This window comes from Streptomyces sp. NPDC021562, assembly GCF_040640875.1.
In the GTDB taxonomy this organism is placed as follows: Bacteria; Actinomycetota; Actinomycetes; order Streptomycetales; family Streptomycetaceae; genus Streptomyces.
On the sequence record NZ_JBFACN010000028.1, the window covers coordinates 57,672 to 109,213 of the forward strand.

Sequence of the window (51,542 nt, forward strand, 5' to 3'; positions counted from 1 at the left end):
TCATGATGCCGCCGGTGGTGGCCGCAGCCTGCTTGGCCTTGGCCCTCACCTGCGGCTGCCAGCGCACACGGACCTCACGCTCAAGCCGGTCGGCGAGCTCGGGCCGGGGCTTTTTGATCTGGTTCTTCACATACCGTTCGACGGTGCGCTGGCTGATGCCGAGCAGCTCGGCCACCCGCCGCGTACTGCCTTGGTGCTGGCGGACCAGGTAACGCATCTGTGCCCCGGCGGACTTGGGGACGGGACGGGTCAACGCCCCTTGCACCGCTTTGTCGAGTCCTTCCCCGACCGTGACCATGCCGTGATTCCCCTTACTCTCCGGTGTCCTTGGCGGTGACCTCGCCGGTCTTGATGTAGCGGGCGAGGTTGGCGACGTGGCCGTCACCGGCGAGGTGCTCGAGGACGCCTGAGCCCCACAGCACGCTCTGGGTGCCCTCATGCTTGACCATGCCCGGGGAGACGCCGAGCCGGAAGCTGCCGGGCACGGTCTTGCCGTTGGCGTCGTAGGGCAGGACATCCAGTGGACTGGGTCCGTCGGCGGCGTAGACGGCGCAGTCCGAGAGGACCGCGACCGGATACTGCCCGGTGGCCGCCGCCAGATGCAGCATTTTGCGGTGCATGTTGATCCGGGCCCGGGAGATCACGACGGCGCGGATGTCCGGGCGCCAGGTCGGGCGGGCGAGGGCGGGCCAGGCCTGTCCCGGCTTCCAGCCGCCGCCGCGCGCCTTCTCCCGCAGCTTGCCGATGCCGCCCTTGACGGTCATCTTGACCGCGTCCACGACGATGCCCAACTGCGGATCACGGCTCTTGTAGCCGTCCATCGCCTCCAAGAACTCCTGCGGGGAGAGCTTCTCGCCCACGCCGAGGTCTGCCATGGTCGCGACGTAGGCGTTGCGCAGTCGCTTGTACCAGCCGTCCAGGAACCGGCCGCTCTCGGGGCGGACCCAGGCCTCGAGCGGGGTGACGTCGTAGCCGAGCTCGACGGCGTAGGCGACCGTCGGGGTGGCGTACCAGGCCGGACCCGTCGGGCGCTGGCCACTCGGCGTGAACGGGCAGGGCAGCAAGTCCCCGTCGAGGTCCCGCCACTGCTTGCCCACCTTCACCCGGGACAGATCGACGCGGGAGAGGTCGACCAGCCACGAGCCGGGCAGCGCCGGGTCGAACGCGGGTCGGGCGACGTGGACCGGCGGCGTGGCCAGACCGACGACGGCACCATTGGCGCCTGCGGCGAACGACAGATTCACATCGAGGCCGACCAGGTAGCGCTTCATGCACTCGGCATCGGTCAGGTCCCGCGCCCAGTCGTAGGCCTCCTCGAACAGCTTCTCGTCGGGGCCGCGTACGTGGAACCGGGGGAGATGAGCGAGGACGGGGTGGCCGTCGGTCGCCTCGCACGGCGCCGGGTCCATCGGTTCGGTTCCCAGCGAGCCGGGCCGGTGCTCGGAGTGGCGCCGGCCGTCGGCGTCCGGCTCGCTGGCGCGGGTCGGCGGGTTGAGCGCGGTCATCAGATGCAGCCCCGTCACCGCGGTGGAACCCACCGGCGTCATCACCCGCGTCGCATACACGCCCAGCACGCGGGCCAGCTCCGCTGGCTCAAGCTGCGCGGCATGACCCCACGCGCGGCTGTCCAGGGCGCGCCAGGAGGGGATGCATAGCTGCACGCACTGACGGCGGCCTCCCTTGGCCGGGCGGTAGATCCGCGCCCACGGCCCCAGCCCCCGCTTGGTGAGCTGCCAGTCGGCCCGCTGAAGCTGCTTGATGACCTTGTGCCCCTCTGGGAGCCGCCCGGCGAGCCGTTCGGACTCCGACAGCTGATCGGGCAGGCCGTACCGCTCACACGCGGCCTCGGTGAGCACCAGCAGCGGGTCGGCGGCCTTGCCCGAACCGTTCAGTCTCTCCGTCCCGAGCTGCGCCTCGGCCAGCGTCCATTCGATCAGGGCGGGCAGGGACTTGGCGGGCACATCCAGGACCAGACCGCCGACGCCGTAGCCGGTCACATTCCGGTCGGCGTCCGCGTCGAGGACGAGCAGCGGGCCGTGCGCGTACACGCCGCCGGGCGCGGGTGTGGTCGCCGGGGAGGCCTTCTTCGCACCCGGGGGACGCGAGCCGTGCGACCGCTCGGCACGCGGACGCGACCCGGCGGCCGTTGCCCGAACGGCCGCCGGGGGAGTGAAGGCAGACTCCTCTTTCTCTGGCCCGGCCGTGGCCGCAGCGTCCGGTGCCCCGCCTCGCGACGGCGTCGCAGGGCTCACCATGGGCATCGCTGCTGCCGCTGCCTGGGCTGCGGACGCCTTAGCGGGCTGCGGCACCGCGGTCTCCTCCTGCGGGGCGCCGGTGCTCTCGGAGGCGGGGTAGAGCTTGGCGAGCTGCTCCAGCAGGCGCGCGTACGCCTCCCGCTCCGGCGGCCGTGGCTCGGTCTTGCCCGATTCCCAACCGCCGACGGTCGCCCGCCGCACCTTCAGCGCGGCGGCCACCTCGTCCAGGGTGAGCGCGTGCGCCTGGCGCAACCGCCTGCGCTCCGCTGGCGGCGGCAGCGGGGACCGGGACGAGACCAGCGCGTCCACGGCATCGAACAACTCTGACATGAGACACCTCCACCCTTAATCCTACTCGGAGTAGCGTACTCATCGCGTACTTCTAGCGTACATTCAGCGTACTGGCGGCGTTCGGGGTGATAGTGGCCGTGGCCCCCCGACCCGTCCGCTTCAGGAGTTAAGGAAAGAGGTGCATGACTGTGGGCCGTGCTCCGGCCGCCTCGAGCCTTCCCCGGTCTTTCCCGACCAGGCGGATGCGGCGGACCGGCTGGACGTCGATCGGCGAGCTGGCCAAACTGCTGATACGGCCCCGACAGCCCCCGCGCCCGCCCGTGTCGGCCCCGCCGGGTGCCACAGGGGCGGGAATGCCGGGGTACCTGCCCGTGTTGCAGACGGTGTGGTTGTGGAGGGGACAGTGTCCCCGGGCCTCACCTATTGCCCATGAGGAAGATCGTTCGGCTGAAGCCTCATGGAGCCTTTCGCCGCGTAGGCGACCGCCCTTCACGACCACGCACACGTCGCTGGCCGCCCCCGAACAGGGGGCGGCCCACTGTTACGTCCGCTCGCGACCGAACCGATCTTGTTAGCTGGTCTCAGCGGTCGAGCGAGCTGATGAAGCGGTCCAGCCGAGAGACGACTTGCTGTAGGGCCTCAACCGATCCTGTGGCATCGTCCGCAAGTTCCAGCCCATGGTCTGCTGAGGGTACTTCCAGGACGTCGTGTTGCAGGGATGCAGCAATTCGTGAATCCCAGAGCTTGTCGGCGCTTCCGCCGATGAGGAGGGTCGGCTCCATGGTTCGCCGGAGAGCCGCGGCAACATGGTTGATGGTCAGGACCGGGGTGAGCCAGGCTGCCGGAATGTTCCTGTCGGCTGTGATGCCGCAGGCGAGGGAGGCCAGGGACTTGCCGACGACGAGCCCACAAGCACCCGCCTCGGCTTCAATGGCTTCGGTGACCTGCCGCTCCACCCATGCGATCCGGTCGTCCACCGTGAACTGCGCGAGCCCTTCGGGTATCTGCCACCACAGCTCTTGGACCGTCCAGCCGTGCTGCAGCAGGACGCTCCGGGCGAAGTGCAGCAGCGGCCGGGCAGGCGAGTAACCAACACCGGGAACGACAACTGCGACACGATCTCGGCCTCCGTCGAAACGGGTGGGCATGGCGAAGGGGACGGGATCAGGCATGGCCGCAGACTACTAGTCAGTAGCTCACGTGGCGCACTGTGCTCGAACGTCGCACCGCAAAGGACACCGCCCTGATCATGGGTCAGGAGGCCGATATCACAAAACGGCACGAGGCGTTACCGAGAAGAGTTCAAGGTGTCCGTGATTAAAGGAAAGCTTTACGTGATCATTGCGCCACGCCGCGGGGTGCGAGTTCGGAATCTAAAATTCCGGTGAGTCTGCATCATTTCCTCGAACTGCGGTTCGCGTATCGTGAAACCGGCTTTGCCGATCACCGGTGACCGTCGATATTGGGGCTGTCCAACTGTCCTTGCATTCGACGGAACCAATGGGAGATAGATGTCCGAGGGGATTCGGAAGAGACTCGCACGACGCATTCTCCTCTCCACCACATCCTCTGATTCGCATACGTGGAATCTCGTGTTCCTTCAGCTCCTGCTCGAAGAGCTGGACTATGAGGTGGTGAATCTGGGGCCATGTGTGCCTGACCAGGTGCTGATCAATGCGGTCCGCACCTATGCGCCGGACGCCGTGGTCATCTCCTCTGTGAACGGACATGGCCATCTCGACGGGATTCGCCTGATCAGCGCGCTGCGCGCGGACGAGAATCCAACGGTCGCCGGCGTGCCGGTAATGATTGGAGGAAAGCTGGGGATTCAGGGAGCAGTAAACGCTGATCTGGCCGCAACGCTGGTCGATGCGGGCTTCAATGCCGTTTTCACCGAGGGTGCGGACATTGATGAGTTCGGGCGTGCTCTCGCGCGGCTCGCGTCTGCGGCCGCGCCCGAAGTGGAGGTCATGGCATGATGCGGCAGAGGATCGTCGACTTCCAGGAGTACGTAGAGAGGGCACGTAACGCCGGCCAGTTGGTTGTGCAGCCGCGCATGGGTATGTCCGACCCCGAGGAGATGGCCGCAGGGTTACGGGCCGTCGCCTCCACCCGCGCCCACACCGCTGGCACGATCACCATCGACTCCTACACCCGTGTCGAGGACATCGCCGGCGCCGCTGCGGCTCTGGCCGCGCAGAAGGCCCTGAACGGCTTCCCTCTCGTGAATCACGGCCCGGACGTCAGTGCGAAGGTGGTTGAGGCCACCGGCTACCGAATACCGGTGCAGGTCCGGCACGGCTCCGCGCGTCCGGCGCATATCTTCAAGGCGATGGTCGACGCCGGTCTTTCGGCCTCAGAGGGCGGTCCGGTCTCGTACTGCCTGCCGTACTCCCGTCTGCCGCTGGCCGAGTCCACCCCTGCGTGGGCGGACGCAGCGCGGGAGTTCACCGAGACCGCCGCTGACCGCGGCATCCGGGCCCATCTGGAGACATTCGGCGGTTGCATGCTCGGGCAGATGTGCCCGCCGTCCTTGCTGATCGCCATCAGCGTCCTGGAGGCGATGTTCTTCGCCGAGTGCGGCCTCACCTCGGTGTCGTTGTCGTACGCGCAGCAGACGCACGCGGTGCAGGACATCGAGGCTCTCGCCGCGCTGCACCACCTGGCCGAGGAACACCTGCCCGACACAGTGGCCTGGCACGTGGTGCTCTACACCTACATGGGGGTCTACCCCCGCACGCAGTCAGGGGCGCAGCTGCTGCTGGATGCCTCCGCGCAAATCGCGGTGCGCGGCGGTGCCGCCCGGCTGATCGTCAAGACCGCCGCCGAAGCACACCGCATCCCCACCGTCGCCGAGAACGTCGAGGCGCTGGAGCGAGCGGCCGCCATCGCCCGACGTGCTGTCGCGGACGGCTGCACCCTGCCGTGGGCCCGGCAGGTCGACTACGAGACCGTCTACGGGGAGGCGTCCGCGCTCATTCAGGCGGTGTTGGCCAACGGCCAGGACGTGGGCACCGCGCTGCGCCGGGCGTTCGCCGACGGCGTCCTGGATGTGCCCTTCTGCCTGCACCGCGACAACGCCGGTGCCGCGCAGGGCGCCATCGACGACGACGGCAGGCTGGTATGGGCCGCGACCGGGGCGATGCCGCTGCCCGGAGCGGCCTCGCCCACCTCGGCGGTGACGTCCGCGCGCCTGCTGGGCATGCTGCGCTACACCGCCGAGGCTCACGACCGGGCCGTCGAGCTCACCGCAGGGGGCACCCCCTACCGGATCGCGATCGTCGGCTCGGGCCCCCGTGGTCTCGCCGTCGCCGAGCGGCTCGCGGCCCGACTCGCCGCCCAGCGCCCTGGCCGCAGGGTCGACATCAGCATCATCGACAAGGTGGAGGTGGGCGCCGGCCGCATCTGGCGCACCGACCAGGACACCTCGTTCCTGATGAACACGGCCTGCGGCGAGGTGACCATGTTCTCGGGCTCGCCGGACGCCGGCCCGGCCAGGGCCGGCGCCGGTCCCTCGCTGGGCGAGTGGTGGGCCGCCATCGATCCCGGCTACCCGGGCCCGAGCTCCTACGCGCCGCGCGCGCTCTACGGACGCTATCTGCACTTCTACTTGGACGCCCTGGAGTCCTCCCTGCCCAGCGAGGCGCGGCTGCGCCGCATCCGGGGCGAGGTGACGTCCCTGGAACGGAAGAGCCATGGCTGGCTGCTGACGCTCGCTGACGGCCGGACCGAGTACGCGGACCGGGTGGTGTTGACCACCGGTCACCCGGTCACCGGGCTCTCCGGGCATCAGGCCGAGCTCGCTGCCTTCGGCGACGCACAACCCAGCGTGCGCTACATCCGCGGCGACAGCGCCGCCGACATGCCGCTGGATGCCATCGCGCCTGGCAGCCGCGTTGCCGTCCTGGGCATGGGGCTGTCCTTCTACGACGTCATGGCCGCGCTGACCACCGGTCGTGGTGGGCGCTTTGAGGACAACGGGCACGGCGGCCTGCGCTACCTGCCCTCCGGGCGGGAACCCCAACTGATCGCGGGCTCCCGGTCCGGTGTGCCGGTACCAGCCCGCGGGCTGAACCAGAAAGGCCCCGACTGGCGCTACCGGGCCCGTCTGTTCACCTCCGAGCGGATCACCGCGCTGCGCCGGAGCGGCGCACTGGACTTCCGTGCCACCGTCTGGCCGTGGCTCGACGCCGAAATACAGTTGGTCTACTACGCCACCGCAGTCCGATCCCGATACGGTACTGAGGTTGAGCAGGGCTACCGCGACCTGGTCGCCGCTGCCATCGAAGAGGAGGGCCCCGCACAGGCCGAGACGATCGCCCGCGGCCTGGCAGAGCGCTTCGGCCTGGAGGATCTCGACCGGCTGGACGCCGACCGGCTGGCCCGGCCCTTCGCCGGCCGCGCCTTCGCCAGCCCCAAGGAGTTCACGGCGGCCCTGACCGGGCTGCTGGAGGCGGACATTGCGCACGCCCGCCTGGGCAATCACGACGGCCCGCTCAAGGCCGCCCTGGACGTGCTGCGCGACGTACGGGGAACCATTCGCCGCGCGGTGGACTACGGCGGTCTGACGTCTGCATCCCACCAGCGCGAATTCCTGGGCTGGTTCGCGCCGCTCAGCTCCTTCCTCGCCGCTGGCCCGCCGCTGACGCGGGTGGAGCAGACGCTGGCCCTCATAGATGCCGGGATCCTGGAAGCCGTCGGCCCTGCTACACGATTCGCACCCGATCCTGAGGCAGGCGCGTTCGCGGTGTCGTCGCCGCAGGTCGCGAACAGCCGCCGGTGGTGCGAGACGCTCATCGATGCCCGCATCCCCGGCGCCGACCTGGCCCGTGATCCCTCCCCCCTCACTCGCCAGCTGACCCGGTCCGGGGTCTGGGTCCCCTGGTCCAACACCGCCGGCCAGGAGCCCTTTGACACCGGCGGGGTGGCGGTCACCGCCGCGCCCTATCACCCGATAGACGCGACCGGATCGGCCGTGGACGGCCTCTACGCGCTGGGCATCCCCACGGAGGGCCAGCGCTGGTTCATGCAGGTCGGCTCCGCACGCCCGGGGCCCTGGACCGAGTTCACGTCAGACGCCGACGCCGTGGCTGCGGACGCGCTCGCCCCGCTGGCCCAGAGCCTTCGGCTGCCCGCCCTGCAAGGAGGACGCCGGTGACACACCGTCCGGAGGCCTGGCGCGCGCCCCGCCGCACCGACGCCCACCGCGCCTACGCCCGCGAGCGGGACCTGCTGCTGGAGCTGCGCGACGACCTGGACACGGCGCGCCAGAAGTTCACCTGGCCCAGACCGGAGATGTTCAACTGGGCACTGGAGTGGTTCGACGTCATCGCCGACGGCAACCAGCGTCCCGCGCTGGAACTGGTGGAAGACGACGGATCGGTCAGCGCGGTGTCGTACCACGAACTGTCGGTCCGCTCCGACCAGCTTGCCAACTGGCTCGCCGGGCTGGGGATCCGGCGCAGTGACCGCGTGATGGTCGTGCTCGGCCAGCAGGTCGAGCTGTGGGAGACGATCCTGGCCTGCCTGAAGCTGGGCGCCGTCGTCATCCCCGCCTACACCTCGCTCACCCGCGCAGAGGCCACCGACCGCATCACCCGCGGCGGCGTTCGCCACCTCGTCGCCCGCAGCGACACTGCCCCGTTGTTCGACGAAGTAGAGCTGCGTACCCGGATCGCGGTCGGCCCTCCGGTGGCCGGCTGGCACGACCACCGCGCGGCACGGCAGGCTCCGAACCTCTTCTTTCCCAACGCCGTGACCCCGGCCGCCGATCCGGCCTTCGCATATTTCACGTCGGGGACCACATCGGTGCCCAAGCTCGTGCTGCACACTCATGCGTCGTACCCAATCGGCCACCTGTCGTCGCTCTATTTCAATGGGCTGTTGCCCGGTGACCGGCACCTGAACGTCTCCGCGCCCGGCTGGGCGAAGCACTCCTGGTCGAGCTTCTTCGTGCCGTTCGCCGCAGAGGCCACCTTGGTGGTGCCCTCGGACGGCGGCGTCGACCCCGCGCGGCTCCCGAGGCTGCTGGCGGAGCGCGAGGTGACCAGTGTGTGCGCCCCGCCGTCGTTCTGGGCCCGTATGGTCGAGCACCTGGGCAGCGCCAAACCGCGGCTGCGGGAGGCCACCAGTGCCGGCGAGCCGCTGCCGACCGAGGTCGCCGACGCCGTCGACGCTGCCTGGCGGGTGACGGTACGCGAGGGCTATGGGCAGACGGAGACCACCGCGCTGATCGGCACCACCCCGGGCATGCAGCGCAGGCCCGGCTGGCTCGGCAAGGCGCTGCCCGGCTGGGACATCGTCCTGGACGACGGTGCCATCTGCGTCGACCTGACCACCTCGCCCGTCGGGATGATGGCCGGCTACGACGTCGGCGGGCCGCGCGCCGCCGCAGTGGCCGCCGACGGCTCCTATCGCACCGGCGACATCGGCGAATCCGGCCCGGACGGCTACCTGCGGGTCCTGGGCCGCTCGGACGATGTCTTCAAGTCGGGCGGCCACCGAGTGTCCCCTTACGAGCTGGAGGCCGTGCTGCGCTCCCACCCCGCGGTCCGCGACGCGGCGGTGGTGCCCACGGCGCACCCCACTCTGGGCCTCGCGGCACACGCCGTGGTCGAGGTGGCGGACGGGCACGCCGTAGACACCGCGGAGTTGCTCGGTCACGTGGACGCCCGCGTCAGCGAGGCGCTGCGCGTGCACTCCATCACGTTCACCGACCGCCTGCCGCGCACCACATCCGGCAAGGTCCGGCGCGCCGCCCTGGTTCCCGAACCCGCACCCCACACCCTTCAACCTCCTGAGGAGGAGAACCGATGAATGCCCACGCCCTGACTGCCGTGCTGCCCAACGTGCTGCGCAGTGTGGCCGAGCGAGGACTGCACGTCGAGGACCTGGCCTTCGAACCGCTCACCTCGGACGGGCGGTCCGGCGTCGCGATACACCGCCTGTACTCCAGTGAGCAGACCGGCCCGCAGGGCCCGGCCGCCGGCATCGTGCGATACGCCCCGGGAGCGGCGTCCCAGCCCCATCGGCACGAGGGATTCGAGATCATCTACGTCTTCAGCGGCCAGCTGGAAACGGACGCCGGTGCGCACCCCGCCGGCAGCCTGCTGGTCATGGAGCCTGGATCGATCCACGCGCCGCACTCCGTGCAGGGCGCGGTGATGCTCGTGGTCTGGGAGCAGCCAGTTACCACGCTCTGATCGGCACAGCAAGCTCGGTTCACGGTTTGTGAACCATGTTGCCGCCTGCCGGTGACGGGTTGAGCCACCGGCAGGCGGCCTGGATCCTCGGGTAAGTAGTCAGAACCCTTACGCGCCGACCGGCCGGCGCGAGCGGATCGCGCGGCAGCGGCACAACGACACCTCGGGTGCGGACCACCGCACCACCCTGACGTGCTGTATCGACGCAGCGACACAGTCCATGCACCGGACGGAGGAGCACACTCGTGTCCGTACCACTCACCACGCAAGTGCCCGCAGGCAAAGGGCGCATGAAGAGCGGGGCACGCCGGTTCGGCGCCCGCCACCGCTGGGTCATCCTTGGCATCGGCATCGCCTCCCAGGCCGCCTTCTCGGCCGCCTTCCAGGGAATCCCGACCACCTCGACCGCGATGCGCACCGCCTACCACCTGACCAACGGCACCCTGGGCATCGCCCTGGCCGCCATCTCCCTGGGCATCGCGATCTCCGAGGTGCCATGGGGAATATGGACCGACAAGTTCGGCGAGCGCCGCATCCTGCTCACCGGCCTGCTCTCCACGGGCCTGTTGCTGGCCCTCATGGCAGGTGCGGTCGTTCCGACCGGCGGCGCCGTGCCGGCCGTCGGTCTGCTCGGCGCCGGGCTGTTACTGGTGGGCTTGCTCGGCGGATCGGTCAACGGCTCGTCCGGACGCGCGGTCATGGCATGGTTCAAGGACGGCCAGCGTGGGCTGGCCATGAGCCTGCGGCAGACGGCAATCCCCGCCGGTGGAGCCATCGGCTCCGCCCTGCTTCCCTGGCTTGCCGTCGGATTCGGCTTCCGCGCTGTCTACGGTGTCCTCGCCTTGTTCTGCTTTGCCGCGGCTGGGGCAACCTACCGGTGGATGCACTCCCCGGAGGAGGAGCCCTCGGCCGGCGGCACAGCGGCCGCAGCATCAGCGCCGCAGACCTCGCCCCTGAAGGACGGCAAGGTGTGGCGGCTGGCGCTCGCCTCGGGCTTGCTGACGATCCCGCAGTTCGCCATCCTCACCTTCGTCGGCGTCTTCCTCCACGACGCGCATCACGCCTCGCTCGCCGTCGGGGCCACCGCCATCGTCATCGTTCAGATCGGCGGGGCAGCCGCCCGTGTTGCCTCGGGCCGCTGGACGGACAAGCACGCCGGCACCCGTCGGCCGTATGTGCGCGCAGTGGGCCTGGGCGCCACCGTGGCCCTGGCAGTGGCGGCCGTCCTGAGCCACGCCCCCACTCCTGCCGTCGTCGCGGCGCTGATCGTCTCCGGCATCCTCGCCAACGCCTGGCACGGCGTCGCCTACACCGAGATCGCTCATATGGCCGGAGCGGCCCGGGCGGGCACCGCACTCGGCCTGGAGAACACCACCGTCTTCGCGGCGGGATTCATCGCCCCGCTCATGGTGCCTCTGCTGGCCGGGGTCTCCTGGCCGTTGGTCTGGGCGACCTGTGCTGCTGCCACACTGCTGGCCGTGCCGCTGGCCCCCGGGAGGGAGTGAGGCACCCATGCACGCCAGCACCGAACTGCGTTTCGACGCCGGCCGGCTCTGCCTGGACCTGCTCGCCACCGTGGGCGCCCGCCTGTCGCCGAGCCCGGTGGAGCGCCTGGACAGCGACGAGCGCCTGGCCGACTGGCTGCACCGCTCCGGACTCGTCCCCGACGACGAGCCGCTGACGGTCAACTCGGACTGGCGGGCCGGGTTCACGGCCCTGCGCGGCCGTCTGCACCGGATCGTGCACACCGCGTTGCGCGGCGAAGAGCCTACCGAGGCTGACATCGCCCAACTGAACCTCACCGCCGCGGCGGGCCGGCCGACGTCGCGGTTGGTCCGGGGCGAGCGGGGGCGGATGACCCGCCGACTGGCTCACCCACCGTGCCTCGACCAGTTGCTCGCCGCCGTGGCCGACGACGCCATCCGCCTGCTCAGCTCGCCAGAGCGCCGGCACCTGCGGGTCTGCGAAGGCCCCACGTGCGACATGGTGTATCTCGACACGTCCCGGGGCCAACGCCGTCGCTGGTGCTCTGCCTCGGCATGCGGCAACCGCCACTACGTCGCCGCGCACCGCGCCCGCAAGGCCGACAGGGCATGACGCACGCTCATGCGGTCCGCTCAGGTGTGGACAGCCGCAGCCTCTGCAGGTGGAGCGCCACATCCGTCGGGCACTTCCGAAGGTTCCACACCACCTCGGTGATCACCTTTGCGCCGGTGTACAGCGGAAGTTCCTTCAGGTGCCCGCTGGACAACCACGGCTTGACCGCCACCAGCGGCAGCAGGCCGACGCCCAGGCCGGCGAGAGCAGCCGACTTCACACCTTCCAGATTGCCGACCTGGAGCACCTCCGCGTCGGGCAGCTGGCGCAGGATCTCCCGCTCCGTCAGATTGCGGTACACGCAATCCGGGCCGGTGACCAGTACCCGCTGCGGCGAGGCAGCCGCTTCATACGTGCCCACCACCACCGTCTCCTCCTCCCACAAGCTCTGCCGGGCGAGGAGCTGGGAGTCGGACAGCCCGCGGTCGTCCTCGGTCCACACACCGTTGACCAGGACGACCTCCGGCCGGCCGCCGACGACCTGCTGCCGAAGCTGGGTGGCCGGACCCGTCTCCACCTCGACCTTCAGATCAGGAATGAAGCGGGACAGCATGCGCAGGAAGATTGGCAGCCGGTATGCACAGACCGAGTCGGTGGCGCCGAGACGGAGCGGGGCCTTGTGGCCGCCCTCCGCCTCGACGACGGCGACCCGAGCCCGTTCCATGCTGTCAAGGACGTTCTCCGCGTGCTCCAGCAGGGCCACGCCCGACATGGTCAGCGGATGGCCCGGGGAGCGGCGGTCGAACAGCCTGGCACCCAGTGAGCGTTCGAGGCTTTGGATATGGCCCGTCACGGTGGACCGCGCATAACCAAGCCGCTCGGCGGCACCACTCATGCTGCCTTCCCGCGCTGTCACGGCGAACGTCTCCAACCAGCGTATCTCCATGTCCTCCCCAACATCGCCATGGCTCGACGTTACTTAAGTGCACCCTCCCAAACGGCACATGCCTGCGACTGTATTGAAGACCGACCGACCAACCGCCACAACAATGAAAAGAGATGGAGGAAGATTTCTCGCCATGCGCATCGCCATCAATGGATTCGGCCGCATCGGACGCACCATCGCCCGAGCCGCGCTCCAGCGTCGCGGCGTCGAGATCGTGGCCGTCAACGACCTCGCCGACGCCGCCATGCTCGCCCACCTGCTGCAGTTCGACACCGTCCAGGGCCGGCTGGACGACGAGGTGACCATCGACGGGGACCGGTTGCAGGTGGCCCGTCACACCATGCGTGTGTTGCGGGAGCCAGACCCTGCGAAGCTGCCCTGGGCGGAGCTCGACGTCGACGTCGTGATCGAGTCCACCGGCGCCTTCACCAACGCTGAGGACGCCGCGGGCCACCTGAGCGCTGGCGCCGGACGCGTCATCATCTCCGCCCCCGCCAAGGGGGAGGACCTCACCGTCGTGATGGGGGTCAACACTGACGCTTACAACGGCACCCAGCAGATCATTTCGAACGCGTCGTGCACCACGAATTGTGTCGCCCTCATGGCCAAGGTGCTGCACGAGCGGTTCGGCATTGAGCGAGGGCTGATGACCACCGTGCACGCATACACCAGCGACCAGCGCCTGCAGGACCAGCCACACCGCGACTACCGACGGGCGCGCGCAGCCTCGTCCAACATCATTCCGACCAGCACGGGTGCCGCCCGCGCTATCGGCAGGGTGCTTCCGGAACTGGCCGGGCGGCTGGACGGCACCTCCATGCGGGTGCCAGTGATCGACGGCTCCATCGTCGACCTCACCGTGGAGCTGAACCGCACGGTCACCGCGACGGAGGTCAACGACGCATTCCGCAAGGCGGCCGAGTTCGACATGGACGGGCTCCTCATCTACTCCGAGGCCCCACTGGTCTCCTCGGACATCGTGGGCTCGCCCGCGTCCTGCATCTTTGACGCGCCCCTGACTATGGTCAGCGACGCCGTCGGCCGTGGCTCAGTCGTCAAAACGTTCGGCTGGTACGACAATGAGACAGGCTTCTCCCATCGGACGCTGGACCTCGTCACGCTAATCGGCCAGGTGGGCGGCTGACTGCGCCCGCCTGCGCCGTTCTTACCCGCCCGCGCCTGGCTGACCCCCGACGGCTCGCTCTATGTGATGCCTCGCAGTATCTGGTCCGGTGCGATCAGCTTCGGTCTGGTCATGGTGCCGCGCCCTGGCCGGGAAGCATGGGACCGGTCCCTCGGGGGTAGGGGGCGCCTCATCCACCCGAACATCGCACGAGGAGACCAGATGCCGCAGGAGACCCCGGGTGAGCTCTTCCCAGGCCCGGGGGCCACGGTCGAGGACCCGCAGGAGATGCTGCACGCGTACCTAGACTGGTACCGGGGCACCCTGCGGCGCAAGACCGCCGGACTCTCCGAGGCCACGCTGCGTAAGCCGGTCCAGCAGCTCGGCTGGTCACCACTGGGACTCGTACAGCATCTGGGATGGGTCGAACGGCGCTGGATGCGCTGGGGCTTCGCCGCGGAGGACGTCCAGCCCTACCCGCCGGACGGCGAGGCCGCCGAATGGAGCGTGCCGGTCCACGTCCCGGCGGACCAGGTATGGGCTGCCTACGAGTACGAGGTGGCTCTGTCGCGGTCTCTGTAGACCGACGCCGACCTGCACACACCCGCCCGAACCGGAGGCCGCTTCCCTCCGGGCGTCCAGCCACCCACCCTTGGCCGCATCCTCTTCCACCTGCTCCAGGAGTACGCCCGGCATGCCGGCCACATCGACATCGCACGAGAACTGATCGACGGGAGTACGGGGGTTGAGGCGGTGGATTTCGTCGATGAGGACGAGTTGGACACCCGCGGTGGTGCAGGTGTGGCAGACGGCCGCGACCAGCAGCGGCCGCTACGAGCCCTTGGCCTCACCTGACATAACCGGGCACTTTCGATCCAATGACCCTGGTCGGGTGGCGGTTTGGCCGACAGGGTGCGCGCCGTGGCAGGGACGATCCTCGACTCAGAAGATGTTGCGTTCTCGGTGGCGCTGGCGGAGTTCCAGGAACCGGGTCCGCACCTCCTCCGCGGACAGACCGCCCTCTGCCTGTACGAGCAGGTCGGCCAGCGCGTCGCGTGACTCCATGAAGCCCCGCCACTTCTGCTGCGGCTTGAGCCAGGTGTCCACTGCGGTCGTGATGGCGACGACCAGGGACAGGGTCGGCATCCAGGACAGCAGCCAACTTCCCTTCGCGTGCCCCAGGTTCTGGTCGGCAGCCACGATGGCGCTGGTCACGATCAGGACGATGCGCAGACCGTAGTACGTACCGCCGTACGCGTTCGTGCCCACCCTCCAACGGCGCAACTCCCGCCGCAGCTCGCGCCGCAGCGCGGGTGGAAATGCCTGGAGCCCGTCGGGGGCGGAGGGTGACGGCTGCGGGGCCGTGGCGGTCATGAGGTGTCCTTCTTGCGCCGGCGGTCGGAGGATTCGAGCAGTTCCACGAGGTGGACGACTCGGCCATGGCCCACGGCGAGGAGCACCGCGTCGGAGTCGTGACGGTCGCGGAGCATGCTTACGGTCGACACCGGTTGCGGGAAGCCTCGGACGGCGCCGAGCCGCGTCCCTGCCCGGGCGTCGAAGATCTCCACGGCGCGGTCGGCGGTGGGTGCGGCGACCAGGACCCGCCCGTCGGCCGTGGTCGTCGCGGCTGGCGCGTGGACCGGCTTGCAGTCGAACTCGGCCACGAGGGACCGGGACGTCAGGTCCCAAACACATACGGCGTCGTCGTCGGCGCTGACCAGTACCGGGCCCTCGCGGCCGAGGGCGGCGACGAGGCCGCGTACGGGACCCTGGTGCGCCCTGCCGCCTTCGCCGGGGGCGAGTTGTCCGACCACTCTGCCGGAGGGGTGCTCCCAGAGACTGATCCTCCCGCTCCTGTCGCCGCTCGTCAGCCAGAGCGTTCCGTCGGCTTGGGGCGCGAAGGCCACGGCGCCGATACGGCGGCGCTGGAAAAGCGAGGCGAGCCAGCTGTCCGGCCGTTCGCCGTAGCTGCCGTAGAGAGCGATGGTGTGCGGGTGGCCGACCGCCAGGAGCCCGTCGCCACCGACGGCGGTCGTGGTCAGGGCGCTCACCGGGCGACCGGTCTCCCGTCTGACGAGGGGGTCGCCTTCCGTGCTCCAGAACTGGAGGTCTCCGTATTCATCGGCCGAGACCAGGGTGGCGTCGTGGCCGTCGGCGGCAGGAATCCAGGAGACGGCCGTGACCCTTACGGTGTGTCCGGAGCTCAGCCGGCTCCGGTACAACCCATCAGCGGCGGCCATGTAGTCATTGGGCCTCATTTTCGCCTCGACCTTGGAGCACCGAGCGATCCGTCGCCCCGTCCTGCCGTCCCAGATCCAGACCGTTCCGTCCGTGGTGCCAGTGGCCAGCAGCAGCCGGCCGTCGGGCTGTGTGACCAGGTCTGAGCTGGTGACGGCGTCCTCATGCGACTCGCCGTGTTCGTGATGGTCCTCAGAGGTCGAGACGCCGGTGTTCCACAGCCGTACGGTCCCGTCCTGGCTTCCGCTGACGACGAGGATGTCACCGCTGCCGTTGCGTACGCCCGCGACCGCCCCGACGGTGGCGGAGTGACCGGTCCAGCCGCCGACGGTGCCGCCCCCACGGCTGAGCCGGACCTGGCCGTCCGGTCCGCCCGTCACGAAGGCCGCGGGATCACCTTTGACACCGGCCAGGCACTCGGGGAGGAACCCGATCTCTCCGAGCGTGGACGTGCCGTCCTTGGTTTCCCCTTCTTCGCCGACTGGTTCTCCGGTCCTGAGATCCAGGCAACGCACTGTTTCGGGGAGCACTCCGCCGCGGCCCACCACGACCGCACGTCCGTCGATCTTCCCCAGGGCGAAGCCGTGGCGGGCCCACAGCAGGCCCGTCCTGCGCCACAACCGTCGCGGCACGCCATTACCGGCCGTCCGTTCGATCTTCCAGGCGCTCACCCGGTCCATGGCGTGGGCGGCGACGAGCACGTCACCGATCCCCGGGAGGGAGGTGAGAGCCAGCGCATGCGTGCGGAGACCGTCGACGGGCCAGGTCCGCAGTGCTGCACCACGCTCGATGTCCCAGAGACGGGTACGGCGGTCCCCGGCGCTGGTCACGAGCAGCGGTTCGCCGACCAGGGTGGCCCCGAAGGCCATCGCTCTCACCTTCCTGGGGTGGGAGCAGATGGCACCCGCCCGCCGACCGCTCAGGGCGTCCCACAGGCTGACCTGGCGATCCGATGCGGCGGCGAGCAGGAGCCGGCCATGGGCACGGGCGAACTCCACCGCCACCACCGGGGCGGGACCCGCGGACAACGTGTGCAGGAGCTCGCCCGAGGCGCCGTCCCACACACGGACCGATCCCTCGACGTCACAGGCCGCCACGGTGAGCGTCCCGGACGGTGCGAGGTCGATCGCGACGGCGCCCACCGCGCTGGCCGGTCCGCCGACGAGCACGCCGTGGAAGTTCGTCCTCCGGCCGTTGCCCCACCGGGTCCGCCAACCCAGCAGCGCATCGGTCGCCAGCTCCGGCAGCGCGTCCGGTTCGTCGACGCCGGCCCGCAGTTGCAGCACGGCCGCCCGGTCCTCAGGGGTCAGCTCCCGAAGCTCGTCCCAGACTCGAAGATAGAGCCGTGACACCGAACGGCGTTGCTGCTCGGGCGTGTTCAGGGCGTGCATCATCTGGGTCGGGTCCGCGTACGCCAGGAAGCGCGCGTCCCTGAGGAGGTGGGGGAGCCGATCGGCGGCCAGCGCGTAGGCCGGCAGGTGTTTGAGCGCGTACCGGCCAGCGCGCGCCCAGTTCCGGTGGCCGTCGGCGCCCGGCACGGTGCTCAGGACGGCCTCGTAGAGGAGGACGGGCGCGCGGTCAGGCTCGGCAACGGTTTGCCGGAGGTAGTCGGCGTAGGCCTGATGATAGAGCCGGTAGACGCTCTGGGCCGCCTCGCCGGCCTCGATCAGGTGAGCGCCGGCGTGCGCCAGAACCCAGGTCACGTCCTCCTCGGTGTACGTCCTGGCACCGCCGGTGAGCGCCGTCGCCGCGTTGGCCCATACCGTACGTCTGGGCAGACCCGAGCCCAGTGCCCAGGCCAGCGGGGCGAGCAGGTCGGTGGCCTTCTGCCGCAGGATGCCGTACCGCTCCAGGTCCGCCGCGAAGACCTCGGCCACGTCCCGGCTGCGGAAGATCTCGCGCGCCTCCGGACCGTCCAGTGCCAGGGTGTCGCTCCGGCCAGCCAGCGCCCGGGTGAACAGACGGGCCATCAGGAACACCGACTCGCTCTCCCGCGCGACGCGCCGTGCCGCCTGCTCGATGATCCTTTTGTCGGCGAGGGCGTACGGGGAGTCTTCCAGGTCGATGAGGCGCTGGTGGGCGTAGGCCTCGATGTCATCGGTGGTGCCGGCAGCGTCATCGAGGTCCTGGAGCCGCCCGGGTTCGGGGGCGAGGAGCGCGATCAGGTCCCGTGCGGTGGAGCCTCCGGCCTCGATGGCGCGACGACGTGTGCCTACCAGAACCTTGGTGCCCGGAAGGTCGGCGAGCGGCCGCAGCAGGCGTTCGGCGATGACATCCACCGCGTCCGGCAGCGCCTCGTCCAGCGCGTCGACGAGCACGGTGAGCCGACGGCCCGTCCGGCTGACGGCGGACACGAACTGCTCCGGGCCTTTCCAGCCACGGCGAGGGGCGGGCAGTCCCAGGGCGTCGGCCAGCTCCGCGACGCAGTCCAGCACGTGCTTGCCGCGCGCGTGGACGCCCACGTCGATGGCTCCGATGTCGGGCACGGTTCCCGGCGCCGCGGCACGGACGATGCGCGGGTCGGCCCGGTCGACCTCCTCACGGTACGACGGGTCAGACAGCACGGCGAGTCGCCCCAGCAGCGCTGACTTGCCGCTTCCCGGCGCCCCGGTGACGACGAACATGCCGGAGCCTTCCGTGCGGAGCCAGCCCACGATGGAGCGGAGGGCGGCGACGCGCCCGTGGAAGAAGTAACCGTCGTCGCCCGTGGTGTCGATGCCGCGGAACTTGAGCATGAAGTGCTCGCGGACGTCTGCGCGCAGCAGTGCGGGCCGTCCACGGCGTCGTTCGAGCCCGGCGTCCGGAAGAGTCGCGTCGAAACGCGGGTTGGGGAAGAAGTCGTTGCGGGCGACGCCGAAGATGACCGGGTCGAGACGCTGGGACGAACCGAGTTGCCTCTTCAGGGCACGGATCACGCATTCGACGCTGATGTACTGGTCGTGCGGTCCCCACTCTCGGTAGATCACCCTCTCATCCGGATCGTCCAGGACGGCGCGGAAGGCCTCGCTGAGTGCGTGCTCGTGGGCTTCCTGGCCCGAAGCCGCGGCGCTGATGACGGTCAGCGTGGGATCGTGGATGAGACTCTGATCGGCGACCTCGCGTCTGAACGCGTCTATCGCCGCCTGAGCACCGCCTCCGGCACTACAGGCGTCCATGACGAGGACGATGTCACGGGCGCCGCACATGGCCAGTTGTGATCCGAGATAGCCCGGGTCGATCGAGTCCCCCGGATTGACTTGCTGGGGACCGACGGCGGTGTCCGAGCAGAGCAGACGCAGTCCGCTGCGTTGCAGTTCTACGCCGTGTCCCGCCCAGTACACCAAGAGCCGCTCGGTGCGGGGCGGCAGCCGTAACTCCCGGAAGAGGTCGTGCAGTAGGCGGTGGCTGAGGTGCTCGGGGCGGCTACGGTCGCCGGGATACCGGCGAAAGCCCCCGGTGACGAACAACCCGATCAGCGCGTCCACATGGGCGCGCAGGTGCGTCAGCCTTCTCAGAGTCGGGGAACCGTACTCATCCACGACGATGTCCAGGACGGTTCCCCAGTTGTCCCCCGTGTTCCGCATGCCTCTATCTTGGTCAGTCCGGGTCTGTGTCGCCACAGAGCCCACAGGTTCGACGGGTTTTCCGTCACGACAGCTGAGGCGGTGTCGTGTTCGAACAGCGTCAGACGCGGGATCTCATCGTGGTCGTGCCGGGCATCCTCGGCAGCGTGCTGTACACGTCGGGGGAACGGCCCGCATGGGATGCCTCGTTCGCCATGGGAGCGCATGTCCTGGGGGACTTCTGCCGGACGTTGGAAACTCTTCGGCTGCCCTCCGACATCGGGGACGGCCCGTCCCCACCTCCCCATTTCCTGGAGCCGCGCGGACTGATGGGGGGATGGCAGGTCTGGCCCGGCTTCTGGGCCGGGGCGGGATACGGGCCCCTGGTGCGTCACCTGCGCACGTGCGTCGGGGACGACCGGCAGATCATGATCTTCGCCTACGACTGGAGGCTGTCCAACCGGTACAACGCGCGTCGGCTTCTGCGCGATGTAGAACCGCGTCTGGACGAGTGGCGCCGGAACGGCGGTGGCGCCGACGCGCGGCTGCAACTAGTCTGCCACTCCATGGGTGGGCTGATCGGCCGGTACTTTCTGTACGTCCTCGACGGCCAGAAGCTGACCCGGCGGGCGTACACGCTCGGCACTCCGTTCAGCGGCTCCATGAAAGCGCTGAAAGTCCTGACCGGCCGGCTGTTGCCGCGGCCGCCGGAGAGGCTCGGCGGCCGAGTGGGAGCCATCAACGCGCGCCTGCGCGACATCGCGGGGACCTTCCCGTCCGTCGTGGAACTCCTGCCGACCTACGCCTGCGTCACCGAGCCGGGCCGCACGGACGACACCGCGGTCAAGTTGACGGATCGTGACCTCCCCGACCTCGATCAGCATGCCGTGCGGCACTCCAGAGATTTTCACGGCGAGATCCTCGACAAGGAGAGGCCGTCATCGCGTGGTCTGCTGCACGTTTTCGCGGGGCACGGACAGCCGACGGAACAAGCGGTGGAGATCCACGGCTCAGAACTTCGCTTCGTCCGCCGACAACGGGGCGCCGACTACGGGGGAGACGGAACGGTCCCGTGGTTCAGCAGCGTCCCCGCGCACTGGCGCGACGACGCCGACGCCCTGTTCTACCCGGTGAAACACGTCGGTCTGCCCCGCCACACGCACCTGTTGAGGCAGCTCACTCACAAGATCACCTCCAATCGCCCCGGGGAGGCGCTGAAGCCACCATCGCCCCTCTCCCTTGACCTGCCCCCGGTGGCACTGGCCGAGCAGGAAGTGCCGTTACGCGTCCGGGCGGACAACCCACAGATGGTCCTCCACGCCCACCTGAAGGACATCGACGGCACTCCCCACGGCAGGACCCTCCCCCTCCTCCCGGACGGGGAGGGAACCTACACAGCCGCCTGCCGCCTGCCGCCCGGCACCTGGCACGTCGAAGTCACAACGACGACGGAATCACCCGCGAGCAGCGTGGAGGACCTCATCGTGGTCGCACAGTGCTGATCGGCCTCGCGGATGGCCCGCGCCTACCGGCGTCCAGGGTCTGCGGTCTGCGAAGAGGCTTCCGCCAGCCCTTCCAGCAGGCTGCGCTGCTGACCGGTCAGCCCCGCCCTTTTGAACGCATGTATCGAATGGGGATCCCACACCGTATAGCGCACCTGCGCACACTACTGACCTGCTGAACAGACGTCATCCCGGGGCCGCCCGTTGCATCAGCCGGCTCGCCGAAGCACCTTGCCAAGGACCGCCGTCAAACCGTCCTGCTGTGCAGGCTTGTGCGCGTGTCCGCACCGGCCGGGGTGACAGCCGGTACGCGGCGTTCGCAGCTCTGGGCCGCCGAGAGGCCGTCATGTTGCGTCCATGAGGTTGTGCTCCCTCGCCCAGGCTGTGAGAGCGCCCCGGTTGTGGTCAGTGAAGCCGGCGGTGCGTAGTTGCCCGTCCGCGGTGATCAGCCCTGTCTCCGGGATGCCGTAGGCGTGAAGGAGTTCGTCAGCCAGTACGGCAGCGGCCTGGAGCAGGCCTCTGCCGTGGTCTGCCATGTCATCGAGCAGCACGGTGGCTTCAGAGTAAGCGTACTCGCACGGCTGCGTGCTGGTTTCCAGGCGTCGTCCGACACCGCTATGCAGGCGGTCAACGGTCATTGGCAACGGATCGCGGTACTCCGCGACCCTATGCATGGATGCATCGGGATGAGAACCGATGCCGTTCACTAGCACAGCCCTGACCACAGCCGTCCCGCCGGCCGCAGCCCGGTCACGGGCATGGCCGGCGAGGAACGCCAGCGCACACAGCAGTTTGTAGACGACTTCCCCCAGTTCGACGAATTGCAGATCGACTTCATCGCCTCGGATCTTCGACTGGCGCGTGTGAAGGGGGAGAACAACGGCTGCGCTGCCGTCACGATGCAGTTCCGCCCGCGCACCCTGGTCCCCTCTGCCCTCCTGGGCGATCAGCCTGCGCGCTCCGACCGTGGCGTAGCCGAACAATCGATGACCCTGCCCGAGGTACAACTCCGCGCCCAGGAGTTCCACCCGGTATCGCTCGAAGGTGCTGGCGTTGACGACCATATCGCCCGGAACCTCCGGCACCAGAGCAATGATGAGGTGCGGAGTGGTGCGCTCTACGACTGCCATGACGATGTCGCTTTCCACCTCGGCCAGTCGCTCATCGCGCGCGACTGCTGCTGTGTACCGGGCCCGGTATGCGGTGGCCACCCCTGTTTCGGTGAGCCACTCGGTCTGGCTCCCACTGCGCCGGGGGTAGCGAAGAACGTCCCTGGAAGCTTTCGTCGGAGTGGCTGTCACGGCATGGGGAGCCTGCGGGCTGCGAGGAACGGCCAGGAGGATGAAGCCAGTGCCAGCAGCGTCGGGGTTCGGGATGCAGATCGGTTCGTAAGGGACCGGCGGGGCCGTATTGTTCGCGATTACCTGACGGATGCGCCTCAAGTGATGGTCATCAAGGTCGACATCGCAGACCAGACTCGGCACACCCTTGGCCTCCGCCATGCCGAGAACGAGGACGCCCCCTCGGTGGTTGGCCAGAGCGGCAACGTCCTTGGCCAGCTCCTCTTTACCTTTGTCGTCGGACTCGTAGTGGCCCCGCTTGTAGTCGAGATCCTCCGCTTCGGCTGCCTCATGGTTGCCCACCAGGCCCTTGATGTCCTGGTAACTCAAGTCGTCCAGCCGCGCCCCGAACAGATCTTCCAAGCGCCGTGATCGCATCACCATGTATGAAGAACTATCCCCGGGGTCCCACCTGCCGCAACGGCTTTGGCTATGCGCTGATCAAGGAGTGGGCACCCGAGAGCGTCAGACATACAGAGGGTTCGTGCGCACCGGGCGCTGCCATGGCTGACGAGGAGGCGATGCGCGACGGGCTGGTCCGCAGGATGGAGGGGACCACGAACTGCTGGCCGCCCCGTCGATGTCGGCGCGTCCGCTGACGGATTCGGCGCCGCTCCTGACTGGCGCGTGGGGGGCAATCTCGCCCGAATGCGGCAGGACGTCAACCGCCAAGTCCGCGAGGCAGCCCGACTGACCGCACGGCTGCCAGCCCCCACCGACACATAGAACGCTCCACGCCCAACTCGCCGTGCACGGTGATCCTTTCCTCTGCGTGCCGGCTCTGCGGCTGCATAAGCCGCCGCCTCTGGTCGGCACGCCGGCCACTACTCCAGGGCGGCGGCGAGGGGTGCCCACAGAGGATGGGAGTTGGCGGGGACGACGAGGTGCGCGTTGCGGCGGGCGCGGGTCATGACGACGTAGAGCAGTCGTGAGCCGCCGGGAAGGGTTCAACTTCGCGGCCGTAGTACTCGTCGACGGCCAGCAGGATGGTCGTGTCGGCTTCCCGTCCCTTGGTCTGGTGGAGACTCATCACCTGCCCGGCCGCGGGCGCGGCCGGGCGTCACCCACCAGAGTCGGGGATGCCTACACTGCAGTCTGCCCATTGCATGGGATCCCCCGGACACCGACGTGCTTCCCTGGCACGAGATGTGGCGTTCCCGGGCAGCGCTGGGGCCCGTGGACGGCCGTTGTCAGTGATGGCTGTCAGGATCTGCCGTTATGGGTAAACGGCGAAGTGCCACCGAGGTGGATGCAGTTCGGGCGCGGCTGACGGCCGAGTTCGTGTCCAACCTGTCCAGCCCGGGTACGGCGCTGGAAGACTTGCCTCTGTCGTCCACGGACCGGTGCCAGTGGCGCTGCTCGGCGGAAAGATGCGGGCACCAGTGGCCCGCCCGGCTGCAGTTTCGCACCCGTACAGTCAAACCCTCAGGTTGCCCTGAGTGCTGGAAGCGCCGCAACCGGGCTCCCGGCCCGGGAGAATCGCTGGCCGATCTGAATCGGGTGCGGCTCTTCCGGAGTGAGCTGGTGACGCCGTGCGCCGTTGCCGTTCGTGGTCGGACGGCGGATCGTCGTGGTGGTCTTGGAGGCGGCGATGGTGTCGTGGCTGGAGGAGCTCGATCGGCGGGAGGCTGCCGTGCGAGGGGAAATCGCCGAACTGCGGGATCAGATCGAGGAGTTGACCAGTCGTCTGGCTGAGCGGGAGGACGTGTTGTCCCGGCTGCAGATCACGCGGGAGACAATGACCGAGATCCTGTCCGGCGACGAGACGGTCTCGGTTGCCGGGGCGGCAGCGGACGCGGGCGGGGCAGAGATGGAGGAGCACCGCTTCGCGGGATCGCCGGTGGGGGTGCGGCTGGTGCCGCAATGGACGCCTGGGCTGGCCGTGGGGGTGCTGCCGGATTCGTACCGGGACATCGTCGAGGTCCTCCAGGACGCGGTGCATCCGATGTGGGCGCATCACCTGTGCGCGGCGCTGGGCCTGTCGACGGACAAGAGCAAGGTGGAGGGCTTCCGGTCGAAGCTGAAGCGGCTGGTCGAGCGGGGTTGGCTGATGGAGGAGGAACCGGGACTGTTCACGCCGTGCGAGGCCCTGGCGGCGGCCGGATGCGCCGGAGCAGACGGGGACATCCGCCGCGCGCCGCCGCGCCGGTGTGGGGTCGGGCTCTCGTCCCTACTGAACTTGAAAGCGTGATGTCGGCTGGATGGATCAGGTGGTTACCGCTTGCGGTTGGGGCTCCACTCGTAAGCTCCTGGAGCCGTCTCGATGACTTCGCGGGGCCAGGTCAGCCGGACCTGTTCCAGGCGCCCGCGGTGTTCGGCGATCCAGTCTCCCTCGGGCCGGATTCCCAGAAGCGTCGTAAGGCGGTCCGGGTCGCTGATCTGGATCGACAGCCAGCTGTCTTCGTGCATGTGGATGCCTAGGTTTAGGCCGCGGTCTCCGCCAATGCTGGCTGTCTGGCCTGGTCCCAGGTTGGACAGCTCCTGCTCCCAGGAGTCCAGGTCATGCTGAAACAGGTAAAGGTCGAGCCGGGCGTCGACAAAACTCGTGGAGGCGAGTACGTCCGCGTGCAGGATGTCGTGGCCGGTCAGCACGCCCGGCTGGAACCGTCCCACGACCCGCACGATGCAGCGGTCCCCGTCGGGATCGGCGAGGTGGATGAGGTCCATCGGAGCGGGCTCCGCCATGAAGTTGCTCGCTTTCGTGCGCTGGCGTGGGCTGCATCGTCTCCTATCGCCGGACGAGCAAGACAGGCAGGACCTGGCAGGGAGGAGTTACGTGCCCAGGGCCAAGCCGGTGCCGGCGAGACAGCCCTCGATCACATCTGGCCGGTACTGGAGCGTCTTGAGCCGATGCTTGATCGCGCGGGTGATTTGGCTGAGGCTGGCGGCGGCGGCGAGGTTGCCGATGTCGCGCTTGACCAGGGACCACACACCTTCGGTCGGGTTGAGGTCGGGCGCGCAGGTGGGCAGCTGAACGACGGTGAGCCATTCGGCGTTCGCGTCGATAAACTCGCGTAGCGGCTTCGTCAGGTGTACTCGGACGTTGTCCCAGACCAGCACGATCGGCCCGTCCAGCTGAATGCGGGCCCGGACGATCAGATCACGGAAGTCGCGCCAGCCGAAGCCCTTCGGCTGGTCCTTGCGCCCGGTGTACTCACGGACCGCATAGAACAGTCGGGCCCGCTCACCGGCCCTGTAGCAAGTCATGCCCGCCATCGACACTCGTCCGGAACCGCGGCCGCGTACCCGCACGACTGGAGTGCAGCCCCGCCGGCCCCAGGTCCTGGCACGCGGCGGAGTCATCGACTGCCCGGCCTCGTCCTCAAAGACGATCCAGGCCCCGCGCTCCGCCGCGATGCTCTTACCCGCGGCCAGGTCTCCTTCTTCCAGACTTCGACCGAGGTGTCGTCCCGCTCGATGGCCCTCCGGGCAGGCTGCTGCCACGACCAGCCATGCCGCCTGAGCAGTAGCCATGTGCCCTCGACCGTGTACGAGACATGGAACAGGCGACCGATCAGCGTCTTGATCCGAGCCAGGGTCCACCGCTGGTCCGTCCAGCCATGGACGAGCGGCCCTCGCTCCAACTCTCTCTCCAGCCTGGCGATCTGCGTATCGCTGAGCCTCGGTCGGCCCGGGGATCCTTTCGACAGGACCCCGGCCCCGCCACGCTCGCGCCACTGGCGACGCCACCGTTCCACGGACCGCTCGCTGACCCGCAGCGCGGCAGCGATCTCCCGGTTCTTCTGCCCGCCCTCGAAGCGTTCCACGGCTTGCAGCCGGATCCGCTCTCGGGCGGCCCTCCCGGCCTCGGTCAGCCCGCCGCCCTGCGCGTATCTCACAGTCCAGGGCTACCGGAACGGGCCCACCACCGTCAGGCGAACGGCTCCGACATCACCCATTCAAGTTCAGTAGCACGTGGTCCACGCGGGTGTCCGCGGCCGACAGTCGGTTCACACAACACGGACAGGTACCTGACGCTCTGTCAGCAGTCGGGCCAGTGCGTCGGTCTCGTCCTCGGGCAGGGCGATGGCGGCCAGGCGGCGGGCGCGGGTTACGGCGACGTACCAGACGCGCAGCACCTCGTCGGTGGCCGCGTCCGCGGTGGCCCAGCGCTGCACGCTTCCGGCATCGGGCAGTAACAGCAGGACGCCGTCTGCTTCGTCGCCCTTGATCTGGTGGACGATATTGGTGCGCATGCCGGTGGCTGGCTGGGGGCGTGACAGGGTGGGTTTTCCGGCGGGGCGGCCCTTGCCTCCTTGCGGGGCGGCCCCGGGCAGAGCGGGCCAGGCCTTCATGGCCTGCCACACTTGCGGACCCCATTCTTTGTGGGGCGGGGGCAGGCTGTGCAGGAACGCGAAGGCCGTGCGGTTGACCTGGCCGGCCGACAGGCGGTGGGCGGCCATGATGCGGTCGGGGCCGCCGGTCTCGCCCGGATACCAGTAGCCGAACAGGACGCGCACGGCGATCGCGCAGGCCCGGGCGAGGTCGTCGCCGGAGGCGCTCGGGGTGTGGGCGACGGTGCGGGCCCAGGCCAGGATGGTGATGGTGTTGGTGTTGGGCCGCTCTCGGGTGATGCCCGGCAAGGTGGCGTACTTGTAGGCGGTCACCAGACAGTTCTCTGCCGGGACGGCGTACTCCTCGGCGAGCGCGCGGAAAGCGTCGACGATGCCGGTGCCGGTCGGAGCGTGCAGGTGGCGGCTGCCGGAGGCGGCGAACTGGGTGGGCAGCAGCAGGGCGGGGATGTCGTCGTCGCGTACGACGGACGTGTCCGGCGGGCGCTGCCCCGTGCGCAGGGTGGACGCCAGGTGGCAGATGACGGGGGAACTGCGCCAGTTGCCGGTCAGGCGGTGAGGGGTGGGGGACAGTTGCGCCGCGAAGGCCCCAAGAGCCTGGGGTTCGGCTCCGCGCCAGGCGTAGATGGCTTGGTCCGGGTCGCCGACGAGGACCAGCGGCAGGCCGGCGTCGTGCAGCAGTCGAAGGATGGCGAGGTCGGCGGCGGAGCAGTCCTGCGCCTCATCGACGATGACTTCAGCGAACCGGGAGCGCAGCGGTCCCAGCAGCCCGGTGGCGGCCTCGGCGTTGTGCAGGTTCCACAGGGCCAGCACCCGCGCCTCGTGCCCGGTGAAATACCCCTGCTGGCACCACGACTTGCGGGTGGCGAGGATCTTGTCTTCCCACGCTTGCTGGCTGTACGTGCTGGCCTCGATGAGCTGCCGGGTGTCGTAGTCGAGTTTGTCCCAGGCGACCGCCTCGCGCGCGGGGCTCTGTGAGGGATACAAGGTCATGGGGAAGCGGTGCAGGGAGACCTCCCGGTCCACGCCCTCCACCGTGGCCTTGATGCCCGCCCACGACTCCAGCAGGCGGGGCACGGGCTCGGCCGCCCGCCGCGGCTTGACCAGGAACTCCCACAGGAACGAGTCAAGGGTGCCGATGAAGTGCGGTGCCTGGACCAGGTCTGCGCGGCCTGCCTGGCGGCAGCGGCGGATCATCTGATCACGCGCCACACGCGTGAACGAGATCAGGGCCCGGCCCTGCCGCAGCAGCCGCCGGGGCGACTGCAGATGCCGACTGGTGATCACATGCGTCTTGCCGGCGCCCGGGCAGGCAGGTACGAAGGCAGGCGCGGACACAGCCATGGCAGCCTGCTGCTGCGCTTTAGCATCGTCCAGTACCGACGTTGTCTCTCCCGGCCCTGTCGGCCCGGTCATGGCGCGCTCACCGCAGAAGTGCGGTCCGTGGCGGTGATGAAGCGGATGGCGTCCGCCAGGTAGGCAGGCACGGTGAATGCCACCGTCGGGTCGGCCAGCACGTCGGCCAGTTCCTGGGCGAACAGCCCTTTGGAAATCTTGGTGCCCTTCGTGACGTCTCCATCGGCACCGGTGCGGGTCCGGCTGGTCTTCGTGACGAACAGCTCCCCGAATGCCACGGCGGGATCCGAAGCCGTGACGACCTGCTCCCAGCGCGCCTCCGAGCGCGGCGCGCAGCGCAGGAACGCCGCCCGCAAGGCGGTGATGTTGTCGGCCGACCACAGGGCCGGCTCCAGCGTCCGCGGCGCTGCGGCCAGATGCAGCACGCCGGGGGAGTGCCAGCGGCGGGGCAGTTCCCGCAGCGACTGCAGCCTGGCCGGTTCTGGCTGCTCGGGCGCCACATCCGTGTCGGTGATCAGCGCCACCCGCCTTCCCAGACACATGCCGTCCACCGGCGCCAGCAGCACCCGCAGATAGACCTCGAATCCGACACCGTCCACGATCACCCGGGTGGTGCCGAAGAACCGTTCCAGCGCATCGAATGCTTCCTGGTTTTGTTGAGCGTCGGCGTCCTCACCGGCGGCCAGGACACGCTGGGCCAGAGCGGGCAGTAGCAGGAGCTCGGAAATGCCCTCCACCAGGATCGCCCGCGATGCGAACAGCAGGGCGCTCTTCGTGGCATCCAGGTAGCGGTCCAGATGGCGCACCCGGTCTGGGCTCAGATGCAGCTCAGGGATGGGCAGGGGCCTGGCCTGCCAGCCGTCGGATAGCTCGGCCGGGCAGCGGGCCATGACCACCAGGTCCTCCACGCTGGCTGCGGCCGACAGGATGGGGGAGTGGGTGGTGACCACCACCTGCAGGTGCCCGGCGGGCTGGGCCGGGTCACAGGCGGGCCGACGGCGCGAGGCCCGCGCCCGCTGCTGCAGGTAGCGCAGCAGCAGGGTCTGCAGCTGCGGATGCAGGTGCGCTTCGGGCTCCTCGACCAGCAGCACGGTCAGGTCTGCCTCTGCCGCCGCGTCCAGCTCGGCCATCACCGTGGCGATGAACAGGGTGTTGGCGTAGCCCAGTCCTGAGGCCGAAAGAGGAAACGGCTGGGCGGAGGCGTCGCCCAACAGCATGCGCAGCGACCGGGTGATCGACGCGAAGGTGGGCTCGGCCAGGGCCAGTTCACTCATCTGGGGATGCGCGCCGACGGTCAGGTCCCGCAGCGGCTCGTTGATCTTTTCGCTGACCTTGACCACGTCCGGGTCCGCGGCCACCTTCTTCAGCTCGGTGCCGATCCGATCCACGAAGGCATCAACATGCGTGTCGTCGCCCAGCAGCCCGCGAAGAATCATCCGGACCCGGTCACCGCCGGCCGAGGCCAGCTCCCGCTCCGCATCGCGCAGCGCCGGCAGGTAGACATGCCGGACGCCGCTGCGTGCCGGAGGTTCCCCCGTGACCGGAAGGCCCGCGCCCTGCGACCAGGCGGTACTGCCGCGCCGTCCGCCCGTTTGCGGTGGCGTCCAGGACACCTGCCACCGTGCGGTGCGGCTGTCGGGATCCCCCTCACGCAGCAACGCCTCAAGATACGCGCCGCTTTGCTGTGCGGAGATGTCGGCGACATCCAGCTGCAGGCTCGGGCCGCCCCGTTCGGCCGCGGCGGGCTTGAGAACGTCGGATTCTTCGAAGTAGCGCACCCGGCGCCCGTCCAAGGGGTCCGTCAGCAGGCGAATTGCATCGATCGCGCTGGACTTGCCCGCGTTGTTCTCCCCGACGAGCACCGTCACTTCCGGCCGCAGAGGGATCCGCACTCGCTCGCACGAGCGGAATCGTTCCACCAGCACCTCGGACACGTACACAGTCCGCCTCCCCGTCCCCGGCACGTCAAGCCCTGCCAACAGCAGCGGTGATCAAGCAGTGATGGTAGGCCGTGCCTGCCCGTCCTGGGCCTCACGTTGAAGAACTCCTCGTCGCCGGGGCTGGTGGGCAGTTCGAACTCCGGCTCGTAGCGCAGTGGGATTGCAGGTAGCTGTGGTCGAACTGCCGTCCGGAGTGCAGCACTCCCTTTCATGCTGTGCCGACGCAGTAGTCCTGCCATGCCGCTTCATGCGCCTGAAGTACGGTTTTTATCTGAAAAGCCATCCGCTGCTGTGGCCTCACCCGTTACGTTCTGGCGTCATGAGGTTCCTGCACACTTCGGACTGGCATCTGGGCCGTCGGTTCCACGGGGAAGACCTGATCGACCATCAGCGCAAGGTTCTGGCCCATATCTGCGCAACCGCCCGCACCGAACAGGTCGACGCTCTGCTGATCGCGGGCGACATCTACGACCGCGCCATCCCGAGCCTGGACGCGGCACGTCTGTTCAACTGGGCCCTGCATGAACTCGCCGACCTGGGCATCCCCACGATCATGATCAGTGGGAACCACGACTCCGCCCACCGCCTCGGCATCGGCTCCGGCCTGTACGCCAAAGCCGGCGTGCATCTGCGTACTGATCTCGCCGACGCATCCCGCCCTGTCCTGATGGCCGATGCCCACGGCCCGGTCGCCGTCTACGGCGTGCCCTACCTGCATCCCACCCTGGTCAGCGAGCAGATGCAGGTGGAGATGCCTTCCCACCAGGCCGTTCTCACCGCGGCCCTGGACAGCATCCGCGCCGACCTCGCCACCCGCCCAGACGGCACCAGGGCCGTCGTCCTGGCCCACGCGTTCATCACCGGCGCGGACAGCTGCGACAGCGAACGCGATATCAGCGTCGGCGGCGTCGCCCACGCCGGCGCCGCCGTGTTCGACGGCATCCACTACACCGCGCTCGGCCACCTCCACCGCCCCCAGGCCGTCAGCGACCGCATCCACTACAGCGGATCCCCGCTGGCCTACTCCTTCTCCGAAGCCGGCCACACCAAATCCCTGGCCCTGGTCGACCTGGCAGCCGACGGCACGCCCACCGTCACGCACGAGGACATCCCCACCAACTTGCACCTGCCGCTGGCCCGGCTCACCGGGCGCCTAGAGGACCTGCTGTCCGACCCCGCCCACGCACCGCTGACCGACGCGTGGCTGCACGCCACCCTCACCGACCCCGCCCGGCCGTACGAGGCGATGAGCCGCCTGCGCCAGCGCTTCGCCCACACCCTCGACATGAAGCACGAACCCGCCGCCATCCCCGCCCAGGCAACCGACACCCCCACCTACCGAGACCGGGTCCGCGGCCGCGGCGACCTCGAAATCACCCACGACTTCATCACCGCCGTCCGCGGAAGCGCCCCCACCGACGACGAGCAAGCCCTACTGCGGGAAGCCGTCGACCACATGCATGTGCACGCCCAGCAGAAGGAAACCGTCTGAACATGCGCCTGCACTCCCTGCACCTGCAGGCCTTCGGCCCCTTCGCCAGCCGGCACAGCATCGACTTCGACGCCCTGACCACCGACGGCCTGTTTCTCCTGCATGGCGACACCGGAGCAGGCAAAAGCACTCTGTTCGCCGCCATCTGCTTCGCCCTCTACGGCTATCCGCCCCGCGAGCGCAACGCACGGCTGCGCAGCGACCACGCACCCGCCGACCTGCTCACCGAAGTGACCCTGGAAACAACCATCGCCGGCAAACGCCTGCAGATCCGCCGCGTGCCCGCGCAGCGGAAGCCCCACTCGCGCCGCCCGGGCGACTTCGTAAACCACAAACCCGAAACCGACCTCAAGCAGTGGACTGAAGACGAGCACGGGCAGGGCCGCTGGGAGGGCATCACCAGCTCCCACAAAGAGGCGGGCAAAGAGATCGAATCCCTCCTGGGCCTCAACCGTCAGCAGTTCTGCCAAGTCGTCCTGCTCCCGCAGAACGACTTCACCAAGTTCCTGCAAGCGGACGCCTCCGAACGCCGCCTCCTGCTGGGCACCCTGTTCGGAACCCGCCGCTTCGGCCTCATCGAGCAGTTCCTGGCCGAACGCAAGACCACGACCGCCAAAAGCCGCGACGAGGCCCGCGCCGACGTCATGCGCCTGACCGAACGCATCCAGCAGGCCGCCGGCGACGAACTCGACCCCTCCACCGGCGCGCCACGCCCCGACGACCCAGCCACCCTCACCGATCAAGCGCGTCTGTGGGCCGCCGCCCTGCACCGGCAGGCCGTCACGCTCCAGCAGGATGCCACCGCCGGCACCGAAAACGCCCGCCAGCTGCTGGCCGACTGCCGCACCACCGAGCAGCACACCCGCGACCTGCACCGCCTTCAGCAGGCACACCACACCGCACAGCAGGAACTGACCCAGCTTGACGAACGCACCGACCACTACACACAGCTCGCCGCCCGACACGAGTGCGCCCGCACGGCGAGGCAACTGCAGACCGTCCTCGACGACGCCCACACCGCGGCCCGCGAACACAGCCTCGCCCTGACCGCCGACGCAAACGCCCGCGCTCTCCTCTCGGCCGAACAGGCCTCCCAGGACGGCAACGATCTCTCCCAGGCCGCGCAACAGGTACGCGGCCGCATCGGCGCCGCACAGGCCCTGCTCCCGGACGAAGCCGCGCTGCAGCAGCTCACCGACGAACTCGCCGTGCTCTCAAAAGAACGCAACGAGCTGGCCGACACCGTCACCGAGGCTCAGGACTGGCTCAACGGCCTGCCTCAGCTGCGCGAGACACTGACCGCACGGCTTCAAGCAGCCCGCATCGCCCAGGAAGCCAGCCGAGAACTCACCGTCACCCTCAGCGCGGTGAACACCCAGTGCGAGGCCGCCGCCCGCCGAGACAGCCTGCTCACGCAGGTCGCCGTCGCCGAGGAAGCCCTCACCAAAGCCACCGGCATTCTCAACCAGGCCGCCGCGGCCTACATCGACATCCGCCGGCGCCGCACCGACGGCATCGTCGCCGAACTCGCCGGCCGCCTCAAGGACGGCGAAAGCTGCCCCGTCTGCGGCTCCGCCACCCACCCGGCACCCGCCACTCCCCAGCCGGGCCAACCCACAGCCGCCGACGAACAGGCCGCCGAAGCCGCCCACACCGCCGCGCAGCAAGAGGAGAAGAAGGCCAGCCAGAGGCTGGGCGGCCTCGAGCAGGAGGCCGCTGAAGCACGTGGACAGGCTGGCGGCGACACCCCTCTGGCCGACCTCACGGCCCGACGTACTGAGCTGACCGACCGCCTCCGCCAGACCCTGGCCGAAGCCGCGGACGCAGGCGCAGCCGAAGAAGAACTCACCCGTCTGCAACAGCAGCAGACCGACCGCGAAAACACCCGCAACACCGCGCAGCAGCGCCTGGGCGCCATCGACGCCACCTACGACAGCCTGCATACCCAGCGCGAGACTCTCAACCGGCGCCTGGCTGTCGCCCTGGGCCAACACGCCACGCTCGCCGACCGCATCAGCCACCTCACCCAACTCGCCGAGCAGCTCGAGACCGCAGCCGAGTGCACCACAGCCTTGGTCCGCACCACCGACGATCTGCGCACCGCCACACAACGCGCCGAGCAGGCAGCCCAGGCAGCCGGATTCGCTTCACCAGCCGAGGCCACGGACGCCCTGCTGCCCGACGACGACCTCGCCCGGATCAGCGAAGAGATCACCCGCTGGCGCGAACAGCGCCTCGTCCTGGCCGCCCACCTTGACCAACCCGACCTCAAGAACGCCGCCGCCCAGCCTCCCGCATGCCTGGAGCACGCAGTGACGGAACTGGAGAAGGCCACCACCGCCCACTCCAGCGCCACGGCTGCCGAAACCAAAGCCACCGACCGCGTCAACGCCCTCGCCGTACTCGGCACCCAACTCGACGCCTTCACAGCGAGCCTCGAACCGCTGGAGGCCGCCTACCGCACCGTCGACCACCTCCACGGCCTGATCAGCGGCGGCTCGCTCAGCAACCAACTCCGCATGCAACTGGAGTCCTACGTCCTGGCCGCCCGCCTCGAGGAGGTCGTCGACGCAGCCAACACCCGCCTGACCCGCATGTCGCACCACCGCTTCACCCTCGTCCACTCCGACGAACGGGCCGCCCGCGGCGCCAAATCCGGCCTGGGCCTGAAAGTCCTGGATGCCTGGAACGGACACCAGCGCCACACCGACACCCTCTCCGGCGGAGAATCCTTCTACGTCTCCCTGTCCCTGGCCCTGGGCCTCGCGGACGTCGTCACCGCCGAAGCCGGCGGACAAGCACTCGATACGCTCTTCATCGACGAAGGCTTTGGCACCCTCGACGACGACACCCTCCATCAGGTCCTCGACGTCCTCGACTCTCTGCGTGACCACGACCGCACCGTGGGCGTCATCAGCCACGTCGCCGAGATGCGCCGCCGCATCACCCAACGCCTCCACGTCCGTAAAAGCCCCGTCGGCTCCACCCTCGTCCACATCACCGAGGCAGCCGAATGACATCGAACCCACCTGTGCACACCACTGCCAGCGCCCCGAACAAGCTGGCTGCACCGACCGGCCCACAGCGCACCGCCCCGTCCTGGCCTGCCCCCTACAACTCGGCACGAGAAGACCTGAGAACCGCTCCCAGCAGGAAGGGCGGTTTCCCGGTATGAGTTGTCCCAGCGGCGTACCCGGGGCTTCATCGTCCCGTTCCTGCCAGTGAGCGAGGTCGCCCACCCCGTGTATTTCGTCACCGCCTCGATCCCATTTCGTCTGGTGCCCGCCGTGGCTTGGGGGAAGTACTCAAGGCGATCGACGGCCATGATGTCGGCATGGACGACGTACCGCAGGAAACGCCCCCTGCCCGACCCGATACTGCAGCTCTCGGCGCGTCCGGCGAGACGCCGTCAGAAGTGCTGAGCCTCGCTGCTCCGCGTCGGCGCACCGTGGACGACCACATGTTCCGTGCGGGGCGCACGTCGTTTCGATTGCAGCTGTTCACGGCACCGGGGCAGCGGGCAGTGGCGGTGGCTATTCAAGCCGAGGGAGAGACCCCGAGCCTGACCAACGTGGCCGAGTCGTGTGCAGCAGCGGTGTGGCAGCAGCACTGCCCCGACCAGGGACTGCCGCCGGTGTGGATCGAGCGGCAGTTTCCGGGCGCGTTCGGTAGGGAGCCGGACTTTCGGTTGGTCACCTTCGGTGAGAACGAGCCGTACCAGGTGCGCCATCCGAGCTGGTGCACGATCAGCGCGGAGCAGATCGTGCACCTGGTCGGCGGTCCGGTCGCCGAAGACCGCGGCAAAGGTTACGTGCCGCCCGAGCCGGAACCGGAGCCGGACCTGCGGTTCGAGGCGATGGCGCTGTGGCGCCTGGCGAGGCCCCACCCGTTCCGCGAGGACTGTATGTCCGGCGGCACACCCTGGTGGCGACGCTGGACGAACCTGGTTTTCCCGCAGCATGGGGGGCGGTCCTGCTGCTGGTACCACTCTGGCGACTGGCATCGGGTCAACCACATGGCTCTCGCCGCCCTGTCGCGCGCGCAGCACGAGGGCGTGAAGGCGGAATGCATGGTCGACTACGCCCTTGAGTACGCCGCTGCGGCTGGCGCGAGTGAGTGGGAGCAGCAGGTGTTCCGGACGTTGTACTGCCTCGGCGACGCCATCCAGCCTTCCGGCGACGGCTACATCAGCAATGGCTTCATCAACGGCCAGCACCGCGTTCAGGCGATGCTGGATGCCGGAGTGCGCCGGACTGTGATCCTGCGCCATGTGTGGCCGGACAGCCCGGCCTACTGAGGACCTCTGCCGCCTCAAGCGGCGAGGAGGTCTCGGAGCTCCCGTACGGCACGCTCATGGTAGTGCTGGGCGGGGATTGCCTCGTACAGGTCCAGGGCGCGGCGGCGGACCAGGCCGGTGCGGAAGTCGGCGGGCAGCACCGTCAGGGCGGCGACCGTACGACGGCACGCCTCTTCGCTGTCGCCGTCGTGATGGGTGCAGGCGGCGCCGTCGATGGTCAGCAGGGTGCGCGTCATGGTGCTGGTCGGCGCGGACAGCTCCAGGGCGCGCTGCTGGCTCTCCTGGGCGCGGCCGGTGTCCCCGAGGGTGGTGTAGGCGTGGCTGAGGTGAACGTGGTGCTTCTGCTCGCCGTACGTCAGCCAGGTGTCCGACCGCTCGGACTCGGGGAGCCGGTTCATGAGGGCGTCGGCTGCGGTGAGCGCGGCGCGGGCCTGCTCACTCTGGTTGTTGAGGGCGTAGGCGCGGGCTGCGACGGCGGCTGCCAGAACCGCGGCGGCGGTCGGCCGGGTGCCGGCCGCCTGCCGGGCCTGGTCGGCGAGGTCTGCTGCCGCCTTCGGGGCGCCGTAGTTGAGCGGGACCATGGCCTCGCGGGCGAGGACCCACGCGTGCAGCTGGGGGTCGCCGGATTCGGCGGCGGCCCGGGCGGCGGTGGCGAACCAGGCGCGGGACTCCCGGCGGCTGCCCAGGTCGTGTAAGACGATCGCGGTCATCCCGGCCATCTGTCCGGCTGTCCGGCACAGCCGTGCCCGGACCGGCGCGGGCTGCGGGACGGTGAGGAGCGGACGCAGGGTCGTGAAGTCGGTGGCCAGGTCGGCCAGCACACGGGTGGGTGCCTGTCCGTGGTAGCCGTACCCGTAGCTCTCGGCTGCGGCCTCGAGGTCGGCCAGGTCCTGGGGGACGTTGGGGGAAAGGGTCTGGTCGACGTCGGTCCGGGCGGCGGTGAGCGCGTCGAGGGCCGGAGCGGTGAGGCCGGCGGCCAAGGCGCCGCGTAGAAGGTTGCGGCGCTTCATCGGATCTTCTCCATGGTCGGACTCCGTGCTGAGAACGGCGGTGTCCTCCCAGGGTTGCGCAGCAAGCCCCAGTAGGGCACCGGGAATGCGCAGTCCGCCGGCGATTCGCTCGACGGTCGCGAGGGCGGTGACGGATGTGGTGCCCCGGGCGATCTGGCTGACCCGCTCGGCTTTCAGCGCGCACGCTTCGGCGATCCGGTTGAAGGAGATCCCCACGTCGTGAGCCATGGCGAACACCGTGGTGAAGTCCCGCTCACGCAGGGCCCGGACGAACACCGGGTCGGCCAGCAGATGGCGCGGCACTTGGGCGGGTGACGGCGGTAAGTCGTCCACAAGTCCCCCAAGAAATCTCGTGGAATGACAGGGCGTCAGCCCAACGACCATACCCACCGTGGGGGCCCCATCACTGGGTTATCGCCCCCGTGGTTCGCGGCTGTACTGACGGTGTTCGCGGCCGCGGCTATCCAGGGCCCGGCCGCTCGATCAGGAGGAGGGTCCTCATGCAGAGTCCCGCCACGCCCCCGCCCGCCGCACCGTCGACGGGCGGCCTGGTCCGCTCCCGTCGGCTGATCGTCGCCGCCCGGGGCCGCAACGCCATCCCCTCCGACGGCGGCGGCACCGGCAAGAGCGACGGCAACGACTGACGATCGGGAGCCCTACGCGATGACGCACCTGTCCATCGCGGAGTGCCTGGGCGAGGACTTCCTTGCCCAGGCACTGCACCGCGAACACCGCCACGTACCCGGCGCCCTCGATGTCGCCGGACTGATGACCTGGGACGACCTCAACCACATCCTCGCCGCCCACCGCCTGGAGCCGCCGCGCATGCGGCTGTCCCGCGACGGCGAGACGCTGCTGGTCGGCGGCTACACCACACCGGTCGCCACCCGCCGCCACACGGTGTGGCACCGCCTGCACCCGGCCGAACTGCACGCCCGCCTGAAGGAGGGCGCCTCGCTCGCCCTGGACAGCGTCGATGAACTCCACCCGCCGATCGCCCGGCTCTGCGAAGCGATCGAGCGCGAGCTGCACACCCGCGTTCAAGCGAACCTCTACGCCTCCTGGAGCGCCACCGAGGGCTTCGGCGTGCACTGGGACGACCACGACACGGTCATCGTGCAGTTGGACGGCGCGAAGCGGTGGCGGATCTACGGCACCACCCGCCCGTACCCGCTCTACCGCGACATCGAGGACCCGGGCGAGGCGCCCACCGAGCCGGTCGCCGACCTGGTCCTGTGGCCGGGCGACGTTCTGTACGTGCCGCGCGGCGTTTGGCACGCGGTCTCCGCCGACCAGGGCACCCGCTCCCTGCACGTCACCTGCGGCCTGCAGACCCACACCGCGACCGACCTGATGACGTGGGTGTCCGAGCAGCTGCTCACGCACGAGGACTGGAGGCGCGACCTGCCGCTGCTCGCCGCGCCGGACGTCCAGGCCGACGCCGTGGACGGGATGCGCAAGCGGCTCGCCGAACTGCTGGACGACCCCACGCTGATCGCCCGCTACCGGGCCGCGATGGACGGACAGGCCGTGGGCCGGATGGTGCCGAGCCTGCCGTACATCGACACCGTCCCCGTCGACGGCGGTCTGCGGGTCCGGCTGACAACCGCCCGCGCGGTGCTGGAGGTCGGCGAGGACACGGTGACGCTGTCCGCCGCCGGGAGCACGTTCGAGTTCGCGCCCGAAGCGGAGGCGGTGCTGCGCCCGCTGGTCGACGGGCGGACCGTGGACCTGGCCTCGCTCGCCGACACGGCCGGCCTTGCGCTGGAGGACGTCGTCGGGCTGGTCCAGGAGCTCGTTGCCGGGCAGGTCGCGACGGTGGGGAGCCTGCTGTGACAGCGGAGCTCGCTCTGGGCACCTACCGGTGCCGGGCGATCCCGGAGGCGGCCGTCGGTGCGGCCGCCTCCGGCGTGCAGTGGATCGACACCGCCCCCAACTACGCCACCGGTCAGGCACAAACTCTCCTGGCCCCGGTCCTGGCTGCCCACCCGCACGTGCGCATCGCCACGAAGACCGGGTTCTTCACAGCGACTACCGGCGCTGACGCCGTGAACGACGGTGTCCTCAACCAGGACCATGCCGCCGCCGGGCACAGCCTCGCCCCCAACTACGTGCGCTGGCAGATCCGCCGCAACCGCGCCCAGCTCGGGCGCGAGCGGCTGGACCTGGTCCTGCTGCACAACCCCGAGCGCGCTCACCCCGGCGACCGCCCCGCCCTGCACCGCGCGATCCGCGAGGCCTTCGCCGTCCTGGAGGAAGCCGTGGCGGCCGGGCACGTGACCGGGTACGGCATCGCCACGTGGGCGGGCCTAGAAGAGGAGGCGTTCACGGTGGAGGAACTGCTCGCCCTGGCCGGTGAAGTCGCCGGGGGACAGCAGAGCCACCACCTGGTCGCGCTGCAGATGCCGGTCAGCCTGGTGATGATGACGCCGATCGTGCAGGCCCTGGACGGCCGGGGCCCGCTCCCGGCCGCCGCCGGCGCGGGCCTGCGGGTGATGGCGTCGGCTCCGCTGCACGGTGGGGAGCTTCCCGGCATGGTCGACCAAGAGCTGGCCGACCTCATCCGGCCGGGCCTGACCCCCGCACAGGCGTGCGTCCTCGCGGCCGCGTCATGCCCAGGAGTGACGGACGTCCTTTTGGCCGCCGCCGGTGCGCCACACTGGAGGGAGGCGGCCGACGCCGTCGCTCAACCCTCCCTGACCGCCGCCCAGTTGCGGGAGATCACTGGTGTACTCGCCTCCTCCTGACCCGGACACCGAGCGCCGTATGCGCGCCCACCACGTCCGAGCCGCGCAGGCCCTGGACGTACGAGTCGAGCCGGGCGGGGAGTTCTGGGGTTGGGCCGGGCGCACCCTGGGTGCCCCGGCCCGCACCGCCTCCGGGCAATCAGTGTGGCTGCGGCTGGTGTCGGCTCCGGAAGACAAGGCGTCGGGGAAGCTGTGGGACGGCGCCTTGGACGCGCAGCACGCCTTCGGCGACCTTGACGGGCACCGGCCTGCACTCCTGGGGGTACACGATGCTTTCGACGACGGCACTGCCTACCGGGCGGAGCTGTCGGCCCGCGTCGATGAGCCGGTCCTGTCCGACGACCCGATCCTGCGCCAGGACCTGGACCTGCCCGACTCCTGGTGGGAAATGCTCGCCGGGACGCTGGAGAAGCTCTCGGCTACCGGCACCGACCGCGTCGCCGTGCGCGAGCAGTACATGAACCGCGCCATCCCCGAGTTCGTGGGCATCCCGGCCCCGGCCGGGACCTGCTGGACCACAGCCCACGCCGACCTGCACTGGGCGAACCTCACTGCATCACCCCTGCGGCTGCTCGACTGGGAAGGATGGGGCCAAGCCCCCCAGGGCTTCGACTGCGCCACTCTCTACGCCTACACACTGCTCCAGCCGAACGTCGCCGCCCGCGTCCGCGCCGCCTTCCCCGTTCTGGGCAGCCCGGCCGGTCTCGCCGCCGAAGCGACCGTGTGCGCCCAACTGCTCCAGACCGTTAGCCGCGGCGACAATCTCGTCCTCGAGGACCGGCTCCGGGACTGGTCCGAGGACCTTCGCCGCCGACAGCCCTAAGCTGCCAATATGGCCGACACCGCACGACCGCTCCATATGCGGCAGGTTCGAGAGTATCTGCGGAACAGGTACCGCTCGATCCTCGATACGAGTGACGTCGCGACTCGGCATGAGGCGCAACGGGAGATCATCTTCTACCACCGTGCCCTGGCTGCTGAGACGGCTCGCATCCTCTCCGGCTGTGATGCCGAGGAGGCGGCTGCAGCCGTCGTGGACGGCGCAGGCGACCAGGGCATCGACGCAGTGATCATCTCGCCGAGCGGCAGCGATATCTGGTTCGTTCAAGCCAAATGGAGCGATACGGCCCGGGCCCAGATCCGCGAGAGCGATGCACTCAAGATGCTGTATGGCCTGAGACAGCTTGCCGACCGCCAATACGACGGTTTCAACTCCCGCATACGAGCCCTGAGTTCACGCATCGACAGTGCCCTCAGTTCGCCGCAGTGCCGGGTGAACCTGGCGCTGGCGCTGGCGACAGGTGACGGGCGACTGACTCAGCAGGCGGAAGAGCGAGTTGTCCAGGCCAAGGGAGCGTTCGGCTTCAAGGACCGCGCCCCGCTGACAGTGCGCACCTTGGGGCTGGCCGACTTCTACTCCGCCGCACGGGCCGCTGCTGCGCCGCTTACGCTGCGTGCTTGGGAGAATGGGTGGGCGCGCATGGCTGATCCGATTTGGACCGTTGCGCCGGACGATTCGGGTTCGGTCGTGCTTCGGGGATACGAGTACCAGGTTCATGTGGCTGCGCAGGCCATCCTGGAGATAGTCGCTGGCGAGCCGGTGCACGTGATCTGCGAGCACGATGCGGACATCATCGTTGTCCGCAGTGACGAGGGACAGGCTGATGGCCGTCCCTTCTGGGATTTTCAGCAGATTAAGACGCGGGCCGCTACCACGCCCTGGGCGCTCACAGACGTTCTCGCCAGGGGCCCGTTGAAGGGCCTATGGCGTACGTATGGAGCGGTGAAGGAGCAGGGGCTCTCCTACGGGCTCACAGCTGGTTTGGAAGGCTACCTCGATCCCGCCGACGCTTCCCTTATTGCTCTCGCACACGGGGAAGGGGCCGATGACGCGCGGTGCTTGCAGCGAGTGGCAGACCGCCTGAAGGCTGAGGTAGACGAGGTCTCTGCCTTCCTTGGCCTGATCAGTATCCGGGAACTGCCCAGGCACGACGACATCGAGTTGCGTAACATCGCATTTCTCCACGAGCTGGGTCCGTCTTTGACTGGGGCGGAGATTACCGGTCTGTACACCGAACTCATGCGCCGTACCCGGGAGGCAATGCAGGGTCTGGGTCCTGGGCGGGCTGAGCAGGTAGCGGTGCTGGGCCTGCCCACCAGCATGCAGGGGAAGTACATCGGGCCCAGCACTGTTGCTGACCTTCAACAGCGCTTGCTGGGCCCTGACCACGTGTTGCTGACCGATGTCTCGCAGCGTCTCAGCGGAGTTGGGACAGCGGAGAGCAGAGCCCTCTGTGGCGCGGCGCCGTACGAGGCGCGTGGTGTGCGCGGGGACTACGCCTGTGAGAAGTTCCCCTTCCATCGCCAGGAAGACGGCATGGCTGACGTCTTCGATGCGATCCACAAGCCGACCGATATACCCGTCGTCTTGAAGCAGTTGCGTGGCAAGTACCCGCCCCTTCCCAAGCGAGCCCGGATGGCTCGTGAGATTGAGGTTGGCCGCATCCTGAGCGAGCACCGGAACGCAATGCCGGTCTGGGACGCCGGTGCCGACGGCAAGTGGTTCGTCATGCCCAAGGCGCAGGCTGTCGCAACGGAATGCCTTGATGACCTCAGAGACCCGGCCGTACTGCGGGGTCTGGTGGAGAGCCTGTGCTCGGTATTGGCCGCTGCACATGGCATCCAGGCTCCAGGCTCCCCTCACGGGTGGGTGCACAGAGATATCAAGCCGTCCAACGTGCTTCGGCTTGACGGTCGATGGGTTCTGGCCGACTGGGGCATTGCGCGCCGTCCTCCTGGCCAGACCACTCACCCGCAGCGCACCAGGGTCGGAGTGAGCATGGGCTCGGAGGGCTTCGCCGCCCCCGAGCTGAGCATCGACGCCCACAGCGCCGGTCCGCCGGCTGACGTCTACAGCCTGGGGCAACTGATCGGCTGGGCGGTTACCGGCAGGAACCCGCAGCAGAATATTCCTCTCATACCAGACTCCGGGCCGTGGCGCGCGGTCGTCCGGGAGGCGACGCGCACGGACCCCAGGAGACGGCCGGCAACGGTGCAAGCGTTCCTCGACCTCATCGCCCAGGAGATCGACACACCTCCTGTGCCGCCCGTAGTACAGGCCGAAACACTCCGTGATTCTCTGAAGGCTGGAGCAGCGAATGCGGCAGAGGAATTGGTGGCCCTGGCCGCTGCTCATCCCGACGACGCTGCCCTGTACTGCGACGTACTCCTGAACATCGACCCCGAGGCGCTCATACCGGCGTTGATGGCGGACCCTCCTCGAGCACTCGAGGTCGTCCGGGCAATGCCCGAGCTCCTGGGCACGCACCGGTCAACGGAGCGCGGCGAAGTCGACGCCGTCATCCTGTGGCTGTTCACCGTCGCACACCACGCCGCCGATGCAGCCCAGCTGGACCTGCTGGAGGAAAGCTGCAACGGCGCGTTCGCCTGGGACGCGTTGTGGGACCAGTGGACGCCGCAGGACAAGATCAGGCCCTGGCTGCGCACCCTGACAGGAGATGCCGCCGGATCGGTCGCCGGAGCTCTGCGCGATCATCCCGACTGCGCACGCCACTTCTCCTCCCTGGCGAACGAACTCCGAGTCGATCACCGGATCCGCTCGGCTGTCTCACCACCTTCGCCAGGTTCGACCGGAACCGCCGGCTCAACGTAAAAGGCGGCTACGCCTGGTATTCGTCTTCGGTGCGTGCGGTGTGGCTGGGGCCGGGGTGGGCGACGCCGGGGACCATGGGGCGGGTGTAGTAGTCGAGTTTGATGGTGCTGAAGGCGTCGTCCGGCAAGGGAGCGGTGTCGTTGTCGGCGATGATGAGCTGGAGGCGTGAGCCGTATGCGTCGGTCAGGGCTTTGAAACGGCGGTAGATGCGCCGGCCTCGTTCCTGGTCGTCGGGGTTGCTGCCGAGCGCTTTGCGGGGGGTGTCGATGATGAGGATCGACGGCACGAGGACATCGGGGTGGGTCAGACCGCATTCCAGGAGCGCGAGGTGGTAAGCGATGTTGACGCCGGCCTGGATACTGCCGCCTGAAGCCTGGAGTTTTTCGAAGGGTGTGTTGTCGACCACCGGCAGGTAGGTTGCCGGGTCGATGACGGCCGACTGCTCCCAGGGCACGTTCAGCTCTACGAGGGTCGTGGTGAAAAGACGGCTCAGGTCACTGACGAGGGTTCGTCTGGCATCGCTTTCTGCCTTGCGTGTTTTGAGCTCGGCGTTGGCGGCTTTGCGCCGCGCGGTGATGTCCTTGGCGGCTTGAGCGATGGACCGTACGCGCGCCCACGACTCGCGCAGGTGAAGGACGGCGTCGATCGCCGCGTTGAGGGCGGCTACGCGAGCGCTGGAGTCCGCGATGGCGTCGAACCGCGGGGCGACGACGTCGCGTGTCTGTGCATCGAGCTGTCGGCGTAGGTTGGTGGCGAGGAACTCGGCCTCAGAGGATCGGTCACGGGCCCTGCGCAGGACCTCGCTGTCTGCTTGCATCAGCTCGCGCGCGTCCTGCAGTTGCTGCTCCAGCGCGCTGCGCGCCTCCCGGACGGCTGCCGGGTCCGCGTCGTCATCGACGGGATCGGTTTGGAGGCAGACGACGCAGTGATCTTCCGGGACAGTCCGGGCTTCGAGACGTTGCGCGCAGCGCGGGCAGACCACGAAGCTGAAGGGGGAGAGCTGGTCGATCGCGGTTGCGGAGCGTTCTAGGCGCCGCAGGTCGAGTTCGACCTGGGCGACGACGGACTCACGAGCCTCGACCAGTTCCCGGGCGGCGAGCATCTCCTGTGTGGCAGCCGTCGCCGCCTGGACGGCCGCTCGCAGGTCTCCGCGTAGGACGGCGTCCGCGGCACTGGTCTCGGAGACCTCGGTCCGCAGTGTGCGCAGGGTGGTCTCGGCGTTGTGCAGCATGTCGCGCAGCCCGGCCAGCTCGGTGCGCAATTCGTCATCGGTCCGGGGATCCGTGGCCCGCAGGAAGGCGCCGACGTTCTCCTCCTCGGCTTCCTTCTTCCGCAGGTCCGTGGTGAGCTGGTTCACCTGCCTCTCCAGTTCCATGACGGCCGAGGTTGTGAGACCGAGCATGAGCTCGAAGAGCGTCTTGCGCTGCTTCTTGAAGTTGTTGTCGCGGTGTCCGACTACCTGGAAATCCAGTTCGCTGGCTTCCAGGTAGACGTAGCGGAAGAGGTTGGTGAAGGTGAGGTTGAGGGTCGTGGCCTTGCCGTTGCGAGTGGTGGGGATCTTCTCGCGCGGAAAGCCCAGAGCGTTCAGGAGAACGTCCGAGAGGCTCACCTGCCCCTCCTCGGCCCGGGTGCCGAGAGTGTGCTGGAGCGCCATCGTCTCGGGATCGAGGACGTCGACACGGTCGGAGCGATCGCCGCTGATCGTCCGCTTGAGGATCATGTGCTGCTCGCCGACCACGACGGAGGCCAGTACCGAATGGACGTGATCGCGTACTGCGGGCGTCAGGACGGCGGTGCCCCCGACCGCGTGTTTGAGCAGCATGAGAAGGCTGGACTTGCCCGCACCGCTGGGGCCGCTGATGACGGTGGCCGGCTGATCGAAGCGGTACGTCGTCTCCGCGGTGGCGGTGGTGACGGTCAGAGCGAGAAATCGGAGGTGGGTGGCCATCAGATTTCCGTTCGCAAGGGCCTGTCCACCGCGTCGGGCAGGCGATCATAGATGAGGGTCTTCAAAGCCGATCCCGACTTGTCGAAGTGCTTCTTCAGCAGGGCGATGCGCTGAGCCACTACCGCCCACTCGTCGGTCTGCGCCAGCATCGACGCGGCCATCGCTCCGTCCGCGGTGACACGGAATTCCGCGCGTGCTGACCCGCTGTAGGTGATGAGCCCGCGGCCGGCCAGGGAGCCGAGGACGCTGTAGTACCTCTGGTCCCAGGGCCCGTACTTGTACCGCGTCATCCGGCTTTCCACCGCCAGACGCTCTGAGGGCGTGGGCTCCGCCCCCGCCGGCCAGCTTCCTCCCTGCTCGATGAGCAGACGCTCCAGCATCGTCGGGTAGCGCAGGAGGAAGTCCAGCTTGGCCAGCTTCGTCAGGCCGTCCAGAGACCTCTTCGCCGTGGTGAACCGCTCGATCAGCAGAAGAACTCGGGCCTCGTGGTAGCGCGCTTCCCTCCGCTCATCACCCCGGGCCTGACGCCGGATCTCTGCAGCCGCGGCCAGGCGCTCGGCACCGTTCGTCACGATGCTTCCCCAGTTGAGACGTCGAAGGGAGCGGAGAAGTAGAAGTGGCACTCGTCGCAGAGCTGATACGCCAGACCCCGAAGGTGAAGCTTGTTGATCTTAAAAGGCAAGGTCGTGTCGATGACCTCAGGGGTGAGGCGCTGCCTGATGAGCTGATTCATCCGCTGCCCGTAGGCAGCCCCGTCAATGACCTCGCTCTGCGCGTGCGCCCGGCAGTCGAAGACGGTGTCCACGACCTCCAAGCGCAGGTTCTCCAGGTCCATGGCGTCCCCTGCCAGCCCGGAACGGCGCTGTGACCAAGTCACGTACCAGGCCGAGCGGAGCTCCTCGGCGTAGGTGGCCTCGTCAGAAGGCACCTGGCCCTGCGCCAGCTTCTTACGCAGTGCTGCCCCTCCAGGGGCGATTGTGGGTGCCTGGCCGCGGGTGTACGTCGGCACAGTCGCTTGGCGATAGACGAACTCGTCCAAAATCGTTTGGCGGTAGAGCGTACGGCTCGCGACACGTCGCAGAATCTGGGTGTCGTAACGCACTCGACTTGAGTCGGCGACGTAGGCGGCCAGCTGCCCCTGCTCGCCCTCGCTTCGGTTGGCCTGCTCGACCCGTTCGACGATCCGTCTGTAGCTGGCGTTCACGTCGACGTGATCGAGCTGCAGGCTTTCGATGGCTGGCTCAAGCAGTCGCCGAATGTTGATGTCTGTGATGTGCCGATGGGACGGCACGTCTTTGTAGTCGATCTCCAGCACTGCCATGAAGGCGGCCACCTGCTCGATGAACTCCTGCGGGGCAGCGATGTCACCGACCTTGCGCAGTTCCGGCAGCACTTCAGGGATGCTGTCGTAGGGCTGCTTCCAGCGAACCTTCAGCAGGTGCTGCGACAGGCTCTTGGCCATGGTGCCCCTACCGACCGCGAGCTCCGGGTCTGGACCGCACATACGGGCAAGCGCGGAAGCGTTGTCTTTCGCGGGACTGAGGGGCGCATTCGTAGTCAGGCGAAGCCGCACGTTGCTCGCGCGCCCGCAGGCAGACCACCGGTCAAACAGATGGGCTATCCCGCCGTCCTTGCAGAGATCCGCGAGTGTCCACTGCGTGCGGCTGCTGTGCTTGACCGACACCAGCTCCACCTCGCCGTTCGTGAACGCGATGACGAAGTCCTCATGCCACTCGCATACGACGTAGTCGATGACATCCTGGGTGAGCATGGCCAGACAAGCCTGAGCTGCCACCTCGGCCTGATACCGATACAAGCCGAGGGTCTCGGATCCACTGTCCTCGCCAGGGCGAAGCTGAAAAATCGGGTGAACGAAGGGCTCGGGATCACCCACCGAGTCCGCCAACACATCGACCACGCCCACCCCCACTACCGACCTCTGAGTCAGTCATGCTCCGACCGGACGATCCGAAGATCCACAGATCTACCACAGCTTTATGCTGTGCGTAACCGAACAATCACAAAGGATTGGTGGGCCCAATCCGAGGGAGGGCCTGGCCGTGGCTTGGGATCTGTTACGCCCATTCGACGCCCAACTTCCGGAGCGCGACGAGCTGTTCTTCGGTGAGCTTGTCCCGCCTGGCCTTGGTGTTGCTGTACCAGATGCCAAGCTTGGTTTCGGTCCCGTCGGGCAAGTTCTCCACCGCCTTCCGCGGTACAGGCCGGTGGGCGCCTTCCCGTTCGGCCCACTGTGCGAGGGCCGTGAGGCCCCGCTGGAACGCCTGCTGAGCCTTGTTCGGGCCTTTCGTCGCATGCCTAGTCACCGGAGCCGCGGGCGGCGCCTCGAGCGGCTTGATGCCCAGCGTGGTCAGCCGTTCCTGCTGCTCGGTTGACAGCAGCTTCCAGATGCCTGGCTTGCGCTGTTGTTGGAGCCATCGTCCGATGTCATCGCCGTCCATGAGTACGCCGGGTGCGATGTCGGGCAGGACGCCATCGGGTTCATCGGCGGCGAGGTCGGCGAGGACGCGGTAGTGGCGTTGCCAGTCCAGTGGCCATGGGCAGTTCCAGTCCGGGTCGATCGCGGCCAGCTGTCCTGCGCGCGCGGCGGCCCGTTCCGGGTCCTTGCCCAGGCCGCCCTTGCGGCGCAGGTTCGCGACCAGCTGGCCGACGGCCACGGTTCCGCCGCCAGCGGGGTCGTCCCAGACGGCGTCCTGGCGAGGCGCGAGGTGCCCGGTGGCCCGCCGGAAGGACCGCAGCGCGGCGAGCTTGTTCTCCCAGGCTTCCTCGCCGGGCTCCCAGACCATCCCGGCCTCGTCGAGGAGTTCCTTGCGGTGGGGGTCGAGTTCTCCGGCGCGCAGCGCCTTGCGCTGTTGGTGCACCCACCTCCCCAGGGGAAAGTCCTTCGTCGTCCCGACCTCGGTCTCGGTGTCGTAGGGGATGGCGTGCAGGCCGGTGATCTCGTTCTCCTTCCGCCACCGGATGAGGGCCTGGTAGCCCTCCAGCCAGACCAGGGACTGAGGGCGGATGACGCGGCAGCGGGTCAGGGCGGCGATGTCGGCGGCGTCGCGGGGCTGGGCGAAGTTGACCACGATCGAGGTGACCCGGTCGGCCTCCTGCTGCGCCTCGCTCGTCTCCTCACCGTCACCGCCGTCGGTTCCCGCTGCGGGGGCGGGGCGGACGTGGAGGCGTCGGTGCTCGGTGCCGCGGGTCAGGGCTCGGGAAGCGAGCTGGTCGACCATGCGCTCCGAGTGACTGCGCAGCGCCTGGAGGATGTCGACCAAGGGCTGGTAGCTGGCGGAGGCGACCATGTCCTTGGGGTCCTCCCCGGGCTGCAGGAAGATCGGGATGATGATCCGCGCCGTCTTCACCGTGCCGTCCGGATTCGGGCGCAGTGCCCGCCCGATGTTCTGGACGATGTCGACCTGGGAACTGCGTGAGCCGACGATGCACACCGCTTCCACACCGCGCAGTCCGGTGATGTCGACGCCGACCCCGAGGGCTCGTACCGAGGCGAGGAACGCCCGGTGTACGCGCCGGTTCTCGGCGTTGATGCCGTTGGCGAACCGGTGGATCACCTCGCGCCGGTGGGCGATGGGGTGGTCGCCGCACAGCCAGCCGGCCCAGACCCGGTCCGGGGGTACGTGGCGGCCGTCCTCGAGCTCGTACAGCTCGGCCTCGATGGAGGAGGCGGGTAGTTCCTCAGCGTCGGCCAGGGCGGCGTCTGAGGCTTCGGTGGCGTACAGCTCCACAGCGGTTGCCGGCATCTGCTCGGCGAACGCGCGGGCTTCCTCGACCCGCTGGTGGAAGGTCATGACGGTGTGCAGGTTCATCTGCGCCGCGTGCTCCAGCAGCGCGGCCTGGAGCAGCGCGAGGCGCCGGCCGCGCAGCTCATCCTCCGACAGCCCCAGGACCGGGTCGGGGTCCCGGATCTCCAGTACATCGATCTCGAACCCGGCGAGGATCGAGCGTTCCACAGCTTCCGCCAGCCCGAGGTCGAAGATCCTGGTGCCGTAGGTGGCGCTGTCGTCCTGCATCGATGCGATCACCAGCTCCCGGCCGTCCCGGCCGCGCTGCGGGCTGGGCGCGGCGAGGATGCGCGGGGTGGCGGTCAAGTAGAGCCGGAAGTCGATGGGAATGCGGACGTTGTCGTGGATCGCCGCCCATGGCCGGCCCATGTCCCCGGCCGTCATGTGCGCCTCATCCACAATCGCCAGGTCGAACGGGGCCATCTGCTGACCGTAGAGCCGCTCCCCGCCCGCCAGAGCGGCCTCCAGCGGCCCGCGCACCGTTCGCTGGCCCGAAGGGTCTTCCGGGTCCTCGCGGTCCACGAGGGAGGCGTACGTGGCGAACACGACCACCGGCCCCTTCCCGGCCCACAGGGCCAGCTGGATCGGGTTGGTGGTGGTGCGCACCCCCAGCTCATTCAGTACCGCGTCGTTCTCGAGCGAGCACACCGCCACCATGGGGGAGCGGTGCCCCACAGCCCGCCACGCCTGGGCGGTTTGCACGAGCAGGTCCAGGGTCGGCACGGTGACGAGGATCCGGCCGCTGGGGAAGCACTCCAGCGCGCACGCGGCGGCGGTGATGGTCTTGCCCGATCCGGTCGCGGACACGATCGTGCCACGCGCCCCCTCCGGCGGCACAGATGATCTTGCAGGGAATCCGACCCATTTTCGGAACCGTGATTTCTGTTCCACCTGGTGTTCTCGGAGCTGGATCAAAAGAGTTCTCCCGGCTCGGGAAGGATTTGTGTGACGGAAGCGATGCGGTATCCGCCGCGTTGGTCGAGGCCACCGTCTCTTCCGTGGATGGCCCAGGCTCTCGCGGCCGCTTCACCCGGTGATGCCGCCATCAGATGGACGACGAGGGCAGGCATGTCCGGGCCGGAGCTGCCGACGGTGGGCCGGGCATCGATCCGGTAGACGCGGTGCCGCCGGATTTCCACAGCCGCGCCACCTGACCGCTCGGCCTCGTCCACGTCTGTCATCAACCGCTGCAGACGCTGCTCTTCGTAGCGGATGGCACGCGAGTCACGGGACGGCACATACGAGGCCATCCGCTCCTTCTCCATGAGCTGGGCGATCCGTTCCCACTGCAGCTGCCGCAGCTCCGCGATGAACAGCTCACTCAAGTGATGCACTTCCACCGGGAGCATCCGCGCCCGCCCGGCACGCTCCTGCGCAAGGCGTACCTGCGTCGCCACCCGACGGTCATCGAGTCCAGTTGCTCTCGAAACAACACCGAGTCGGGCAAGCTCATGCGGAAGGTACTCGTAGATCAACACACGCCCAGCTTCCTACCGGGTGTCCCTGAATTACGCCAATGCTACATGCTGCATCAATCGAGGTGCAGACGTGCAAGACTCCCCGAAAGCCTCCTGCACGAGATTCCGTCGGCCCTGATGATCGTGGCGCATCGGGGTACACGGCCCCGCATGGCACCGAAGACCGAACGCATCCAGTTCCTGCGGGCCGTGCGACAGCTGCACCGCGTCCGCTCCTTCTACGCAGCAGGCGTCCTGCTGTGGGCGGCATCCTCTGCCTGGACCGGCTGGCAGGCGCCCGGCAGCCGGCAGATGTGGGTATCCGTCCTCCTCCTGGCCGTCTTCACCGGTCTCCTTGCCACCGCGGGCCTGTCCGTGCGGCGTCTCGCCGTCCCCCCGACAGGCCGGCCCGCGCATCACGCCGCCTCGCACAAGGCAGCAAGCCCCCGCCGCGCCCATGCCTGAGAAGCCGTCAGCCCATGCCCGCACGGGCTGACCACTTTCGGAGGTGCCGCCCACGTCTGTGGGGGCGGGGGCCGGGCATACGGGCTTCACTTCCTATGAGAGGGGTTTGTAATGCTCGGCATAGTCGCGGCAGTGCTGTTCTTCATCGCGTTCCTCATCAACGCGGCTGAGATCAGCACCAATCACACGTTCTCGTCAGTCAACGTGATGCTCCTGGGGCTGACCGCGCCGGCCCTGCACGTTGCGGGAATCGGTAGTACTTGGTCCCGTAGACGCTGACCCGGCGCCAAGCCCCCAGAACCTGCAGAGGACAGCCGCACCCCGTGCTGCTGCTCGGGCCGTAGGCCCGTTGGGTCGGCCCCGCGCAGCGGGGTCGGCCTTTGTGGCGCGAAGCGCCACACGGTGACCGGAGCGCAGCGAAGGCACCGCGTGGGGGCGTAGCCCCCATCGCTCCGGGAGCGCAGCGGACGGAGCGTCACCCGCCCTGCGCAGCAGGGCGGGTGAGCTGACCGCGCAGCGGTCAGCCAGCGCTCCCGCGGAGCGGGAGCGCAACACCCGCGCGCAGCGCGCGCGGGTGTTCGCT

37 protein-coding genes and 3 pseudogenes (1 of these 40 only partly in view) are annotated in these 51,542 nt (G+C 68.8%); 21 read left to right on the plus strand and 19 right to left on the minus strand.

The features are described from left to right. From AB0G52_RS33255 to AB0G52_RS33265, 3 genes are all read right to left on the minus strand, one after another. On the minus strand, window positions 1–298 hold the 5' portion of the coding sequence (locus tag AB0G52_RS33255; protein WP_361341597.1) for an XRE family transcriptional regulator. 260 nt of this gene lie to the left of the window's left edge; only the first 298 of its 558 coding nucleotides appear in the window; the start codon lies at window positions 296–298; the stop codon falls past the left edge of the window. A 13-nt stretch (window positions 299–311) separates the two neighbouring features. Continuing rightward, a complete protein-coding gene (locus AB0G52_RS33260; RefSeq protein ID WP_361341600.1) occupies window positions 312–2,585 on the minus strand; it encodes a helix-turn-helix domain-containing protein in 2,274 nt (757 codons plus the stop codon). A gap of 542 nt (window positions 2,586–3,127) precedes the next feature. After that, window positions 3,128–3,718: an alpha/beta hydrolase gene (locus AB0G52_RS33265; RefSeq protein ID WP_361341603.1), complete on the minus strand. Its 591-nt coding sequence runs from the start codon at window positions 3,716–3,718 to the stop codon at window positions 3,128–3,130. Between the two features lie 339 nt (window positions 3,719–4,057). Between AB0G52_RS33265 and AB0G52_RS33270 the strand changes: the two genes are divergently transcribed. The 6 genes from AB0G52_RS33270 (at window position 4,058) to AB0G52_RS33295 (ending at window position 11,845) form a co-directional block, all read left to right on the plus strand. After that, window positions 4,058–4,525 carry a cobalamin-dependent protein gene (locus AB0G52_RS33270; RefSeq protein WP_361341606.1) on the plus strand — a complete coding sequence of 156 codons (468 nt, stop codon included), beginning with the start codon at window positions 4,058–4,060 and terminating at the stop codon, window positions 4,523–4,525. Beyond that, complete coding sequence (locus tag AB0G52_RS33275; protein ID WP_361341609.1) at window positions 4,522–7,704, plus strand: FAD/NAD(P)-binding protein; 3,183 nt, start codon at window positions 4,522–4,524, stop codon at window positions 7,702–7,704. The genes AB0G52_RS33270 and AB0G52_RS33275 overlap by 4 nt, the downstream gene beginning before the upstream one ends. Beyond that, window positions 7,701–9,362, plus strand: coding sequence for an AMP-binding protein (locus tag AB0G52_RS33280; RefSeq protein WP_361341612.1), 1,662 nt, complete (start codon window positions 7,701–7,703; stop codon window positions 9,360–9,362). The genes AB0G52_RS33275 and AB0G52_RS33280 overlap by 4 nt, the downstream gene beginning before the upstream one ends. Next, window positions 9,359–9,748 carry a cupin domain-containing protein gene (locus AB0G52_RS33285; RefSeq protein ID WP_361341615.1) on the plus strand — a complete coding sequence of 130 codons (390 nt, stop codon included), beginning with the start codon at window positions 9,359–9,361 and terminating at the stop codon, window positions 9,746–9,748. Before AB0G52_RS33280 ends, AB0G52_RS33285 begins: the two co-directional genes overlap by 4 nt. A gap of 245 nt (window positions 9,749–9,993) precedes the next feature. Then, window positions 9,994–11,253, plus strand: a complete 1,260-nt coding sequence (locus tag AB0G52_RS33290; RefSeq protein WP_361341618.1) for an MFS transporter — start codon at window positions 9,994–9,996, stop codon at window positions 11,251–11,253. 7 nt (window positions 11,254–11,260) lie between these two features. Then, window positions 11,261–11,845, plus strand: coding sequence for an ABATE domain-containing protein (locus AB0G52_RS33295; protein WP_361341621.1), 585 nt, complete (start codon window positions 11,261–11,263; stop codon window positions 11,843–11,845). A gap of 7 nt (window positions 11,846–11,852) precedes the next feature. Here the strand turns inward: AB0G52_RS33295 and AB0G52_RS33300 are convergent, their stop codons facing one another. Continuing rightward, window positions 11,853–12,716, minus strand: a complete 864-nt coding sequence (locus AB0G52_RS33300) for a LysR family transcriptional regulator (protein ID WP_361341624.1) — start codon at window positions 12,714–12,716, stop codon at window positions 11,853–11,855. A gap of 118 nt (window positions 12,717–12,834) precedes the next feature. Between AB0G52_RS33300 and gap the strand changes: the two genes are divergently transcribed. Then, the gene (gene gap, locus AB0G52_RS33305) at window positions 12,835–13,875 is read left to right on the plus strand and encodes a type I glyceraldehyde-3-phosphate dehydrogenase (RefSeq protein WP_361341700.1); all 1,041 of its coding nucleotides are present in this window, start codon (window positions 12,835–12,837) and stop codon (window positions 13,873–13,875) included. Window positions 13,876–14,142: 267 nt separating this feature from the next. Continuing rightward, window positions 14,143–14,577, plus strand: a pseudogene (locus tag AB0G52_RS33310) (DinB family protein); the annotation flags it as partial. Window positions 14,578–14,589: 12 nt separating this feature from the next. Here AB0G52_RS33310 and AB0G52_RS33315 read toward each other — a convergent pair. From AB0G52_RS33315 to AB0G52_RS33325, 3 genes and pseudogenes are all read right to left on the minus strand, one after another. Further along, window positions 14,590–14,667 (minus strand): annotated as a pseudogene (locus AB0G52_RS33315) (ATP/GTP-binding protein); the annotation flags it as partial. A 129-nt stretch (window positions 14,668–14,796) separates the two neighbouring features. Beyond that, a complete protein-coding gene (locus AB0G52_RS33320; protein WP_361341627.1) occupies window positions 14,797–15,228 on the minus strand; it encodes a DUF4231 domain-containing protein in 432 nt (143 codons plus the stop codon). Next, window positions 15,225–19,655, minus strand: a complete 4,431-nt coding sequence (locus AB0G52_RS33325) for a hypothetical protein (RefSeq protein ID WP_361341630.1) — start codon at window positions 19,653–19,655, stop codon at window positions 15,225–15,227. The genes AB0G52_RS33320 and AB0G52_RS33325 overlap by 4 nt, the downstream gene beginning before the upstream one ends. A gap of 86 nt (window positions 19,656–19,741) precedes the next feature. Between AB0G52_RS33325 and AB0G52_RS33330 the strand changes: the two genes are divergently transcribed. Beyond that, the gene (locus AB0G52_RS33330) at window positions 19,742–21,136 is read left to right on the plus strand and encodes a hypothetical protein (RefSeq protein WP_361341633.1); all 1,395 of its coding nucleotides are present in this window, start codon (window positions 19,742–19,744) and stop codon (window positions 21,134–21,136) included. A gap of 344 nt (window positions 21,137–21,480) precedes the next feature. Here the strand turns inward: AB0G52_RS33330 and AB0G52_RS33335 are convergent, their stop codons facing one another. Beyond that, entirely contained in the window at window positions 21,481–22,839 is a 1,359-nt protein-coding gene (locus tag AB0G52_RS33335) for an ATP-binding protein (RefSeq protein ID WP_361341635.1), read from the minus strand. Between the two features lie 855 nt (window positions 22,840–23,694). Between AB0G52_RS33335 and AB0G52_RS33340 the strand changes: the two are divergent. Both AB0G52_RS33340 and AB0G52_RS33345 read left to right on the plus strand, forming a co-directional pair. After that, window positions 23,695–23,907 (plus strand): annotated as a pseudogene (locus tag AB0G52_RS33340) (zinc-ribbon domain-containing protein); the annotation flags it as partial. Between the two features lie 109 nt (window positions 23,908–24,016). Further along, entirely contained in the window at window positions 24,017–24,667 is a 651-nt protein-coding gene (locus tag AB0G52_RS33345) for a hypothetical protein (RefSeq protein WP_361341703.1), read from the plus strand. 23 nt (window positions 24,668–24,690) lie between these two features. Here AB0G52_RS33345 and AB0G52_RS33350 read toward each other — a convergent pair whose 3' ends face one another. From AB0G52_RS33350 to AB0G52_RS33370, 5 genes are all read right to left on the minus strand, one after another. Continuing rightward, window positions 24,691–25,143, minus strand: coding sequence for a DUF5959 family protein (locus AB0G52_RS33350; protein ID WP_361341638.1), 453 nt, complete (start codon window positions 25,141–25,143; stop codon window positions 24,691–24,693). Window positions 25,144–25,248: 105 nt separating this feature from the next. Continuing rightward, complete coding sequence (locus AB0G52_RS33355; protein ID WP_361341641.1) at window positions 25,249–25,779, minus strand: transposase; 531 nt, start codon at window positions 25,777–25,779, stop codon at window positions 25,249–25,251. Beyond that, window positions 25,776–26,315 carry a winged helix-turn-helix domain-containing protein gene (locus AB0G52_RS33360; RefSeq protein WP_361341644.1) on the minus strand — a complete coding sequence of 180 codons (540 nt, stop codon included), beginning with the start codon at window positions 26,313–26,315 and terminating at the stop codon, window positions 25,776–25,778. Before AB0G52_RS33360 ends, AB0G52_RS33355 begins: the two co-directional genes overlap by 4 nt. Window positions 26,316–26,426: 111 nt before the next feature. Beyond that, window positions 26,427–28,184 carry a UvrD-helicase domain-containing protein gene (locus AB0G52_RS33365; RefSeq protein WP_361341647.1) on the minus strand — a complete coding sequence of 586 codons (1,758 nt, stop codon included), beginning with the start codon at window positions 28,182–28,184 and terminating at the stop codon, window positions 26,427–26,429. Next, window positions 28,181–30,058, minus strand: coding sequence for an AAA family ATPase (locus tag AB0G52_RS33370; RefSeq protein ID WP_361341650.1), 1,878 nt, complete (start codon window positions 30,056–30,058; stop codon window positions 28,181–28,183). Before AB0G52_RS33370 ends, AB0G52_RS33365 begins: the two co-directional genes overlap by 4 nt. Window positions 30,059–30,383: 325 nt before the next feature. On the opposite strand from AB0G52_RS33370, the gene AB0G52_RS33375 reads away from it, so the two are divergent. The 3 genes from AB0G52_RS33375 (at window position 30,384) to AB0G52_RS33385 (ending at window position 35,853) form a co-directional block, all read left to right on the plus strand. Next, a complete protein-coding gene (locus tag AB0G52_RS33375; RefSeq protein ID WP_361341653.1) occupies window positions 30,384–31,556 on the plus strand; it encodes an exonuclease SbcCD subunit D in 1,173 nt (390 codons plus the stop codon). A 2-nt stretch (window positions 31,557–31,558) separates the two neighbouring features. Beyond that, complete coding sequence (locus AB0G52_RS33380; RefSeq protein ID WP_361341656.1) at window positions 31,559–34,573, plus strand: SMC family ATPase; 3,015 nt, start codon at window positions 31,559–31,561, stop codon at window positions 34,571–34,573. Window positions 34,574–34,890: 317 nt separating this feature from the next. Beyond that, the gene (locus AB0G52_RS33385) at window positions 34,891–35,853 is read left to right on the plus strand and encodes a hypothetical protein (RefSeq protein WP_361341659.1); all 963 of its coding nucleotides are present in this window, start codon (window positions 34,891–34,893) and stop codon (window positions 35,851–35,853) included. 14 nt (window positions 35,854–35,867) lie between these two features. On the opposite strand, the gene AB0G52_RS33390 is transcribed toward AB0G52_RS33385, so the two are convergent. Next, window positions 35,868–37,196, minus strand: coding sequence for a hypothetical protein (locus AB0G52_RS33390; protein ID WP_361341662.1), 1,329 nt, complete (start codon window positions 37,194–37,196; stop codon window positions 35,868–35,870). A gap of 167 nt (window positions 37,197–37,363) precedes the next feature. On the opposite strand from AB0G52_RS33390, the gene AB0G52_RS33395 reads away from it, so the two are divergent. Genes AB0G52_RS33395 through AB0G52_RS33415 form a run of 5 tightly spaced genes read left to right on the plus strand, consistent with a single transcriptional unit; the run spans window position 37,364 to window position 43,283 of the window. Then, on the plus strand, window positions 37,364–37,507 hold the full coding sequence (locus AB0G52_RS33395) for a hypothetical protein (RefSeq protein WP_194280365.1): 144 nt from the start codon (window positions 37,364–37,366) through the stop codon (window positions 37,505–37,507). Between the two features lie 19 nt (window positions 37,508–37,526). Further along, window positions 37,527–38,699 (plus strand): cupin domain-containing protein, encoded by a 1,173-nt coding sequence (locus AB0G52_RS33400; protein ID WP_361341666.1) that lies wholly within the window; start codon window positions 37,527–37,529, stop codon window positions 38,697–38,699. Beyond that, a complete protein-coding gene (locus AB0G52_RS33405) occupies window positions 38,696–39,610 on the plus strand; it encodes an aldo/keto reductase (RefSeq protein WP_361341669.1) in 915 nt (304 codons plus the stop codon). Before AB0G52_RS33400 ends, AB0G52_RS33405 begins: the two co-directional genes overlap by 4 nt. Beyond that, entirely contained in the window at window positions 39,591–40,433 is an 843-nt protein-coding gene (locus AB0G52_RS33410; RefSeq protein WP_361341672.1) for a hypothetical protein, read from the plus strand. Before AB0G52_RS33405 ends, AB0G52_RS33410 begins: the two co-directional genes overlap by 20 nt. Window positions 40,434–40,442: 9 nt before the next feature. After that, window positions 40,443–43,283 carry a dsDNA nuclease domain-containing protein gene (locus AB0G52_RS33415; protein ID WP_361341674.1) on the plus strand — a complete coding sequence of 947 codons (2,841 nt, stop codon included), beginning with the start codon at window positions 40,443–40,445 and terminating at the stop codon, window positions 43,281–43,283. 7 nt (window positions 43,284–43,290) lie between these two features. Here AB0G52_RS33415 and AB0G52_RS33420 read toward each other — a convergent pair whose 3' ends face one another. The 5 genes from AB0G52_RS33420 to AB0G52_RS33440 all read right to left on the minus strand — a co-directional run bounded on the left by AB0G52_RS33420 (window position 43,291) and on the right by AB0G52_RS33440 (window position 50,515). Beyond that, window positions 43,291–45,231: a hypothetical protein gene (locus AB0G52_RS33420; RefSeq protein WP_361341677.1), complete on the minus strand. Its 1,941-nt coding sequence runs from the start codon at window positions 45,229–45,231 to the stop codon at window positions 43,291–43,293. After that, a complete protein-coding gene (locus tag AB0G52_RS33425; RefSeq protein WP_361341680.1) occupies window positions 45,231–45,803 on the minus strand; it encodes a hypothetical protein in 573 nt (190 codons plus the stop codon). The genes AB0G52_RS33420 and AB0G52_RS33425 overlap by 1 nt, the downstream gene beginning before the upstream one ends. Continuing rightward, window positions 45,800–47,149: a dsDNA nuclease domain-containing protein gene (locus tag AB0G52_RS33430; RefSeq protein WP_361341682.1), complete on the minus strand. Its 1,350-nt coding sequence runs from the start codon at window positions 47,147–47,149 to the stop codon at window positions 45,800–45,802. Before AB0G52_RS33430 ends, AB0G52_RS33425 begins: the two co-directional genes overlap by 4 nt. Window positions 47,150–47,306: 157 nt before the next feature. Further along, window positions 47,307–49,952, minus strand: coding sequence for a Helicase associated domain protein (locus tag AB0G52_RS33435; protein WP_361341684.1), 2,646 nt, complete (start codon window positions 49,950–49,952; stop codon window positions 47,307–47,309). Further along, on the minus strand, window positions 49,949–50,515 hold the full coding sequence (locus AB0G52_RS33440) for a hypothetical protein (RefSeq protein WP_361341686.1): 567 nt from the start codon (window positions 50,513–50,515) through the stop codon (window positions 49,949–49,951). Before AB0G52_RS33440 ends, AB0G52_RS33435 begins: the two co-directional genes overlap by 4 nt. 150 nt (window positions 50,516–50,665) lie before the next feature. On the opposite strand from AB0G52_RS33440, the gene AB0G52_RS33445 reads away from it, so the two are divergent. Together AB0G52_RS33445 and AB0G52_RS33450 are read left to right on the plus strand one after the other, a co-directional pair. After that, window positions 50,666–50,959 (plus strand): hypothetical protein, encoded by a 294-nt coding sequence (locus AB0G52_RS33445; protein ID WP_352367418.1) that lies wholly within the window; start codon window positions 50,666–50,668, stop codon window positions 50,957–50,959. Between the two features lie 132 nt (window positions 50,960–51,091). After that, complete coding sequence (locus AB0G52_RS33450) at window positions 51,092–51,238, plus strand: hypothetical protein (RefSeq protein ID WP_361341706.1); 147 nt, start codon at window positions 51,092–51,094, stop codon at window positions 51,236–51,238. The last annotated feature ends 304 nt before the right edge of the window (window positions 51,239–51,542 follow it).

Bases quoted from the DNA above. Each gene is read 5' to 3' on its own strand.
- AB0G52_RS33285 (WP_361341615.1), top strand. From the start codon at position 9,359: ATGAATGCCCACGCCCTGACTGCCGTGCTGCCCAACGTGCTGCGCAGT.
- AB0G52_RS33325 (WP_361341630.1), bottom strand. From the start codon at position 19,655: ATGCGGAACACGGGGGACAACTGGGGAACCGTCCTGGACATCGTCGTG.
- AB0G52_RS33355 (WP_361341641.1), bottom strand. From the start codon at position 25,779: ATGACTCCGCCGCGTGCCAGGACCTGGGGCCGGCGGGGCTGCACTCCA.
- AB0G52_RS33320 (WP_361341627.1), bottom strand. From the start codon at position 15,228: ATGACCGCCACGGCCCCGCAGCCGTCACCCTCCGCCCCCGACGGGCTC.
- AB0G52_RS33385 (WP_361341659.1), top strand. From the start codon at position 34,891: ATGGACGACGTACCGCAGGAAACGCCCCCTGCCCGACCCGATACTGCA.
- AB0G52_RS33260 (WP_361341600.1), bottom strand. From the start codon at position 2,585: ATGTCAGAGTTGTTCGATGCCGTGGACGCGCTGGTCTCGTCCCGGTCC.
- AB0G52_RS33295 (WP_361341621.1), top strand. From the start codon at position 11,261: ATGCACGCCAGCACCGAACTGCGTTTCGACGCCGGCCGGCTCTGCCTG.
- AB0G52_RS33420 (WP_361341677.1), bottom strand. From the start codon at position 45,231: ATGGCCACCCACCTCCGATTTCTCGCTCTGACCGTCACCACCGCCACC.
- AB0G52_RS33375 (WP_361341653.1), top strand. From the start codon at position 30,384: ATGAGGTTCCTGCACACTTCGGACTGGCATCTGGGCCGTCGGTTCCAC.
- AB0G52_RS33350 (WP_361341638.1), bottom strand. From the start codon at position 25,143: ATGGACCTCATCCACCTCGCCGATCCCGACGGGGACCGCTGCATCGTG.
- AB0G52_RS33270 (WP_361341606.1), top strand. From the start codon at position 4,058: ATGTCCGAGGGGATTCGGAAGAGACTCGCACGACGCATTCTCCTCTCC.
- AB0G52_RS33380 (WP_361341656.1), top strand. From the start codon at position 31,559: ATGCGCCTGCACTCCCTGCACCTGCAGGCCTTCGGCCCCTTCGCCAGC.
- AB0G52_RS33275 (WP_361341609.1), top strand. From the start codon at position 4,522: ATGATGCGGCAGAGGATCGTCGACTTCCAGGAGTACGTAGAGAGGGCA.
- AB0G52_RS33395 (WP_194280365.1), top strand. From the start codon at position 37,364: ATGCAGAGTCCCGCCACGCCCCCGCCCGCCGCACCGTCGACGGGCGGC.
- gap (WP_361341700.1), top strand. From the start codon at position 12,835: ATGAAAAGAGATGGAGGAAGATTTCTCGCCATGCGCATCGCCATCAAT.
- AB0G52_RS33415 (WP_361341674.1), top strand. From the start codon at position 40,443: ATGGCCGACACCGCACGACCGCTCCATATGCGGCAGGTTCGAGAGTAT.
- AB0G52_RS33365 (WP_361341647.1), bottom strand. From the start codon at position 28,184: ATGACCGGGCCGACAGGGCCGGGAGAGACAACGTCGGTACTGGACGAT.
- AB0G52_RS33445 (WP_352367418.1), top strand. From the start codon at position 50,666: ATGGCACCGAAGACCGAACGCATCCAGTTCCTGCGGGCCGTGCGACAG.
- AB0G52_RS33265 (WP_361341603.1), bottom strand. From the start codon at position 3,718: ATGCCTGATCCCGTCCCCTTCGCCATGCCCACCCGTTTCGACGGAGGC.
- AB0G52_RS33400 (WP_361341666.1), top strand. From the start codon at position 37,527: ATGACGCACCTGTCCATCGCGGAGTGCCTGGGCGAGGACTTCCTTGCC.